Origin of the sequence: Paenibacillus sp. S-38, from assembly GCF_049942825.1 — a bacterium.
GTDB lineage: Bacteria > Bacillota > Bacilli > Paenibacillales > NBRC-103111 > Paenibacillus_G.
Genome location: NZ_CP187970.1, coordinates 8,126,764 through 8,177,843, shown reverse-complemented (window position 1 = coordinate 8,177,843; position 51,080 = coordinate 8,126,764). Strand labels below are relative to the sequence as shown.

Below are 51,080 nucleotides of genomic sequence, written 5' to 3'. Positions count from 1 at the left end.
AATGTATTCACTCCTTCAAAAAAATAACCGGTGTGGCGTAAGCCGTGATCCTGTAGAAAAAAACGGAATGGTGTCGGAACTATCCACATTATGCAGGGCGGCGGAAACAAAATTATACAGAGGGCCTGAAAATTGTTCACAAAGATATCCACAGGCTGTTGATAACATTGTTGACAAAAAGTTATATCCACAACGGAAAACATACTCATGATATCAAAAATGACCCCGCTGCGCAACGGAACTTTTGGTTTTATCCACACTACCTACACCTAGTGTGAAATACTTATCAACAGCACTAGATATTGTTAATATTCTGTTTGCAATTCGACAAAAGCTGTGGAGATCCGCAAAAAAATTATACACAGGCGGTTTTCGTCGGTTTGACCAGCGAGCAGCCGAGGGGTGTGTATAACTTTGCGGTCTGCTCAGGATTGACTTTTGGGCCCGGAAGTGGTTTAATGTTGAAAGGTATTTTCAAAGGGAACGAGTTTCCTGAAGTAAGGAGGTGCACGATCAATGAGACCGACATTTAAACCGAATGTCAGAAAGCGCAGCAAAGTTCATGGCTTCCGTAAAAGAATGAGCACGAAGAATGGTCGCAAAGTACTGGCCGCTCGTCGACTGAAGGGCCGTAAAGTACTCAGCGCATAAGACGAAAGACCACTGTACAGGTGGTCTTTTTTTATTGTTACTTATAAATAGATGTGCTCCGGACACGGGGAGCCAGGTTTAAAACCGCTCACTTCCGTATAGGATAAAGAAGTTGTGGCAATAACGGGTGGGCAAGCTGGGAGCGCGATAATACGTGGAGAAGAAGAATCGTCTGACCAAAAGAGAATACTTTGATAAAGTGTACCGGCATGGAAAATCGGCGGCGAATCATCAATTCGTTCTATATTATAAGTTTCAGCCGCAGCTGGCATCCTTCCGCTTTGGGGTGTCGGTGAGCAAAAAGCTCGGGAATGCGGTTGTCCGCAACCGGATCCGCCGGGTGCTCAAGGAAATCGTAAGATTAAATGCGGCCCGGATGCCGCGCGGCTACGATCTGATTCTCATCGCCCGCAAGCCGGCTGCGCAAATGACCTATCACGAGATGGAAAAGAGCGTGTTCCACGTCTTTAAACGGGCGTCCCTCCTTCAGAAGAAAGAGGAAGTGCCGCGCAGGGATTAGTTTCTTTGCTGACGGAGATATGATATAGTGTATTATTGGAAAAGATGAAACTGGGAGGATGTTCTTTTGACGCGCCGATCACTTCAATACATACCGTTCTTTGCGGTATTTCTGCTGCTTGCGGGCTGTTCTCCCGCCAATGCTCCTATCGATCCCAGCAAAAGTATGTGGGACAGATTCGCCGTCGGTCCCTTAGCGAACACGCTTGATTGGTTTGCGGACCTCATGTGGGGTTCGTACGGACTGTCGATCCTTGTCGTGACGATTATTATCCGTCTCATTATCCTCCCTCTGACGCTGAAGCAGTACCGCAGTTCCAAGCGGATGCAGGATCTGCAGCCGGAGATGAAGAAAATCAAGGACAAGTATAAGGACGATCCGAAGAAACAGCAGGAAGAGACCATGAAGCTGTTCCAGAAGGAAGGCGTTAATCCGCTGGCCGGCTGTCTGCCTGTGCTCGTTCAAATGCCGATTCTGATCGCTTTGTATAATGCCATTATGCGTAATACCGAAATCGGAACCCACTCGTTCCTCTGGATGCAGCTTGGAACGAAGGATCCTTATTATATTCTTCCGCTTCTCGCCGCATTAACCACCTACCTACAGCAAAAGGTCATGTCGTCGCAGATGAATCCGCAGATGCAGAGCCTGATGTTCATCTTCCCGATCCTGATCTTCGTGATGGCGATGAACTTCGCTTCGGCACTGCCGCTGTACTGGGTATACAGCAACATCTTTACGATCGTACAATCCTACTTCCTGTACCGCCAGCCGAAAGACGGTTCGGTCAAGAAGTAAGCAGCACGCTTCTTGCCGGCAGGAGGAAGGGAGGCCGCCGCTTCTCGCATCCGCGAATCTTGGATCTCCGCTGCTTCATGTAACAATTCAGGTAATCCGGGATGATCTCTGCTTCTGGCAGAGATCGCTGAAATTAAAGAACTAATTTCAGAAGAGGTGGCCAGATGAAGAAAATCGTGGTGACGGGGAAGACCATCGAGGAAGCGGTCGCGAGCGGTTTGAGGCAGCTGGGTGTTCCGGAGGACCGTGTATCCAGTACGGTGCTCGAGCATCCGTCCAAAGGATTGTTCGGACTCATCGGAGTCAAAGAAGCGAAGGTGGAGCTTGAAGTGCTTCCGGATCCGATCGAAGAAGCGGAAAGCTTTCTTCAAGAGGTAATGGAAGCGATGGAGCTTCCCGGTGTAAGAATAGAACGAAAGCTGACCAAGGAAGGAACGGAGCTGCACCTCTTCGGCGGTGAGCTCGGTATGCTCATCGGGCGGCGGGGACAGACGCTTGACGCCCTTCAGTATCTGGTGAATATCGTTGCCAACCGGTACGCCGACCATCATGTGCGTATCGTTCTCGACGCCGAGCAGTTCCGTGAACGCCGCAAGCAGACCCTTCGGGGGCTCGCGGACCGTCTGGCCGAGAGGGTGATCCGCACGAAGAAGGAAGTGGTCCTGGAGCCGATGTCACCTCAGGAACGCAAGGTGATTCATTCCCAGCTTCAGCAGCATGCGAAGGTGCGCACCTTCTCCCGGGGAGACGAACCGAACCGCCGGGTGGTTATCGTATTACGTTAGATCCCGTTGCAATGTCGTCATCGCAGTATGACTTCATTGCTTTTTCTTTAGATCGAAGGAATTTGGAGGACATCATCATGAATCAGGACACCATCGCAGCGATTGCCACCCCTTCGGGAGAAGGCGGGATCGCAGTGATCCGGGTTAGCGGAGACGATGCTGTAGCGGTAAGCGACCGGATTTTTGCCGGTAAGAAGAAGCTGGCCGAGGTTGAAACGCACACGGTGAATTACGGATATATCCGGGAACCTGAGACAGGCATCCGTACGGAGGAAGTGCTCGTAACCGTCATGCGGGCACCGCGCTCGTTCACGAAGGAGGATGTAGTCGAGATCTCCTGTCATGGGGGCTTCGTCTCAGTCCGCAAAGTGCTGGATCTTCTCCTCGAGCACGGAGCGCGGCTGGCCGAGCCCGGTGAATTTACGAAACGGGCCTATCTCAACGGACGGATAGACCTGTCCCAGGCAGAAGCGGTCATTGACCTCATCCGGGCCAAGTCCGACCGGGCGTTCCGCATTGCCTTGAAGCAGTCCGAGGGGACGCTCTCGAAGCGGATCAAGGAGCTGCGCCACCGTCTGGTCGAGCTCATGGCCCATATCGAAGTCAATATCGATTACCCGGAGCATGACGTGGAGGAGCTCACCAACTTGTTCATTAAGGACAAGTGTACGGCAGCTCTTGCGGATATTGAACATCTGCTCAATACGGCCCAGCAGGGCAAGATTCTCCGGGAAGGCTTGGTAACCGCGATTATCGGCAGACCGAATGTCGGCAAATCCTCTCTGATGAATACACTGGCACAGGAAGAGCGGGCGATCGTAACTGAGATTGCAGGCACAACCCGGGATGTGGTGGAAGAGTACGTCCACGTGAATGGGATTCCGCTAAAGCTTCTCGACACGGCCGGTATCCGTGAAACGTCGGATCTCGTCGAGCAGATCGGTGTCGAAAAATCCCGGCAGGCTCTCAGTGACGCCGATCTCATTCTGCTCGTGTTCAACGGAGCCGAGCCTCTGCAGCCTGATGAGCTTGCACTGATCGAACAGCTGCGCGGGCGTCAGGTGATCGCGATCATCAATAAGCAGGACTTGCCCCAGCAGATTGAGATGGATTTTCTCACCGAGGCATTCGGCAGCGAGCATGTGGTACCTATGTCCATCTTGGCCCAACAGGGTATTGCCGACTTGGAAAAAGCTATTGCTGGCCTTTTCTTCAGTGGTCAGGTAGAATCAAGTGACCTGACGTATGTTAGCAATGCCCGGCATATCGGCTTATTGAAGCAGGCACGCACCGCATTGACCGAAGCCTACCAAGCGGCCGAGAGCTTCGTGCCGATTGATATGATTCAGATCGACATCCGCAATGCGTGGGAGCATCTGGGCGAGATTATTGGAGACTCGGTCAGTGAATCGCTGATCGATCAGATTTTCTCGCAATTTTGTCTTGGTAAATAAGAGGTTTTCTTAATATAAAGGATAACGAGGTTTTATAGAGGAGGTACATCGATGAGTTATACAGCAGGCGAATACGACGTTATCGTCATTGGAGCCGGTCATGCCGGTGTCGAAGCTGCCCTGGCATCCGCACGAATGGGATGTGAGACGCTGCTGCTGACCATCAACCTGGATATGGTCGCTTTCATGCCGTGCAACCCTTCGGTTGGTGGACCGGCCAAAGGACACGTAGTCCGTGAGATTGATGCCCTGGGCGGCGAGATGGGTCGTAATATCGACAAGACTTACATTCAAATGCGGATGCTGAACACAGGGAAAGGACCTGCCGTTCATGCACTTCGTGCACAGGCGGACAAATTCCTGTACCAGCAAACGATGAAGGAAACGATTGAAAAAACCGATGGGCTGACGCTTCGTCAAGGCATGGCGGAAGAGCTCATTGTTGAAGACGGCGTGTGCCGCGGTGTGATTACAAAAACGGGAGCGACGTACTACGGGAAAGCGATCGTGCTGACGACGGGGACGTATCTGCGGGGCAAAATTATTATGGGCGAGCTCATGTATGAAAGCGGCCCGAATAACCAACAGCCTTCGATCAAACTGTCGGAAGACCTGCGAAAGCATGGCTTGGAACTGGTCCGCTTCAAGACGGGGACTCCGCCGCGTGTGCACGGGGATACGATTGATTTCTCCCAAACCTCCATTCAGCCGGGAGATGAGAAGCCGAAGTTCTTCTCTCACGAGACGACCAAGGAAGTTCCCGACCAGCTTCCATGCTGGCTGACCTATACATCGGAAGCGACCCATCAGATTATTAATGATAATCTCCACCGGGCTCCGATGTTCTCCGGCGCGATTGAAGGTACAGGTCCGCGTTACTGCCCGTCGATCGAAGACAAAATCGTACGCTTCAGCGATAAGCCGAAGCACCAGATTTTCCTTGAGCCGGAAGGACGAAATACAAAGGAGTACTACGTGCAGGGATTGTCGACTTCCATGCCGGAAGACGTGCAGCTGCAGATTCTTCGATCCATTCCAGGACTGGAGAAAGTGGAAATGATGCGTACAGGCTACGCAATCGAGTATGATGCGGTCGTGCCAACACAGTTGAAGCCATCCCTTGAAACCAAGGTGATTGATGGACTGTTCACAGCCGGACAAATCAACGGGACCTCCGGGTATGAGGAAGCGGCAGGACAGGGGATCATGGCTGGGATCAACGCGGCGCGCAAAGTTCAGCAGAAAGAGCCCGTGATCCTAGACCGGTCGGAAGCTTATATTGGTGTGCTTATCGACGATCTCGTAACCAAAGGAACCAGCGAACCGTACCGCCTCCTGACTTCCCGTGCCGAATATCGTCTGCTGCTCCGTCACGATAATGCAGACCTGCGTCTGACTCCGATCGGTTACGATATCGGACTGATCTCTCCTGAACGCTACGCCCAGTTCCAGGAGAAGGTGACGCGGGTAGAAGAAGAACTTGAGCGGCTGAGGACGACCAAGGTAAAGCCAACGGCAGACGTTCAGAGTCTGCTTGCGTCCGCCGGCAGTGCGGAGATTAATAACTCGGTTGATCTGCTCTCGCTGCTCCGCCGTCCGGAAGTATCTTATGAGCATCTCCACTCGCTCTCTCCGTCGCCTTACGAATTGACGGAAGATATGAAAGAGCAGGTTGAGATTCAAGTGAAGTACAGCGGATATATCGAGAAGCAGCTGCTGCAGGTAGAACGGCTGCGGAAGATGGAGAAGAAGCGTATTCCGGACGATATCATCTACGAAGACATTCATGGTATTGCGATGGAGGCGAAACAGAAGCTGAGCAAGATCAGACCGATCTCCATCGGTCAGGCTTCGCGGATCTCCGGTGTTACCCCGGCTGATATCTCCATTCTGCTGGTGCATTTGGAGCATTACAATAAAGTCATCGCTGCGAGAGGTTAACCCATGGATGCAGTACAACAACAATTTATAGAGATGCTTAAGCCGCATGGCATTGCTCTGGATGCACCGCAGCTCAATCAGTTCGAATTGTATTACCGCGAGCTGGTGGACTGGAACGAGCGAATGAATTTGACCGGGATTACGGAGAGAGAGCAGGTTTATCTTAAACATTTCTTTGATTCGCTCTCTCTGGCTTTTTATGTTCGGGTAGATGATCATGCAGCTCTAGCGGATATCGGTTCCGGAGCGGGATTTCCAAGCATTCCTCTCAAAATTGCATTTCCACACCTGCAGGTGACGATTGTAGATTCTTTAAATAAAAGGATCCAGTTCTTGAACCATCTGTCAATGGCTTTGGGTTTGTCCAATGTGACCTGCGTTCATGGCCGGGCTGAGGATGTGGCAAGGCAGGCAGCACACCGTGACCGTTATGATCTCGTTACGGCAAGAGCGGTGGCCCGATTGGCCGTACTCAACGAGTTTTGTCTTCCGTTCACCTCCGTGGGCGGGCTCTTCGTAGCCATGAAAGGACAGGACATTGGGGATGAGCTGAAGGAAGCCGAGCGCAGTCTTCAAGAACTTCAAGCCGAAGTTGTGGAGACTCACCGCTTTATCCTTCCTCTCGAGGAATCTGTACGTCATCTCGTCGTGACAAAGAAAACCGACTCCACACCTGGCAAGTATCCTAGAAAAGCCGGTTTGCCTTTGAAAGAGCCGCTGCTGTCTTAGCAGCGGTTTTTTGTTTCACGTGGAACAGATAAACCCATTGCTGTCACCAAATTGTAGAAACCTACAACAAAGTTGTACATACAGCAAGCAGGAATTCAGCTTGGTTTTGGAGAATTACTACAGAAGCAGGATACTTATCGGTGAAAAAGATCGGGTGGTTAGCGTAATGAAGGAGCACATCTCAAAGCTGTTTGGATTTGTTGAAAAGGCATCGTCTGCAGACGAAGTAAAACATGTTCCAGTCAATGATATCGTTCCCAGTCCCTATCAGCCTCGAACGATTTTTGACGATGAGCGGATTGACGAATTATGCCAAACAATTAAAACGCATGGCTTCATTCAACCGATTGTAGTCCGCATTCGGAATAACAAGTATGAGTTGATCGCAGGCGAGCGGCGTTGGAGAGCGGGGAAGAAACTCGGTTACGAGACCATCCCTGCTATTATTCGTGATTTTAATGATTCGCAGGCTGCATCCATTGCGCTGATTGAGAATCTGCAGCGTGAAGGCTTGACCGCTATTGAAGAGGCTATTGCTTATCAGCAGCTGATTGATATGCACAGCCTCACACAGGAAAGCCTTGCTCAGCGGTTAGGCAAGAGTCAATCCACGATTGCTAATAAGATCCGGCTTCTTCAGCTTAGTGAACCGGTCAAACAAGCCTTGATGGACCGCAAGATTACCGAACGTCATGCTCGTGCTCTGCTTTCGTTAGATCAAGAGGAGCTTCAATTGAAAGTTCTGGACGATATCATTTCAAAGGAACTAAATGTCAAGCAGACGGAAGCACGTATTGCCTTTTTCAAGGAAGCAGCTAAGGTTAAAAATAAATCAAAGCGAGTCTCCTATTCCAAGGATGTCCGGCTGGCGCTGAATACGATCCGTCAATCCGTTGATATGGTCACTTCCTCAGGACTGCCTATCAACACGACTGAACAGGATCACGAGGATCATTATGAGATTGTAATTCGAATACCAAAACGATAAAATAGAAGTACCCGTTGCATGGTATATAGATAAGGAAACCCTGTCTCTCCTAGGTGTTAGGCAGGTGCGTCCAGAGACACAATAGCTGGGATATCTGTGTCTCCTTGTGTTAAACGGTCATTGGAGAGCAAGATAAACACTCTCTGATGATTTTTCTTTTTATGTCGATTATCAGCCGTTGATACGCTTTCAGTTTAGGTGATTAGAATAAAACATCATTGAAGATCCTACCCAGTTTGGTTATTTGAGGTGAATTTAGTTGTCTAAAATTATTGCCATAACGAATCAAAAAGGCGGAGTAGGGAAAACGACTACTTCAGTCAATCTCGGCGCATCCTTGGCATCGTTAGGAAAAAAGGTGCTGCTGGTGGACATAGACCCACAGGGTAACACAACAAGCGGAATTGGGGTCAACAAAGCGGATGTGGCTTACTGCATCTACGATGTGCTTATCAATGACATTCATCCGAAGGATGCGATGTGTGATACGGCCATCGAGAATCTCAAGATTATTCCGGCAACCATTCAGCTGGCCGGAGCCGAGATCGAATTGGTGCCAACCATCTCCCGAGAAGTTCGCCTCAAGAAAGCACTTCAGCTTGTTAAGCCTATGTTCGATTATATTCTCATCGACTGTCCTCCTTCACTTGGCATCTTAACCGTGAATTCCTTAACTGCAGCGGATTCTGTCATTATTCCAATTCAATGTGAGTATTACGCCCTCGAAGGCTTGAGCCAGCTGCTCAACACCGTTCGTTTGGTTCAGAAGCATCTGAACACCCATCTTCAAATTGAAGGGGTGCTCCTAACCATGTTTGATGCACGAACCAATCTGGGAATGCAGGTTATCGAAGAAGTGAAAAAGTACTTCCAGCAGAAGGTGTATCAGACCATCATTCCACGCAATGTACGTTTAAGCGAAGCACCAAGCCATGGTCAGTCCATTATTACTTATGATCCGCGTTCCAAAGGGGCAGAAGTGTATATGGAGCTTGCAAAGGAAGTGATCGCACTGTGAGTAAAAGACCACTTGGAAAAGGATTGGATGCACTTTTGCCTGCCCTCAGTATTAATGAAGATGATAAAGTCGTTGAAATCCCCCTTGCACAGCTGCGTGCCAACCCCTACCAGCCGCGCCGGAATTTTAATGATGAGACGATTCAGGAGCTTGCAGATTCAATCAAAGAACATGGCGTCATTCAACCCATTATCGTACGCAGTGTTCTTAAGGGGTATGAGATCATTGCCGGTGAACGCCGGTTCCGAGCTTCTCAGAAATGCGGACTCGCGACCGTGCCTGCCGTAGTAAAAAAGTTTACGGATCAGCAGGTCATGGAAATCGCGCTCATCGAAAACGTACAGCGGGAAGATCTGAACGCTATGGAAATCGCGATTGCCTACCAGGCGTTGATCGATCAGTTCTCACTTACGCAGGAAGAGCTATCCGTTAAAGTAGGCAAGAGCCGCTCTCATATCGCCAACTTCTTGAGACTGCTTCAGCTTCCGGAAGAAGTGAAAAACTATGTTTCACGTGGAACACTTTCCATGGGACATGCTAAGGCAATTGCTGGCCTTAAGGATAAAAAAGTTATGAAGGCATTAGCAGATACCGCCATCAAAGAACAATGGAGTGTACGCGAGCTCGAAGAAGAAGTGAAAAAGCTTGAAGAGAAGTCTGACTCCAAAAAAGTAAAACAGAAGCAAAAGCGAAAAGACCCGTACATCAATGAATTGGAAGAGTCACTCCGTGAAACTTATCGAACGACGGTAAAGATAAGACATGGGAACAGCAATAAAGGTAAGATTGAGCTTCTCTACTTCTCCAAGGATGACTTGGATCGTCTGCTGGAACTGCTGCAGGGCAAAACGTCCTAGAAACGCCAACGGATAGCATCCCCGGGATAACGCCTGAAGCGCTCAGGCACACTAGGGATGCTATCTTTTTGGAATTCTATAATATATGATCGGGGTGAGTTCGATCGAGACGATATATCTGGATCATGCCGCATCCTCATGGCCGAAACCTCCACAAGTGCTGCAAGCCATGCAGGAGTGCTTGGAGCAGTACGCTGCTAATCCGGGCAGGGGAAGCCACAGTATGGCGGTGAAGGCTAGCCGTACCTTATTCGAAGGCCGAAAACGCTTGGCCAAATTGTTCGGTGTCCGTAATCCGAATGATATCTCGTATGCACTAAATACGACAATGGCCTTGAATCAAGCCATTCAGGGTTTTCTCTCGGAAGGTGACCATGTGATCTGTACCTCCGTAGAACATAACTCCGTTCGGCGGCCCCTGGAATATGTGAAGCGAAGATATGGAGTCCAGGTTACCTATGTGGAAACGGATGCTGCGGGGAACTTGAATATGGACCGCGTCAAAGAAGAAGTCCGCAGCCATACGAAGCTCATCGTCTGCAGCCACAGTTCGAACCTGCTGGGCAGCATTCTTCCTGTTGCAAGCCTGGGGCAGCTGTGCGAAGACAAGGGCATCAAGCTGCTCGTCGATGCGGCTCAATCTGCTGGGGTTCTGCCAATTGACGTCGGACGCATGGGAATACATATGCTGGCTTTTCCGGGTCACAAAGGTCTGCTTGGCCCGCAGGGAACCGGGGGATTGTATCTTCATCCGGATCTGGTCCTGGAGCCGCTGCTTCATGGTGGAACAGGAAGCCAATCGGAAGCCATCGAGCAGCCGAATGTGCGGCCCGACCGGTATGAAGCAGGCACGCAAAATACAGTAGGCATCGCCGGATTAATAGAAGGAATGAAATACATCGAAGAGAAAACCGTCGAAGCGATCTATGCGGCCGAATGGAGTCTGACCCAGCGGATGATGCAAGGGTTGAGCGAGATCCAGGGGATCCAGTTGCTTGGCCCGGCCGCCGGGGAAGAGAGAACCGGGCTTGTGTCATTCACCTTGGCAAATGCGGATTCCTCGGAAGTTGCCTTTATCCTGGATCAATCGTTCGGCATCGCTGTCAGGGCCGGATTTCACTGCACGCCGCTGGCCCATGAAACCGCCGGCACGACCCAGTGGGGGGCTGTACGAGCCAGCGTCGGATGTCACACAACCGAGGATGAAGCAGATCGGTTTGTTCAGGCTGTCCGCGAGATCGCGCAGCATATCGGTTCAAAGTAGCAGGAGGATGGAAAGTGGAAGAGCGAGTGTTAGAGATACCGACAGAAGTCGTTCTGCTGATGGCTTCCTTTATCGTATTTGTGTTTTTGGTTGTGATGATTGCCTTATGGGTAAAATTGAATAAGCTGCGTAAAAGCTACACCCGGATGATGGGCGGGATGGGCGATATGGATATGGAAACGATCGTAGCCCGCCTTCAGGATCAGTGGGAAGGGCAGGCTGAACGTTCCCATGCTATGGAGCAGGAGCTGAAGCTCATCCGTCAGCGGATGACAAGCATGAAATCCCATGTTGGTGTGTACCGATTCAATGCGTTTGCAGAAACAGGAAGTGACTTGAGTTTCTCCGTAGCTATCCTGGATGATAACCAAAGCGGAGTGGTACTGAGTGGAATTCACAGCCGGGATAACACTTATCTGTATGCCAAACCCATAGAGGGTGGCACTTCTAAATATGTACTGACACCTGAAGAGAGAGAAGCGATCACTCGATCCTCGCTAAAGGGGTAGACGACCAGCGCTGTTTGCCCGCCAAGGCACAGTAGAACGATTTGGCGATAATTTCGGCCATGTTCATAACGAGCGAAAGCCGGGTGTTCTGCAGCACAAAATACTCCATAAAGCCGCCGACATTCACAATTCCCGTGACATGCATATGACCTACAGGTGGAAGTTCCTTGTTGACCCCTGCACCCGGCTTGACGGGACCCTGGCCAACCTGAATGCATCCGACGCTTGTCAGCTGGCCAAGGCATGCATCGATGGCGATGATAAAAGGGTTGTTATAGTGCTGGTGTATCGTATTGAGCGTTTCATTCAGATTCATGGCATGAACCGGATGATCAAGCGTGCCGTATAAATGAAGCCCGTCGACATTCAATCTTCTCAGATGAGAGCCAACCAAAGGTCCGAGAGCATCTCCTGTCGAACGGTCTGTTCCGACACAAACCAGAACGATGGGCTGCTGGGAAGGCACATGCTGCAGGGAGGCGATCAGACGTTCAGAGAGCAGTTCAATACAGTTGCTCTCTGAGTGCATGATCTTAAGGGGGTCGGGTTCTTTCTCTTTGTGTGAATCTCTATGAAATGGCAGTTTCATATAAGGGCCTCCCGCTAGAGGAATTGGGTGAAGAACGGATGGGCTGTTCTTCGAAATTAGGTGTTACTAGTATACGGTTGATAGGGAAGATTTATACGTAGATCACCAAAAAACAAACCCGAGGTGGACGATTTGCTGCTCATGGCTTTCGACTCGACACAGCAGGCATTAAGAGCAGAAATGCTGCTGGAGTATGCCGACATAGAAAATGATATGTGTCCGACGCCCAAAGAGGTTACAGCCGGATGTGCCTTATCACTAGAATTTCCGGAAGAGGCATTGGTTCAAGTGCTGCAGATCATAGAGGAAGAGAAAGTAGAAATTCGCGGAATCTTTTGTAAGAAAGAAGGCGCCTATGTTACGATAGTTGTATAGAATAGAAATAAAAGGATAGTGAAATAAGGTGGAGAGGCAATGAACACACCATTATTGTGGAAGTCAATCAGTGTGGAAGTGCTGGATACGGAAGGCTGGAAAGAGGCCTGGTTCCGGTTCCAGAATAAGACGGTCGATTATGTCTCGGATCCCGGCATGTGGATGGCGATATTGTTTACGGCTCTGAAGATTCTAATTCTGCTGATTGTGGGAAGGCTGGTTATTAAGCTTGCCGATAAAATTATCGACGGTATGCTGGAGGCGCGGGATAAAGGGCCGATTCATTTCAGCCGTCGCAGAACCGAGACGATCGGGAAGCTGGTAAGAAATATCGTTACCTATGTGGTTAACTTTATTCTGATCCTTATGATTCTGAGCCAGTTCAATGTGAATTTAGGCCCCGTTTTGGCAGGTGCCGGTGTCTTGGGCCTCGCAATAGGTTTCGGGGCACAGAGCCTTGTTAAAGATGTGATTACAGGCTTCTTTATTATTTTCGAGGATCAATTTGCGGTAGGCGATGTCATTCAGGTCGGGAATTACAAAGGTTCCGTGGAAGAGATCGGGCTACGGGTGACAAGAATCAAAAGCTGGACCGGGGAAATTCATATCCTCCCGAACGGAACCATCAACCAAGTAACGAATTTCTCTGTGAACAACTCCCTGGCCGTTGTTGATGTGAATGTCACTTACGAAACGGATATTGACCAAGCCATTCAAATTCTCAAGGATACCGCGGAGGCTTATTACGAGAAGAGTATGGATATTGTAAAGGCTCCTCAGGTGCTTGGTGTCCAGACGATGGGCATCTCCGAGATTACTCTGCGTTTAACCGCCGAATGCAAACCGAATGCCCAGTTCGGTGTTGCGCGCGATCTTTATTCGTTGATCAAAAAAGCGTTTGAAGCGAGCGGCATCCAGATTCCTTATCCCCGAGTGGTAACGTATCATCGAAACGAAAAGGCGGAGTTGTAATGGAGAAGAAGCAGTACGGACTCGGCGATATTGTGCAGATGAAAAAGCCGCATCCCTGCGGCACCAATGAAATGGAAATCATCCGCATGGGTATGGACATCCGGATCAAGTGTGTGGGCTGCAAGCACAGTGTACTTGTGCCCCGGCCCAAATTCGAAAGCAAGCTGAAGAAGGTGCTGCGTTCTGCGGCGCCCGACGTAAGCAGCAGCGGCTCGATCTCGGAAGATTAATTGTACGGGAAAGGCATCAAAGCAGCTATGGATAAAGGGATGGCTTGCAGGGAATCGTAAGCTTCGAGCCGCCTCAGGATATCAAATTTGGTGAGGGGCTTGCAAAGCAGATAGGTTGTATGGTATTATACTACTTGTCCCTTTGGATATTTCAAATGCGGAAAGGTACCCAAGAGGCCCAAGGGGGCTGACTCGAAATCAGCTAGGCGGCGCAAGCCGTGCGTGGGTTCGAATCCCACTCTTTCCGCCACCATCTCGAATTGAAACGCTGTCCAGCGGTTTATAGCAAGGCCTTCTGTATCCTTGATGCAGAAGGCCTTTTTACGTTGCTATTATAATGAAGCCTGGGAACTAGGTCGAGGCTTGAGCGGATCCCAGCGTTCAGGTACGTGTTGCCCTCAGTTTATATGAATATGAACCACTATTCTATATCCTAATCAGGGATGAACGCAGTCTGAATTGTGGATAACTTATTGAATGGAACGACGGAAGAAACCCGGAAGGGATAAGGGTTTTATTCACATGTGGATATTCTGAAGAAACTGACAATTCACATAATTCACAGGCAGGGTTGTGGATAACTTAATTGCTGGAGCTGTCCCCAGCTTGAAAAGAATAAAACCCTCCTTTGTGTGATGAGGAGGGCTGGCGGATTACCGGCTGCGCGTCCGGCGGTATACGGCAAAGCGGTCAATGGTATAACCGATGAGCGCCCAGGAAGCAATGGTGAGCAAGTAGAGCAGCAGTGGGTTTACATCCGTATATTTGAATATAGGGTAGAACCAGGCCGGTACGCTGAGCGAATAGAAAAGCAGGTAGATCCCATCATTCTCATGCCAGATGTAGTGAACCAAACTCAGGGCTGCACCGATCAGGGTCATGAGCAGCGTGTATCTGTAGCGCACAATTGCGCCTCCTTTCATCAATCGCTGCCGTCATGAAAGTAAACCAGCCGTCCGGGGACCGGAGTCCACCGAACGGGGAAGGGGCGGGATTAGCCGCGGAATACCTTTTTCCACTTGCGGTTATGATTGCTGGTCTCCGGAAATTTTTCGCCCTTCTTCAGCGTGATCATCTTCGGGTTGTTAATTCCCATATGAAAGGCATCTTCGCCAATCTCCATATATTCGCCGTCATTCGGCGCGTGATCGCCGGGGCGAAACTGGCTCCATTCTCCCACGAAAGCTCACCTCCTGCACGCTTGATGTAATGTTAGATTTTCCATACGAAGCGAGAGTCATGAGGCTTAAAAATTTCCAAGGGATGAAGGGCCTCTTGTGTATTCAATCTAGCGTACTCAAAGCTTGCTTTGGGTTTCTATATTTGGTATACTACTTTGGTGCGAGTTTGAGTATTCATTCTTGCTCCTTGCTCCTGTCGGCATTGCCGAGTTCAGGGGCCGTTAGTCCAAAAGGAGGTGGCAACATGCGCAAATACGAAGTGATGTACATTATCCGTCCGGATCTCGAGCAGGAAGCTGTTCAAGCTACGGTGGAGAAGTTCCAAAACATCATCAACAACGGTGGCGAGGTTACGAAACAAGACCTGCAAGGCAAGCGCCGTCTTGCGTATGAGATCAACAAGATTCGTGAAGGTCATTATGTGTTGGTTCATTTCAACGCAACGAATGAAGTTATCACGGAACTTGACCGCGTAATGAAGATTTCTGATGAAGTCATTCGTTACATGATCGTTCGCGACGTAGCTTAAGGCTTGTAAGCCGTAATTGAGCATGCTGTAGACTTGCTGAGTCCCTCGGGCCTTAGGAAGTGCTTCAGCGGATCCGGGAGGGAATACGGATGTTGAATCGTGTGATTCTGATCGGAAGACTGACACGTGACCCTGAACTTCGCTATACGCCTGCAGGCGTGGCTGTTACCCAGTTCACTCTGGCGGTAGACAGGCCGTTCTCGAGCAACCAAGGACAGCGCGAAGCGGACTTTATTCCGGTCGTGACTTGGCGCCAGCTCGCGGAAACCTGCGCGAATTACCTTCGCAAAGGCCGGCTCGCTGCAGTGGAAGGCCGCATTCAAGTGCGTAACTATGATAACAATGAAGGCCGCCGCGTATACGTGACGGAAGTCATTGCCGACAATGTGCGTTTCTTGGAATCGCCGAACAGCGGGAACCGTGAAGACGGCTCCGGTATGGGAAGCAATAGCGGCGGTGGAAGCAGCAGTGGGGGCGGTAACCGTGGCAGCTATGGCGGAGGACGCGAGCAGCAGGATCCTTTCCAGGATGACGGCAGACCGATTGATATTTCCGATGATGATTTGCCGTTCTAAGTAGAAGGGCAGGAACAAATCCACGTAGAAAGGATGGAGAACAATGGCATTCGAGAAAAGAGAACGTTCCGAAGACCGCGGTGAGCGCGGCGAAAGAAAGTTCGGCGGTCGTGGCAAAAAAGGCGGTAAGCGCCGTAAAGTTTGCTACTTCACCGTAAACAAAATCAAGCACATCGACTACAAGGACATTGAAACGCTCAAGAAGTTCATCTCTGAGCGCGGTAAGATCCTTCCGCGTCGTGTGACGGGTACCTCCGCTAAATATCAGCGCGCATTGACGATCGCAATCAAGCGTTCCCGTCAAATCTGCCTGCTGCCTTATACAACGGAATAGGCTTTGGCCAAGAAGAACAGCACTCTGCTCTGCAGGGATGCTGTTCTTTTTATATACCATGGTGCCGATCGGGCACTTTCCGGCTTGCAGGCGTGCCTAAGGTACGTCTTATTTTTCATTGGGGTGCGTATCATGATATGATGAGAAGGCAAGCCGCCCGCGAAGTTTGCGGGAGTAGAGAAAGGTAGGGAGAACTGTGAATATTGCTTTTTTCCTTGTGCCGAAGGATCAGGTCATCTGCCTGTCGCCGCATTCGACGATACGCCAGGCGCTCGAGCGGATGGAGTATCACCGGTATTCCGCCGTCCCGCTGATCGACGACCACGGCAAATACGTGGGAACGATTACGGAAGGAGACTTGCTGTGGAAGCTGAAGCGTTCGCCGGAAATCGGCTTCGAAGGAGCCCACAAGGTACAGCTCAAGGATGTACCGCAGCATATGGCCATCAAGCCCGTCCGGATCGACCAGCAGATGCAGGATCTCATTACACTCGCCACCAATCAGAACTACGTACCCGTCATAGATGATAACGGCGTATTTATCGGCATTATCCGCAGAAGGGAAATCATCGATTACTGTTTCAAGCTCTGGCAGTCCGAACAAAAGGTAAGCGAAGTATGATATAATAGCTAAAAGTGTCTGGGCAGAGGGGAGTGCGGCGGGTCACGTATGGACAGAGATGTGGATTTGGCCAAGCGGGCCAAAATCATCGAATGGCTGAAAACCGAGCTTGTCGATCAGTTGTCCCATCTGCTGAAAGGCATGTGGGAAGGAAGTCAGTACAAAATCGTTGACGGGCTCGCCAGCCTCATTGCCTCCTGCTATATCCTCGGCCGGCGTCTCGGCATCTCTCCGCGCAAGTTGGACGAGGCCGTCCTCGATAAGATGAAACAGCATCGCGAAGAAGGGCATCAGCTCGAGGAATGGTACGGAGACATCTCCGCTTTGGAAGATCATTTGCGTAAGAGGTGAACGGTTTGGAAGGAAAGCGCATCCCCCGCATGCTCGGCTGGAGCATAGCCTATATCCTGATTTTACTCTCCACCCTGCTGCCTCTCGTGAGTTTACTGACGATCGCCTTGGTCATGGTGCCCGTCCTGGTGATGTACGTCAAGCTGGGTGCCAAGCCTTTCGTGGCGCATTATGCGATATCGCTGGCTGTCGTGTATCTGATTACCTCATTGTGGCTCGCCCCGTGGGTCGGCGTGCTGCTCGTCGCTCTGTCGGTATTTTTGCTGCCGCCGGTCATTCAGATGGGGAACCTGTACAAGAAAAGGGCGACAGCCCGAACCGTTCTGACCGCCGGTGTGGTGACTCTGCTTGCCGAGCTGCTGCTCAGCTTCGTGGTCATCCACCTGATGGGGCTGAACCCGGTGGGCCGGATGAAGCAGTTCATGATCGAGAGCGTCGATACGCTGCCTCCGCAGCTTCAGGGCTTGATGGGGATCGATGTGGACCAATTGGTCCAGATCATGGTTCAGCTGCTGCCCCTGTATATGATCGGCTTCTCGCTCTTCTATATTATCGTAACCCACTGGCTGGCGCGCAAAGCGCTGGTGCGGATGGGAGAATCGCTGCCGGCGTTCCGGGCGGTCAAGGACTGGATGCTGCCAAGGTCCTTCATCTGGCTGTATCTGATCGGGCTGCTGCTTGAAATGTTCGTCAGGGATTCGCAGTCGGTGGTGTTTTCCGTAATCCTGAACCTGTTGCCTCTGCTGATGATGGTGTTCTCGGTGCAGGCCATTTCTTTCCTTTTTTATGTCGCGCATATCAAAGGATGGAACAAAACACTGCCTATTGCGGGAATTATCATTCTGCTGATGTTTCCGGTTCCGGCGTATTTTCTGTTCAGCTTGTTGGGTGTGTTCGACGTGGCGTTTCCGCTCCGGGATCGGTTGACGGCCCGGAAGTGACATAACCCAAGGGAGTAGGAGCGAGTGAAATGCCCAAGTTCCTGTTAAAGCGTTGGCAGGGGATGCATATCGTATGGATATTCGCCCTGCTGACAGCGCTCATCTTCTTAATGTTCCTGTACCAGTGGGAAGTTGGCGTGATTGCACTGCTGCTGTCCGGTCTGCTTGTTTATTTCACCTACAAGGCGGAGCGGGCGTTCCGCACAGAGCTTCAGGATTATATATCTACACTGTCCCACCGTGTGAAGCGGGCGGGAAGTGAAGTCATCCATGAACTGCCGCTGGGCATTCTGCTTTATAATGAGGAGAAAGACATCGAATGGCATAACCCGTTCGTTGCCAAGATGCTGGGGGAAGACTCGCTGATCGGCGAGGGGCTCTATGAGAAGTTCCCCCAGCTCAAGAACCGCAAAGAGAAAGACCTCCGTATGGAAATCACAGCAGGCAAGGGCCAAATTTACGAGGTACAGATCAAGCCCGATGAACGTCTGATTTATTTTACCGACATTACGGCGGCAAAGTCGCTGCAGATGCGCTATGAAGAAGAGCGTCTTGCGATCGGCATCGTCATGATGGATAATCTGGACGAAGCGACCCAAGGGCTCGATGACCAGACACGCAGCATCATGATGGCGAAGGTCACCGGCGAGATCACCGAGTGGGCCCAGAAGCATCACGTGTATCTGCGGCGGACGTCGTCCGACCGCTATATGCTGCTCATGGACCAGAAGGGCCTGAAGGCGCTGGAGCAGTCGCGCTTTGAGCTGCTCGACGAAGTCCGCGACATCACCATCGAGAACAAGCTGCCTATGACGCTCAGTATCGGGATCGCCTCCGGCGCTGAGAATCTCGTGGAGCTCGGGCACTGGGCCCAGACGAGCTTGGATATGGCCCTAGGCCGGGGCGGCGACCAGGCGGCCGTGAAGGTAGGCGAGCGCCTGTCGTTCTACGGCGGCCGGACCAATGCCATTGAGAAACGGACCCGCGTGAGAGCCCGGGTGATCTCGCATGCCCTGCGCGACCTCATCAAGGACTGCGATAAGGTCATCATCATGGGCCACCGCAATCCCGATATGGATTCCATCGGTGCGGCGATCGGCGTGCTGAAGATGGCCCATGTCAGCACCAAGGAAGGCTATATTGTCCTTGAAGGCGTGAATCCGTCCATTCAGAAGCTGATGGAGACGATCTACGAGGACGAGAAGCTCAACCGTTGGTTCATTACCCCGGAGCAGGCGCTGCAGATTACGAATGCCCGGACGCTCGCGGTCGTGGTGGATACACACAAGGCCTCCATGACGCCGGAGCCGCGGCTGCTGCAGATGACGCAGCGCAAGGTGGTCGTGGACCATCACCGGCGCAGCGAGGACTTTATCCACGACGCGACGCTCGTTTATATGGAGCCCTATGCGTCTTCGACGTGCGAGCTCGTAACGGAGCTGCTGCAGTATTTTCACGAGCGGCTCACCATGGGGGTCCTCGAGTCGACGGTGCTGCTCGCCGGTATTGTGGTGGATACGAAGAGCTTCTCGCTCCGTACGGGGGCGCGGACCTTCGAGGCGGCTTCGTTCCTGCGCCGCAACGGGGCCGATTCGTCGCTCATCCAACGGCTGCTGAAGGAAGACCTCGAGCAGTACATCCAGAAGGCGGAGATCATTAAGAACGCCGTCGTGATCTATGATCATATCGCCTTGGCGGTGAACGAGCCGGGACGCAAGTATTCCCAGCTGCTCATCGCCCAAGTGGCTGATACGCTGCTCACGATGACCGGCATCCTGGCCTCCTTCGTCATCTCGGAGCGTCCGGACGGCCGGATCGGGATCAGTGCCCGGTCGCTCGGTCAAATGAACGTACAGGTCGTGATGGAGCGGATGGGCGGCGGGGGACACTTGACGAACGCGGCGACCCAGATCGAAGGCACACTGTCGCAGGCGACTCAGCAGCTCAAACAAATTTTAAGCGAAATTCATGCGGAAGAGGGGTTATTCGAATGAAAGTCATCCTCCTGAAAGACGTGAAAGGCCAAGGCAAGAAAGGCGAAGTGAAAGAAGTCTCCGAAGGCTACGCAGCGAACTTCTTGTTCAAGCAAAACCTGGCGGCGCCGGCTAGCGATTCGACGCTGAAGGTTCTCGATAACCAGAAGAAAGCCGAAGACCGCAAGAAGGCCGAAGAAAAAGCGGCTGCCCAGGAGCTCGGACGCAAGCTCGGCGAGATGACGGTAGGCGTCAAAGCCAAATCCGGCGCAGACGGACGCCTCTTCGGCGCCGTATCCAACAAGCAGGTGGCGGAAGCGCTCGAGAAGCTTGGCGTGAAGCTCGACAAGCGCAAGATTGTCATGGATGAGCCGATCCGTACGCTCGGCGTGACCGAGGTAGTGGTGAAGCTGCATCCGGAAGTGACCGGCAAGCTGAAGGTTCATGTGACGGAAGAGTAACCAACTGGAAGACGGTTCCGCTGTTGGAACCGTTCCAGGAAGTCGATATACCAAGTAGGAAGTCATAAGGATGGCGGCGCAAGAGCGGGCGGGGAACCACGTGCCTGCTCTTCGTCGTCCTGCGCCTCTGAGTACCGGCTTATGGCACCGGCGGGAGGCGTACGGTAATCCCGGGTTACCAGGCATCAGTGTACATCAGGGGAGGAAGACGGATGAACGTGAACGAGAAAATGTTTATGGATCGCATCCCTCCGCAGAACTTGGAAGCGGAGCAGGCCGTCCTCGGAGCGATCATGCTCGACGGGGATGCGCTTGCGACAGCGATGGGACGGGTGAAGAGCGAAGACTTCTACCGCGGCTCCCACCAGCTCATCTTTGAGGCGATGATCGAGACGGCGGAAGCGAACGAGCCGGTCGACCTCATCACGCTGACCGCGCGTCTGCAGAACAAGAAGCAGCTCGAGGATGTCGGGGGGATCACCTACCTGTCCGAGCTCGCTAACGCGGTTCCGACGGCGGCGAACGTCGATTATTACGCACAGATCGTCGAAGAAAAAGCGATGCTGCGGCGTCTGATCCGGACGGCCACGCAGATCGTCACCGATGGATATTCAGGTGAAGACACGATCGGCAGCCTCCTGAGCGATGCGGAAGCGCGCATCATGGAGATCTCACAGTCGCGCTCCGGCTCCGGCTTTCACGCCATCCGGGACGTGCTTATGGAAGTGTTCGATAAGGTCGAGATGCTCTACAACCAGAAGGGGAGCACGACCGGCGTACGCTCCGGCTTCGCCGACCTCGACAAGATGACCTCGGGCTTCCAGCGGTCCGACCTTATTATCGTAGCGGCGCGGCCTTCCGTAGGTAAGACGGCCTTCGCCCTCAATATCGCGCAGAACATCGGGGTGCGCGAGAAGGAGACCGTGGCGATCTTCTCGCTCGAGATGGGCGCGGCCCAGCTCGTTAACCGTATGATCTGTGCCGAAGCCAATGTCGATGCGGGGCGTCTGCGGACGGGCTTCCTCGAGAATGACGACTGGGAGAAGCTGACGATGGCAATCGGCTCCCTGTCCGAGGCCAACATCTACATCGACGACTCTCCGGCCGTAACGGTGGCCGATATCCGCGCGAAGTGCCGGCGGCTGAAGAAGGAGAAGGGTCTCGGCATGATCCTGATCGACTACCTGCAGCTCATTCACGGCCGCGGGAAGGGCGACAACCGGCAGCAGGAGGTCTCCGAGATCTCGCGTACGCTGAAGCAGATTGCCAGAGAGCTGAACGTGCCGGTCATCGCACTGTCGCAGCTCAGCCGGGGTGTGGAGCAGCGGCAGGACAAGCGCCCGATGATGTCCGACCTCCGGGAATCCGGTTCGATCGAGCAGGATGCCGACATCGTCGCGTTCCTGTATCGTGACGATTACTACGACAAAGAGTCCGAGAAAAAGGATATCATCGAGATCATCATCGCCAAGCAGCGTAACGGCCCGGTAGGTACGGTAGAGCTCGCGTTCCTCAAGAACTATAACAAGTTCGTCGGGCTCGACCGGACGCACCAGGAGCCCGCAGGTGCAGCCAGATAGCGACAGATGATTAACGCCATACAGCTTGTTGCACGAGGAACATGAACACAGAGAGCACACCTATGAGAACAGCCGGGCCGATGCCCGGCTGTTTTCTTTTGGGTTGGGCAGTATCGATTTGTTTTGGTGATGGACGGAAGCTTCGAAGGGGAAAGGCATCGATGGCAGAAGAACACCGACTGGGGACGTCAAATGCCTATTATGCGGACTGCAAACGGATTATGGAGATCAAGATCGTATCGTAACGCCGAATGTCGAATGTTTTCCGAACGATAGGATACCCGGCATATAAATTGTTCGTTTTCGTTGACTTTACCACGGTGTACTGCTAAACTGATCATGGTGCTTTGGCTGCGGCTCCGATTCCTCAGGTTCGGAGGCTTGTCAGTATGCCTAAAGGCAAAACTTAGGTGGTTTCCACCTCTCGGGGGGAAAGTTTAATCATGTCAACGGTAGTAGTTGTCGGTACCCAATGGGGAGACGAAGGAAAAGGAAAGATTACCGATTTTCTGGCGGAATCCGCAGAGGTTGTGGCTCGTTACCAAGGCGGAAACAATGCAGGGCATACCATTATTATCAACGATAAAAAGTATAAATTGACGATGATTCCATCGGGCATTTTTTATGAAGATAAAGTTTGTGTCATCGGCAACGGGATGGTCATCAATCCGGGCGCGCTGCTCGAAGAGATCCGGTACATCCATGACAATGGCTTCACGACCAACAACTTGCGCATCAGCGACCGCGCGCACGTGATCATGCCGTATCACCTCGTGCTCGACGGTCTCGAAGAAGAGCGCAAGGGCGATAACAAGATCGGCACGACCCGCAAGGGGATCGGCCCATGCTATATGGACAAAGCCGCTCGCAACGGCATCCGGATCGCCGACCTGCTGGACGCCGAAGAATTCGAGCGCAAGGTGCGCCACCTCGTCGCCGAGAAGAACGTGCTGATCCGCCAGGTGTACGGCTCTGAAGGGCTGGACGCGGATACGATCATCAAGGAATACCTCGGCTACGCGGAGCAGATCCGTCCTTATGTAACCGACACCTCCGTCGTACTGAACGATCTGATCGACGAAGGCAAGAAAGTGCTCTTCGAAGGTGCGCAGGGCGTGATGCTCGATATCGACCAGGGGACCTATCCTTATGTCACTTCGTCGAATCCATCGGCGGGCGGCGTATGCATCGGTTCGGGCGTCGGCCCGACGAAGATCAAGCAGATCATCGGTGTGGCGAAGTCCTACACCACCCGTGTCGGTGACGGTCCGTTCCCAACGGAGCAGACAAACGAGACCGGCGACTGGATCCGCGAGAAGGGCCACGAGTACGGTACGGTCACAGGCCGTCCGCGCCGTGTCGGCTGGTTCGACAGCGTCGTCGTGCGCCATGCCCGCCGTGTCAGCGGGATCACGGGCCTGTCCCTGAACTCCCTTGATGTGCTCGCCGGTCTGGAGACGGTGAAGATCTGCACGGCTTACAAGTACCGCGGCGAGATCATCGAGCACTACCCGGCATCCCTGAAGATGCTGGCAGAGTGTGAAGCGGTGTATGAGGAGCTTCCGGGCTGGTCCGAAGATCTGTCGAACGTCCGCAAGATGGAGGACCTGCCTGCGAACGCACGCAAGTATTTGGAGCGCGTCTCCGAGCTGACAGGGATTCCGATCGCGATCTTCTCGGTCGGCCGCAATCGCGAGCAGACGAATCTCGTAGCGCCAATCTACTAAGCAGCTTTGCTTATACGCGGCAACCCGATAAGGTGTGGCCGTATAACCCCGGATGTCCATGGGACGCCGGGGTTTTTGCGTTCTTCCGGCTTCTGCGGTTGAGTTCCCACAAATAGGTCAATACTGATAGGGAAGTGGGACTGAACCGGAAGGGAGCAGGAAACGAATGAAATGGTTGAAGAGCCTGGTTAGACTGGGTGTCACGGCCACAGTGACCTCCGTTTGCTGTGTGGCGCTGACGTTCCTGGCGGTCAATACGTATGTCGATATGCTGCTCGACCAGTACCATATCCAGCGTCCTGCGGGACAGAAGATCGACTGGAGCGGCTTTGCAGGCCGGTTCAGCGCCCAGCTCGGCCTGGGTTCGGCGGTATCGGAGCCAAGCCCTGCGGGCGGGAAAGACCTGGCCGTAGCAGCCCAGGCGCAGCCAAGCACGGTGCCGGATGCCGAATCCGGCACCACCAGCGGCGGAGGCAGCGGTTCGGGGAGCGGAGCGGCACCGGGAGCAGGGGATCAGAGGCCGGTCGACCCATACCGAAAGCCGGATGATGCGGTAGCCGTATGGAGCCGGCAGTCATCTTCGCAGCTGCAGGGAAGTCAGGACTCCGGGCAGGAGGCTGACAAGAAGATCGTCATGTCGGGCGAGGAGTTCAATAAGCTGAAGGACGGGCTCTCGGAGAGCGACAAGTCTAAGGTGTTCGGGATGCTGTATAACCGGGTACCGCCGGAAGAGATGCAGAAGATCTCGCTGCTGCTCGAGGACGGCATCACCGCAGCCGAGCTGAAGGAACTGGAGCAGGTTCTGCAGAGGAACCTGAAGGAAGAGGAGTACAAGCAGCTGCTCGGTATGATCGAGAAGCAGGCCCAAACGCAAACGCCCTGAGGCTCTTTTGAGCTGCAGGGCGTTTTTTGTACTCGTGCATGGTAGTCTATTCACCAGAGAAGGTACATGGACAATACTTCCTGCTCCTCCACCCTCTGAGGAACCGGAGTGCCTGCGAATGGTCTAGTATTGTCCTCCAAAGAGTGCGACCGTGTCTTCCGCCTGCCGGCGCCGTGAAGATTCTACGAGAATCTGCATGAGCCAGCTCCCCCGCGTATCGGCAGCCAGATCCCCACGGCTCATGGCAAACGTACCTGGGGTCAAAGCCCCCCCTGCAGGGCCCGATTCGAACTGAAGATCGACCACGCCCTGCTTTCGGAGTGCTTCCGCCGCCTGCTCTCTATCAGCCTGGCTCCGGAAGGAGGCTGTTATATGTTCCATGGTGCCGGTATTCCCCTTTCGCGAAAATCTATCAAATGGTGTGGTAATTCACGTTTTGTTGAAAATAGTAGACTTCCTATGGTACAGTATGTAAAGAAGTTTGGTGCTATGGTTATCGTCCCTATTTTTAGGTGTTTTTATGTGCAAATCGGAAGCAGCCTGAGACCCGGGCGACCGGGATTTTTTGTTGTGCGTGGCGGATATGGAGGGGCAGGGTGCCCGCTTCTATCCAAACGATAGGTTGTTCTTTGCAAAGAACAGCGATCGGCAGTACGTGCAGAAAGCGGATCAGGAAGACAGTGCAGGGGTTCAAGGATGAACCAAGAGCCTGCGGCTGATTGTCGAGTGCGGCAAAAAACGGCTTAAAAGGAGAAGAAAATGAACGTTTTCAAGGGCATGGAACGGTTCAAGGACCTGATGAACAAGCTTAGAGGATCCGAGAAGCGCTCCGACAGCATGGAACATGCAGAAGCAGTCGCGACAGAAGGTTCCGAGGAAATGAAAGAAGCGGGGACTCCGCTTTCACATAAAGAAGAAACCGCTGCAGTACATAAAGGAAAGGTCTTCCGGACGGTATCGGCTGCAGCACTCATGGTGGCGGTGGTATGGAGCGGGCATTCGTACGTGGAGGCCGGTATGGCGGATTACTACCGCGTCTACGCCAACGGTGACGAGATCGGCATGGTGGTGGACCCGTCGCAGGTCGAAGCGTTCAAGCAGACGAAGCGGGAAGAGCTCTCGAAGACGACCGGCGAAGCTAAGATGGTCGTCGTCGAACCGAAGATCGAATTGAAGGCTGAAAAGGCTTTCAAGCCAAAGGGCGAGGAAGCGGTGGTACTGAAGGAGCTGGAGGGTTACTTCAGCAGCTATCCGGTAGGAGTGCAGCTTGTCGTCAACGGCAAACCGTCCGGCATCGTCAAAGACGAAGCGACGGCGAAGCAGGTGCTCGAACAGATCAAATCGAAGGCCGTCGCCACCGTCGCGGGCAAAAAGGAGCCGGGCAAGGTGTCCGTGCTGTCCGCTCCGGCCTCGGTCCCCGTATCGACGGAGCTGCAGAAGGCGGATTTCGTGGAGCAGGTCGAATTCCAGGAGGTCAAGATTGATCCGAAGGACCTGATGAAGCCTGAGGAGCTGCAGACGAAGCTGGAGACAGGCAACATGGCGCCTACCAAATACACCGTGCAGGAAGGGGACTGCGTCGGCTGTATCGCCAAGAAGTTCGGCATCCCGAAGCAGGTCATCTACCAGAACAATCCCGGCATTACCGACGATATGATCAAAGTCGGCCAGGTGCTCGACCTGACGGTGCTTCAGCCTGCCCTTTCCGTGCGAACGGTGGAGAAAGTTGTCGAGAGCCAGGAGATCCAGCATGAGATCGAGTACAAGCAGGACGACAGCATGCGTCTGGGGACGGTGGAAGTCATCTCTCCGGGCCAGAACGGGATGAAGAAAGTGACCTTCGAGCTTACCAAGGTCAACGGCATGCTCGAGAACGAGACGGTCGTCAGCGAAGAGATCGTGAAGCAGCCGGTGAAAGAGGTGCAGAAGAAGGGCACGAAGGTTGTCAAAGGCGAAGGAACGGGTAAATTCGCCTGGCCGGTGGCCTCCGCCAATATTACCAGCACCTTCGGGACGCGCTGGGGCGCTCTGCACAAGGGGGTCGACCTGACCGGCAACCGCAACATCATGGCCGCGGACAACGGCAAGGTCGTCTTCGCCGGCACGAAGGACGGCTATGGCAACTGCATCATTCTCGATCATCTCAACGGCTACCGTACCTTGTACGGGCATCTCAGCGAGATTGATACGGAAGTCGGCAAGATCGTGGAGAAGGGCGAGAAGATCGGCTATATGGGATCAACGGGCAATTCGACGGGGGTACATCTGCACTTCGAAGTACAGGTGAACGAAAGCCCGCAGAATCCGCTGAAGTTCCTGAACCGGTAATTGCTGCGCGGCTTAGCGGGGTTCAGACAAGACACAAGGGCGTTACCAGCCCTGTAATAGAGACATGGAAGAAGCAGGGGACTGCCGCTTCCCTGTCTCTTTTTGTGTCCGAGTATGGTAAAATAATAGAATCCCTGCCCTATGGTAGAGCAGGAAGACGAGTTAGGAAAATAGGCGGTGACGACGGAACAGTGGCCAAAATTCTGGTAGTGGACGACGAACAACCGATTGCCGATATATTAAAGTTCAATCTTGAAAAAGAGGGGCACGAGGTCATCTGCGCTTATGACGGCGGAGCGGCCGTGGACCTCGCTTACGCAGAAGAACCGGATCTGATCCTGCTCGATCTCATGCTGCCCGTGAAGGACGGCATGGACGTCTGCCGGGAGGTGCGGCAGAAGCTCAACACGCCGATCATCATGCTGACGGCCAAGGATAACGAGATCGACAAGGTGCTGGGTCTGGAGCTCGGCGCTGACGATTATGTGACGAAGCCCTTCGGCACACGGGAGCTGCTCGCCCGGGTGAAGGCGCATCTGCGGCGGCAGAGCAAGTCGCAGGCCGCACCTGCGCAGGAAGCTGAAGAAGAGCAGCGGCAGGGCATCCGCATCCTGAGCCTGTTCATCGACACCGACATGTATGTGGTCTACAAGGACGGCTCCCCGCTTGATCTGACCCACCGGGAATTCGAGCTTGTCCAGTACATGGCGAAGAACAGCGGCAAGGTGATGACCCGGGAGCATCTGCTTCAGGCCGTATGGGGGTTCGAATACTTCGGCGACGTGCGGACCGTCGATGTGACGATCCGCAGGCTTCGGGAGAAGCTCGAGGATGACCCGAGCCGGCCGGAGTACATCATCACGAGGCGGGGACTGGGCTACATGATGCGCAACCCGAAAATGAATGCCGGCAGCTTCTAAACGGGGACGGAGTGAGCGGGAGATGAAGGGCGTCCGTTTTTTTCAATCGATCCAGATGAAGCTCATTATTATCTACGTGCTCCTGATCTTAATCGCCATGCAGATGATCGGCGTGTACTTCATCAAGACGCTCGAGGATTCGCTGAAGAGCGACTTCGTGAAGAACCGCGACGATCAGGCGCTGCTGCTCGCCCAGTGGGTCGAGAGCTACATGATCGGCACGCTGGACAATAATGCGGAGAACAATAAGGAGGCGCTGGACCGGCTCAACAAGTTCGTCAACAGCCTCTTTACGATATCGAAGGGCGAGATTCAGGTGATCAGCGAGACGGGAGAGGTGCTGACGACTTCGCTGGCCTCGAACCAGGGGGTCATCGGGAGCAAGAATACGCAGACGGAGGTCACCCGGGCGCTGCAGGGGATCAAGGACAACCAGCGGATGTTCACGGACCTCGACGGGACGCGGAAGATGATCATCGCCAAGCCGATCGGCTCCGGGGTGAAGGTGCTCGGCGCCGTGTATCTCATCTCTTCGATGGATGATGTGTACAACACGCTGAACCGGATCAACCGGTTCCTGTTCTCCGGCACTCTGATCGCCCTCGCACTGACGGCGCTGCTCGGTGTCCTGCTCTCCTCGACGATCACCAATCCGATCAAGGCGCTGACCCGTCAGGCGACGGCTGTGGCGGAGGGGCGCTTCGACGAGAAGGTGCAGATCATGGGGCAGGATGAGATCGGCCAGCTCGGCAACACGTTCAACTTCATGATGGAGCGGCTGCGTGAAGCTCTCTCGCTCAATGAAGAGGAGAAGGAGCGGCTCGCTTCCATCCTCTCGAACATGAACGACGGGCTGGTTGCAACCGACGACCTCGGCCGCATCATCGTGATCAACCGGCGGGCGAAGCAGATTCTGCAGGTGAACGAAGATACGACGCTCGGCATGCCGCTCAGCGAGCTGCTGGGTTCCCAGGAGCAGATGACCCGGTCGGAAGGCATCGGGAACAAATCGACGATGATGGAGTTCTACCATGAGGGCGAGGAAGAGCCGCTGCACGTCAAGGTGACGTATACGAATATTTACAGCAAGGGCAAGGGAGCGGCCGGGACGATCGCCGTGCTGCAGGATGTGACCGGACAGGAGAAGCTCGAGCAGTCCCGGCGCGAGTTCGTGGCGAACGTCTCGCATGAGCTGCGGACGCCGCTCACGACGATCAAGAGCTATCTCGAGGCGCTCGAAGACGGAGCTCTGGAGGAGCCGCAGCTGGCGGGCAAGTTCGTCAGCGTGGCACGGGGCGAGACGGAGCGGATGATCCGGCTGGTGACGGACCTGCTGCAGCTCTCGCGGCTCGATTCGAAGCAGGCGATCATCTCCAAGGATACGGCGGATGTGACCGAGATGCTGGAGGAGACGGCCGACCGCTTCTCGTTCCAGCTGGAGCAGCGGATGATCGGCATCACGGTGGATGTGGAGCCGGAGGTGGAGGAGATTACCCTTGACCGGGACCGGATCGACCAGGTGCTCGACAACCTGATCTCCAACGCGATCAAGTATACGCCGGAGGGCGGGCATATCCGCATTCACGCGAGAAGGCTCGATACCGCTGCACTGGAGATCTCGGTGCAGGACAACGGCATAGGCATTCCGAAGAAGGACCTCAGCCGCATATTTGACCGGTTCTACCGGGTCGACAAGGCCCGTTCGCGCAGTGCGGGCGGTACGGGGCTGGGACTTTCGATTGCCCGGGAAATAGTAAAAGCGCACGGGGGAACGATTCAATTGGACTCAGAGCTGGGACAAGGGACCCGGGTCACCTTCACGCTGCCGTATCTCCATGAAGAGGAGGAGGCCCTATGATCGAGAAGCTGAAGACCGGGCTGCTTACCTTCCTCGTGCTGCTGAGCATTTTTCTGAGCTATTTGCTGGCTTACAGCTATCCGAAGTATGATCCGGTCGTGCCGGAGGAATACATCAAGACCGATACGCTCGGCAGACAGATTCCGCTGCCGGATATGCTGTTCCCTGACCAGCTGGTGCTGCATCTGGGCAATGACCGGCATACGGTGCTGTTCGCGGATCTGGAGCGGCCGCAGTACCGGGAGATCGTGAATATCGTGAACCAGCGGTACATGCAGAATTTTCACAAAACGACGCTCGGTGCTCTGGGGCTGAGCTGGGATGAAGTGAGGAGCAAGCGTCCCGGACTTGAAGTGAGATTCCGCGACGGTCTGCCGCTCGATGTGCTGCAGGAGGTTATGCAGATCAAAGGCGAGCTGCCGGCGGAGGGGGATCTCATCACGAGGATCTGGATTTTCGCCCAGGAGAACAATGAGGTGCGTACCATTCTCTTCACGGATACGGCCAGCACGCTGTATGAGGCGGAGGCCAACTTCTCGGTCAAGGATATCGAGAAGTTCGTGAAGGTGGACGATGGCTATCCCCCCTACAAATATATGCCGCAGGACTACTATCTGCCGGAGGGAAACCTGACGGTCTCGAGTCCGACGATGAGCTATACCCAGCTGACGGAAGACCAGCTGAAGCGGACCTTCTTCGTCGACCCGGCGCTGACCCGGTCTCTGACCGAGTGGGACGGCTCGGATATTTATATGGACGGCACCCGGGGGCTGCAGATGCGCGGCGAGCAGCGGTGGCTGACGTATTCCGACCCGGTCGCACCGTCGGTGGACAACAAGGAGGACCTGAAGGACAACCTGCGTTCGGCCGTCCAATTCATCAACCAGCATGGGGGATGGAACGGAACCTACGGCCTGCAGAAGGTGCCCCAGCAGCTGCTTCCAAGCAGCGGGGCCTATGTGTTCCGCCAGTATTACGATGCGTATCCCGTGATAGGCAAGCGCGGCGAGAATATCGGGTTCGTCAAGATTGTCGTCCAAAAGGGCATCGTCTCCAGCTATGAACGCTCCACGATGATGCCTGACGTGCGGAGTGCGGTCCGCAGGGATGTGATTCTCCCGGGAGGCGCAGTCCTTGAGGCGAAGCTGCAGCAGTACGGGCGGATCGCTCAGGTCTACTCGGTCTTCCCGGCGTACCGTCCGGTGATCACGGACCGGACCCTGGAGCTTGTTCCGGGATGGGCGGCGGAGCTTCGTGACGGAACGTATGAGTTTATCGAGTAGGGGCTGCCGTCAGCCCGGGCATAAGCGGTAATCCCAAGAGGGGAGGTCTTCGGCGGATGGACTGGGGCCGGGCCAAGACCATATTGATACTGTCTTTTCTGATCTTGAATATTCTGCTGGCGTTCCAGCTGATCACCAGCCGGGCGGACCTGCTCGAGTTCGAGGCGAACAACAGCGGGGTGGCGGAAGAGCTGCAGAAGCTCGTAAAGCTGAAGAACATCCAGGTGCCGGCCGACATCCCGAAGGACGTGCCGAAGCTGCGGGAGATCGTGGTGAAGATCGACGAGAGTCTGTCGGTGGAGGTGCCGAAGCCGGTCGCGGAGCCGCTGCGCTTCGATCCGCTGATCAACCGGAGCGGGTTCAAGGACATCCTGGCGAAGACCGGCATTCCCAAGACGGGAGTGTACGAGTATGATCCTGTCGGCAGCACCGGCGGGACGTATGTATTCCAGCAGATGTACGGCAGGCTGCCGATGTTCGACGTTCAGCTGAAGCTCCTCGAGCAGAACGGCATGGTGACTTCGTATACGCAGTCTTATGTCGAGGTTCAGCCGCAGGCCGAGGGAGACGAGCTCAAGGAGCAGAAGGTGATCACGGCGTACATTGCGCTGCGGCGCCTGATAGAGAATTACTTGCCGAACGGCTCGGTGATCCGCGGCGTACAGCTCGGCTATCACGAGCAGGTATCGAATTCGCAGACACGCAACATGTGGCCGTCCTGGCGGGTATCGCTCGGCAATGGACTGACCTATTATGTCCATGCGCTGAACGGGGCGGTGGAGGAACCGCTGAATCCAAAAAGCAGGCAGTAAGGGGAAATGATTCATGGGTATACGGTTTACGGTGCTGGCCAGCGGGTCGACGGGTAATGCGATGGTCGTCTCGACCGATGAGGGCAAGGTGCTCATCGACGCGGGGCTCAGCGCGAAGAAAGTGGAGGGGCTGCTCAAGGAGAAAGGCATGTCGCCGGAGGATCTGGATGCGGTGCTCGTGACACACGAGCATTCCGACCATATCAAGGGTCTCGGGGCGATCGCCCGGAAGTACGATCTGCCGGTCTATGCCAACGAGAAAACGTGGGAGGAGCTCGACCGCAGCATCGGCGAGATCGCCGAAGGCAACCGCTGCGTGATGCAGACGGGCGAGATGCGCGAGTTCGGGGACCTGCAGGTGGAGTCGTACGGCATCTCCCACGATGCGGCGGAGCCGGTGGGGTACTGCTTTTATCAAGGGGAAGAGAAGCTGAGTCTGGCGACCGACCTCGGGTACATGAGCTCCAAGGTCAAAGAAAAAATCCAGGACAGCGATGTGCTTATCCTGGAATCGAATCACGATATTGAGATGCTGCGGATGGGACGCTACCCGTGGAACATCAAACGCCGTATTCTCGGGGACATGGGGCACTTGTCCAACGAAGCGGCGGGAGAAGGCCTGGTCGATGTCATGACGACGAAGACCAAGCGCGTTTATCTCGCGCATCTCAGCCTAGACCACAACATGCTCGACTTGGCCAAGCTGACGGTGAATAACATGGTAGAAGACCGTCTGCAGCCGGACGATCACCGGGCAAAGCTCATGGGAACGTATCATAACCGGGCGACCGAGTGGGATCAGGTGGGCGAGGACTAGGGCAAGGAAGCGGCGACTTAAGTTTGTGCGGGTACGCGCCAGCTTAGGGTGCGGTGGTGCTGTAGGCCGGACTGCTTGTCTGCATTGCGTCTTGGCTGCTGTCAGGCTTCCGCTGCCGCCGGAGGAATCTCCAGCGAGTCCAGGTCGTGCTGGGTGCGCGCCAGGTTCGGCTCGGCCGGGGTGTCGATGACTTCGAGCCCCTGGGCTTTGGCGGCCAGCTCCGCGACCGTGAGAAGGCCCTTATCGGCCAGCAGCTCGATCAAGGCGCTGAGCACCAGGGTCTGGCGGTAATGTTCTTCTTTCAGGTCGGCGATCTTGCCGATCCACTCGATCTCGTCGAGGTGGCTGTGTACGCGGTTATTGCTCGTGGTCATGAGTCCTCATCCTTTCGCTCGGGGGATTCTTCTTCATGTTCTTAGTCTAGTCTAGCAGGAGGAGAATCATTCCTCTTTTCTCTAATTGTTTGTACTGCTAGGGTTACGGTACAATGGGTATACAAGGTATGGAACCGGATGGACGCGGTGGGAGCGGCGAACAGACCGGCCTAAGGGGGCGGCGGAGTGAGTTTGTTCGATGATGATGATTTCTATACGGCGAAGGTATCGCTGCCGGTCCGGGATGCTTGGCGGGCACCCAAGCGCCGGCGCGGATGGAAGCTGCCGAAGGTTCTTCCCGTCTGGGCGCTGCCGGCGGCGGGGGCAGCCGTGGTCTTCACCGCCCTGATCCTCGCCTACAGCGTCAAGGAAGCCGACGAGAGCGCGTTTGCCGGTGCCGAAGCGGTTGCCGCGATGGCTCCGACGGCGGCTCAGGGGGTCAGCGAAGACCGCCTCCGCAGCGATACGGTGGTTGGGGCCACAGCGAAGGTCGCACCGACGGTGGTCAGTATCGTCGGGTCGAATCTGGACGGCGGCGGGGAAGGCGAAGCCAAAAGCGGGGCGATGGGACTCGGCTCCGGCGTCATCTTCGACCGCTCCGGTGACAAGGTGCGGATTGTGACGAACAACCACGTCGTGGAAGGCTTCTCGCAGCTCGATGTCGTGTCGATCTCCGGCGAGAAGCGGCCTGCGACACTGCTCGGGCGCGACCAGATCACCGATCTCGCGGTCCTGGAGATGGACGGAGCCGGAATCAAGCAGCTTGCCGAGTTCGGCGACTCGGATGCGCTTCAGCCCGGGGAGACGGCGATTGCTGTCGGCAACCCGCTGGGTCTTGGCTATGCGCCGACGGTGACGCAGGGCATCATCTCGTGGCCGAAGCGGACGATTCCCGTGACGCTCGGGCAGGAAGGGGACTTCGACTGGGAGATGGACGTCATCCAGACGGATGCGGCCATTAACCAGGGGAACAGCGGCGGCGCGCTCGTGAACCTCGAGGGCAAGGTCGTCGGGATCAACACCATGAAGGTGGCCGACATGGGTGTGGAGGGACTGGGCTTCGCGATTCCGATCAACCAGGCCAAGGGCGTCATCGACACCCTCATCAAGGAGCAGAAGGTGAAGCGGCCCTACATGGGCGTGGTTACGCAGGACTTGCAGGCCTATAAGGGCACGGAAGGGCTGGAGCTGCCTTCGGACGTGAAGAAGGGCGTGCTGGTGCTCGACGTTGTGGGACCGGCGAAGGATGCGGGGCTGAAGAGCAGCGACGTGATCGTCGAGCTGGACGGCAAGCCGGTCGACAGCACCCTGGCGCTGCGCAAGTATATCTACAGCCAGAAGCGGGTCGGAGAGAAGCTGCAGGTGACCTATTACCGGGGAGCCAAGAAGAACTACGCACAGCTCGAGCTGGAGGAGCTGAAGGACCGGTAAAGGATTGCCGTCGGTCGCTTCGGTATGTGAGGGTCAGGGATGTGCTGCTGTCACCGCGAGTGAGTAATGGCGTAGGTGAGTGAGGCGCGTAAGGTTCAAACTGGCGGTTGTGAGATGTCCCCTTTTGGGGTACACTAAGAACATAAGGTTTGCAGCCTGCCTATGCGCAGCACAAGAGAGAAAAAAGGGGTTTCGGTTATGCACGTGGTTTGCAAAGAGCACTTGGAACTGGCTATCGACATGTTCGTTGACGAGTACGAAGACGCGCCGGATATCGTGGATCTGGACGAAGTGGAGTTCAAGGCATGGGAGGCACCCTCCCACTGCGAGCGGTGCGCCGGTCCGGGACGCTTCCTGGTGGTCTGACGTTACAACCATATAGCACACAACAATGGAAGAGGGCTGGCCTGGGGCGGCCTTCTTTTTGCTTATATAGAGAATGAAAAGGGGTTACTGCGCGATGAACATCCAAATGATAACGGTCGGCAAGCTGAAGGAAAAGTACCTGGTCGAGGGGATTGCGGAGTATACGAAGCGGCTCGGCCCTTATGCCAAAGTCTCGATCGTCGAGGTGCCCGACGAGAAGACGCCGGAGACCCTCAGCGCCGCGGAAGAGGCGCAGGTGAAGCAGCGCGAGGGTGAGCGGATCCTCGCGAAGGTGAACGAGGGCGCGTTCGTCATCGCCCTCGCAATCGACGGCAAGCCGCTCTCGAGCGAGGATCTCGCGCGGCAGCTGCAGGACCTGGCCACGTACGGGCGCAGCTCCGTGGCGTTCATCATCGGCGGCTCGCTCGGCCTCGCCCCCGAGGTGCTGGCGCGCGCCGATCTCAAGCTCTCGTTCGGGCGCATGACGCTGCCCCACCAGCTCATGCGGCTCGTGCTGGTGGAGCAGGTGTATAGGGCGTTTCGGATTATGCGGGGGGAACCGTATCACAAATGATGCGAATTTTTGCAGAAGAAAGCTGCAAATCCACGTTACAACTATATGCGAGTTACATTCTTATACGGACGTTTCATGGCGACACGACCAGCATGTCGGTGTACGTGGCCAACCCCCGGGCCGAGCACAGTGTTTTTCCGCATTGTCGAAGGCTTCAGCCCTAGAGCTGAAATTGGTACAAGTGCTGTGCCTGGTTGCGATAGATCCTTTTAGGGGCATGCTTCATTAGTCGATTTCTGAAACTAGTGAATAGGAAGCTTTCAGATTGCGCCATTTTTCCGATCTTCCAGGATTGTCTTGATATTTGTTCGATTCTCTCTCGGCGTCTGGCATCGTAATCTGCGAATGCTCCCTGATAATTGCTCTGTATGCGAAGGCATTCGGCCAGAATACGCGCATCCTCCATCGCTTGGCAGGCGCCCTGTCCCATATTAGGGGTAATAGCATGAGCAGCATCGCCGATAAAAACAACCCGATCGGAGTAGAAGTGTTCCCTAGGTGCTATATCCACGATATCGCGATGGATCATGTCCTGGGATGACGTTTTCAACAACAGACTTGGTATGGGATCATGATAGTTCTGGAACAGGCGATGCAGGTCCTTCGTAGAATAATTCGCAATACGGGGATCACTTTGGCGGGCATTGATTAGCGCATACCAATACAATTTGTTATTTGGCAGCGGGACGATACCGAAACGGCCCTTCGTTCCCCACGTCTCGATAAACCGATGAGATAAGCCTGGAAGACCGTCAACGGAAACAACACCGCGCCAGCAGGTATAGCCGGCATAGCGATAGATATTTTTTCGAAAAATTTGTTTGCGAATGTTGGAGTGGATTCCATCCGCAGCGACGACCAAGTCGCCCACCGCTTGACTGCCGTCACTGAACGCAACCCGCACGTGGTCATCCTTTTGCTCAAGCTGCAAAAATGATCTCCCCCATTCTACCGTGTCGGGAGGGAGCGCAGATAAAAGAATATGATGGAGGTCCTTGCGATGGATGGAATGTAAGCTGCCATATCCGGAAGGAACTGCAAGTTGAGTGATGGGTCGGCCTCGATCCGATAATACATGGAAGCCGTCGCTTGGATACCCTTGACGAATGATCTCGTCGGAAATGCGGTATGGCTTTAGCGCCTGCAAAGCATTCGGGGCGATAATGATACCCGCCCCAGCAACCGTTGGCTCGGTACTTCTTTCGTACACTTTTACCTTCATCCCTATTTGCTGCAAGGTGATCGCGGCGCATAGACCAGCGATTCCGCCACCTATGATCAGGACTATCTGTGACATAACTTATCTCCGCCTCCTAGATACGATCAATACCTTCCCAGACGACATCCAATTGTTTTCTGAATGATTCGCTTATGGCTGCATGTTGGACTTCCAGCAGTGTCCATGACAGGATCGTATGGAAATAGACGCCGACAATCGTTGTGGCGATGACATCCGTTTCCCAGCGGCTGTGCAGTTTACCGTTTTGTTTTGCACGGTCGATCAGGGATGCCAGATGCAGATGCAATTGTTGAACGCTTTTTGATTCTTTTCCGGCTAGGGAAACGGATTTCATGATTTCCATTGTAGCCAGTTTCATGAGTTCGCTGTGTGATGAAAAGTGAAGAAGCAGATCGTCCAACACGTGCATAATTTGTTCTTTGGGATGGTCGATATTCCGATGCTTCTCTATGCTCTGCTGCAGCAAATCGATCTGGGATTCTCCAAGATAAAGCAGGATGTCTTCTTTCTTCGCGAAATAATTAAAAAAAGTTCCCTTCCCAATGCCGCACTTAGCTGTAATCTCCTGAACCGTGACCTGCTCGAACCCCTTTTCGTGAAAAAGCTGAAGAGCTTGTAAAAAAATTTGTTCCTTTAGTTCTCTCTTACGCGATTCTCTCAGCATCATCTTGCCTTCCACCTCCAATAATGACCGAGGTCATTCAATGACTATGGTCATAGTAATATTGTTTTTGCTGCTTGTCAAACGGGCAACTTGCCGGTTATCAATATGTCGCAGGAACCTTTGAGGAAAAGCAGGGGGTAAACAATGAAAGAAAAGGCATTTACAGTAAAGCGATAGGGAAGTAAAATGAGGCGGTGGGTAAATAACCCAATTGGGGGGCAGGGACTGACACTACATATTATTGAATTATCTAAAGTAAACCACTCTATGTCATGAGTGGCTCTTTGTCTATGTATTTTGTTATTTGGCGGAAATTCTCGCATGAGTGCCTGATCCATCTTACAAGTGAAGCTGCTGCGGCGGTTAAGAAAGGAGCGACCTATGTACCGAATTGCCATCTGTGACGACGAGGAGCAGCAGAGGAAGCGAGTAAGGCAGATGCTGCTCGCTTTATCGATGAAGACTGGGATTGATTTTGAAGTTGAGGAGTTTGAGTCCGGCGAGCAATTCATTGCGCATTATGTGGACCGGGAGGCTTCATTCCATATTCTTATCCTTGATATTGAAATGAAGGGATGGAACGGGATTCAGACGGCTCGGAAGCTGAGGGAAATGAAGCGGCATCACGAGCAGATTGTATTCCTGACGAGTTATGCCGAGTATATGCTGGAAAGCTTCGATGTCGTTACCTTTCAGTACTTGCTCAAGCCGATCGAAACCGAGGTATTCGAGGCGAGGATGTTGAAGCTCTGCCGATACCTGGAGGAACGCGAACAGGAAATCCTGATTATTAAATCGGCGTATGAAGACATTGTACTCTTGCAGGAGGATATCATCGCGATCGAGGCAGTTAAAAGTCTAACGGTGAAGGGTAGGCTGAGAATCACGACAGTACATGCCGTATATGACAGTAAGGGTTTGATTTCAAGTTACGCATCGGTACTGAAGGACAGCAAATTCCTGCAGATTCATCGCTCCATTCTAATTAATCTGCACCGCGTTCATAAATTTTCCGGCAGCAAAGTGGTTATGTCCAATGGAATGGAATTACCAATCGGGCGGTCCAAAATCAAGGAAGTGAAAGATACCTGCACGAAATATATGATTATGAGGGCGGAATAAAGCAATGGATGTTACGCTGTTGATGCTAAACGCGAGTGTCGCGGTGGTCATGGTTTTGCAAGCGGATTTCTATTTCAACTCCGTCTTTGGCAAGGAAAACAGTAAGCCCGCGAAATGGATGTATATCATCGGGTTCATTATTTTAGATGTATTGTATTTGACGGTATCCCTTTCAGAAATGATGTCTTCGCTGCTTGCACTGGCCTTTATATTCTGCCTATCGCTTGGCTATCAAACGGAACTCAAACTGCAAATCATGTTCTCCTTGCTGTACACGGTGCTGTTTACGCTCATCAATTCTATATGTATCTCCTTAATCGACCCCTCGATGTTTTTAGAGGAAAATAGCACGGCATTGAGAAGGAACGGGCAGCTGGTCCTTTTGCTTAGCTGTATCCTCATGATTGCCGTTGTTTATATCATCCGTTTTTTGGCCAAGCACAGAAAATATACGTTGAACCTCCGTTATTTCCTGCTGTTTATCAGCGTACCGGTTATCAGCACCTATCAGGTAAACGTGCTGTCTATCTATAGCGAGAAAAATTTACATTTTTTCCTTTCGATCCTCGGCCTCATCGTTTTAAACATCCTTGTCGTCTATGTTCTCGATACAGTGATCGCCAAATTCCAGCTATTGAATGAAAATAATCAGCTTCAGAAGCAGATGGATTACCAGAATGCCAATTACGAAAAAACAGTGCACAGCTTCAAAAAAGTCAAAAGTATGATCCACGACACGAATCAGCAGTTTCTGTATGTGGCGGAATGCATCGAACGGGGGAGAACGGCCGAAGCTAGCGAGCATATTCGCGTTACGCTGAACAAGATTGAAGCTGCCTACCACAGGGTGAACACCGGCAATCTGGTGATCGACGCTCTGGTGACAAACGCACTGAACATCGGCCAGGCTAACGGAATCCGAATCGATACGGAGCTTCATATGCTGGATCATGAGGCTGCTATTGAGCGCTATGACCTTTGCGTGGCACTCGGAAATATGCTGGATAATGCCATCGAGGCTTCAAAAAGAGTGGATATATCCGAGGATCGGCACATCCGTATTTATATCCGTTCAAGCGAGTCTGCGCTCTACATTCGCGTTTGCAATTATGTAGACAAGGAAGTAACCGATTTACGCAGTCGAAAGGCGATCCCGGAACATCATGGTTATGGGCTTACTAACATTAAGCGAATCTGTGAGAAATACGGTGGACACATGACGATTGAAACCGGATCGCATATGTTTGATAATATGGTCTTTCTCCCTTTTCAAGCCAAAGAATCCCCGGCGTAGTGCAGTTCGGGGATTCTTTTTTTCGTTTCAGGGCACATTACCGATTTCTTCGCCCTCCATCTGTATAATCTGGATTGAAAAGATCCGAAACGGAGGGAGGGAGATATGAGCAAGCTGCTTCGGTGATGTGGGCCTTGCTGCTACTAGTGCCGCCGATGGCGGATAGAGAAGCGTCCGCAAGCAGCGGCGAAGCGGGAGCTTGGACCAAAACGAAAGCGCAAGAGATGGCAGAGACGCTGATCGAGGGATACGGTATTTTAACAACTTTAATTTTTACAATATTTACATAAGAAGGCAGCATTATGTGACGAAAAATGGAGGAACGTACAATGGCAAAGGTTACAGTTGGACAGGAAAATGGAAATTCGATCGAGCTTCATTACGAGGACGTAGGGACGGGCAAACCGGTGGTGCTGATTCACGGCTGGCCGCTCAGCGGAAGGTCTTGGGAGAAGCAAGTGCCTGCTCTGGTAGGTGCCGGATACCGTGTCATTACATACGACCGCCGGGGCTTTGGCCAATCATCCCAACCATGGAGCGGTTACGACTACGATACGTTCGCGGCGGACTTACATCAGTTGATTCTGCACCTGGATCTTCGCGATGTGACGCTGGTAGGGTTCTCGATGGGCGGAGGGGAAGTATCGCGTTATATCGGCACCTATGGTACGGAGAGGGTATCGAAAGCGGTTCTGGCCGGAGCCATCCCTCCGTACTTGTACAAAGCTGCAGATAACCCGGACGGCGGATTCGACGATGCAACAATCCAAGGATTCTTAGACGGGGTGAAGGCGGATCGGCTTGCGTTCATGGATGGGTTCACAACTAATTTCTTCGCCTCCGGGGATAGAACCGACTTGGTCAGCGAAGCGTTCCGGCTGTACAATCGCGATATTGCGGCCTTCGCATCGCCCAAAGGAACCCTGGATTGCATCAAGGCATTTAGCTATACGGACTTCCGCGGGGATCTGGAGAAATTTAACGTACCTACGCTCATCCTCCATGGCGATGCCGATGCGATTGTGCCGGTAGAAATCAGTGGACAGAGGGCGCACGAGCGGATCACCGGCAGCCGGCTCGTCGTTATTAAAGGCGGACCGCACGGATTCAACGCTACTCATGCTGAGGAATTCAATAGTGCCTTGCTGCAATTCTTGAATGGCTAGCAGGTCTGAAGGAACCGCACTGCTCAGGAGCGCGGTTTCGAAGCCGTAAGGGGATTGACGGCAACGGAAGAATGTCCAAAAAGGGAAGGGAAAGCCGATGACGATCGACACGTTTCTCAACAAACACATCGCAGATTGGAATGTCTTGCACATGAAGCTGCGCCATTACCATTGGAATGTCACGGGGGAGCAGTTCTTCACGCTGCATACGAAATTTGAGGAATTGTATAACGAAGCGGCCGTCCACGTCGATGAACTGGCGGAACGATTGCTTGCTCTGGGAAGTAGACCTGTCTCTACCATGACCGGTTATCTCGAGTTGGCTTCCGTTCGAGAAGCCGCGGGAAACGAGTCAGCGGCGGAAATGGTGCAGGCTGTTGCAGAGGATTATACACGGATGATCGCGGAGTTGAAACAAGGGATGGAGACTGCAGTATCGGCGGGGGACGAGACTACCGGGGATCTGCTGTTGGGCATTCGTACGAGCCTGGATAAACAGGTGTGGATGATGAACGCCTTCTTGGGCAAGGACTCGTTAGCATAGCTTTTTATATCATAAGGGAAAACCACTCCAGTCATAGCGGAGTGGTTTTTGATGTGCCTGATATCTTTTGTATAAATCAGGATGGTGGATAGGGGTATAGCACTACTCCTCTTCTAGAGTATAATACTAGTATGGACGCTTGACATCGACGGCGACTTGAAGAAGGAGAGCTTATGACATTCCAACAATTGCAGTTAATTCCCCCTATTATTAAAGCGTTAGCCAAGGAAAATTATACGCAGCCTACGCCGATCCAGGAGCAGGCGATCCCGCCGGTGCTGGCAGGCCGTGACTTGTTCGGCTGTGCCCAGACGGGGACCGGCAAGACAGCAGCGTTCCTGCTGCCGATTATTCAGCTGCTCAGCACACAGCAGGGCCGCCCGAACGGCAAGCGGCTCATTCGTTCGCTGATCCTGACGCCTACGCGTGAGTTGGCCATTCAAATTTCCGACAACGCCAAAGCTTACGGAGGTTTCACGAATCTGCGCTGCGGCGTGATCGTGGGCGGGGTCTCGCAGAAGCCTCAGGAGCAGCTGCTGGAGCAAGGCATGGACATTCTGATTGCGACACCGGGCCGGCTGATCGACCTGATGAACCAAGGGTTCGTCGACCTGCGTCACGTGCAGATCCTGGTGTTGGACGAAGCCGATCGGATGCTCGACATGGGATTCATTCATGATATGAAGCGAATCATTGCCAAGCTGCCTGTTAAGCGGCAGACGTTATTCTTCTCTGCGACGATGCCGCCCGAGATTACGTCCTTGGTGGACTCTTTGCTGAAGAACCCGGTGAAGATTGAGATTACACCGGTTTCCTCAACGGCGGAGAGGATTAAACAGATGGTCTATTATGTGGACAAGCCGAATAAACTGCAGCTTCTGATCGATCTGCTGCAGGACAAGTCGATCGCAAACGCGCTCGTGTTCACCCGCACGAAGCACGGAGCGGACCGGGTTGTGCGCGGCTTGACGAAAGCGAAGATTACTGCGCAGGCCATTCATGGCGACAAGTCGCAGAATGCCCGCCAAGCGGCGCTGAATAACTTCAAGACCGGTGCAACCCGCTTGCTGGTGGCGACGGACATTGCGGCACGGGGCATTGATATTGAGGAGCTGTCGCACGTGATTAACTACAACTTGCCGAATATACCGGAGACGTATGTACACCGGATCGGCCGTACCGGACGTGCGGGCTTAAGCGGGATTGCGATTTCGTTCTGCGAGTACGAGGAGATTCCCTATCTGAAGGATATCGAGAAGCTGACGAAGCAGAGAATCCCGGTGATTACCGATCATCCTTACCCGATGACGATGACCGAGCCGGCACCGGCGGCGATCGGGGCGGGCAGAGCCAACAGTGCGCCATCCAAGGACGGCGCTCGCGGACGCAGCGGCGAAGGTGGCGGCCGCCGCCGCAGGCGCCGGCCAAATGCCGGAAAGTGAGCCGGACAAAGACGAGCCATAAAATTAGACGGTAGAGCACTCTCTACAGTCCGGGGCACCCGAAAAGGGTGCTCTTTCTTTTACCATGAAAGCTCCTGACATAAGGTTGTCAGGAGCTTTTTCGTATAGTGCAGATATACCAGTCAAGATCAAGAAAGAAGGGACTTAAACGATGACAATGGAAGCATTGAACGGAGAAAGCCGCTGCTGGATTGGAGTTGTATCGGCTTCCCATGTACAGCGGGGGGTACAGGGCGGATTCGCCCAGCTGTGCCATGGCAAGGCAGCCCCGCTGCGGCGGATGCGTGCCGGCGATTGGCTCATCTACTACTCTCCACGGACGGACATGGCGAAGGGAGAATCACTGCAGGCCTTTACGGCGATTGGTCAGGTTCTGGATGATCACGTCTACGAATACCGGATGTCGGAATCGTTTGTGCCCTTCCGCCGGAATATCCAATATGCCCCCTGCAGAGAAGTGAAGATCTCCGGTCTGCTCGATGAACTCAGCTTCACCCAAGGGAAGCGAAACTGGGGGTATACGTTCCGCTACGGCCATTTCGAGATCGGGCGCGAAGACTTTATTAAGATTGCCGGCGCTATGCTGGGAGATGCGGCGGACGGGATAATCCTGTAAAATCATTCCTGGGGGCTTACTTTCGTGCATACTGAGAGAGAACCAGGAGAGAACACATGAAAATCGACCGCTTGTTAGCGATAACGGTTCTGCTGCTAAACCGCGAACGCATGAGTGCCAAAGAGCTGGCGGACCGGTTTGAAGTATCTACGAAGACCATCTATCGGGACATAGACACCTTAAGCCAATCGGGTATTCCCATTGCTGCACACCAGGGGGTATCGGGCGGGTTTGAGATCATGGAGCATTACACGATCAACCGCCAATTCCTGTCGCTGAAAGAAATAGCGGCTCTGATCGCCGCAGTCCGGGGGGTTACCTCCGCGGTAGACGACGGAATGCTCGATCATCTGCTCGAGAAAGTGAAGACCCTGCTTCGCAAATCGGATCGGGTGGATGGGAACTCCAGGGGGACGGGGATGATTTTTGATTTCAACCCCTGGGGCCAGAGTGCCGCCGCGCGAGATAAAATTAACAAGCTGCGGCAGGCTATTGAGAAATCCCACCGGGTGAGCATTCAATATTCCAATAGGGACGGGTCAGAGAGTGAGAGAGTGATCGAGCCGTACCATCTGATATTGAAAGGGTACTTGTGGTACCTCCAAGCGTACTGCACATGGAAAAAGGACTTCCGGGTATTCCGGCTCTCCCGGATCCAGGGACTGCAGCTCATGGCGGAATCTTTCGCACCTCGTGAGGCTCCGGCGATAGACCGCTATGCGTGGGATGCGGAGTGGTACAAAGAGAAGGAGCAGGAGATGATCCTTACTTTTCATCCGAAGGTCCGCTACAGGGTGGAAGATACGTATCCTCCGGCCCTCATCTCTATTCTTGAGGATGGTTCGGTACAGGTGAAGGGGAAGTTCATCGTCGATGAGTGGCTCTATGGCAATCTGCTAAGCTACGGCGATGGGGTCAAGGTAGAGCAGCCGGTTCATGCAGCACTGGAGATCAGGCGCAGGGCCCAAAACATTCTGGAGCGGTACGCGAACCTGGACATATAGTTGTCCAGGTTTTCCCTGTATCATTAGAATCAAATACAGGGAAAGAGGATGAACGATGACTACTTATACGACGGATCAACCGGAAATCCAATTGATTGGCGTGAGCACCCGTACAACCAATGCAGAGGAGACCGGACAGAACGGACGTCTGCCGGGGCTTTGGCAAACTTTCTTTCAAAGCGGGATGGCATCTAATCCCGGGGTCGTCAACCCTCATCGGATCTATGCCTTGTACATGGATTATGAGAGTGATGTGAACGGTGCCTATACGGTACTGATCGGGCATGAAGCGGGCGGTCAAGCCGTCCAAGGCGATACCGACTATAAGGCAGCGGTGATCCCGGCAGCCAGGTATAGGGTATTTACGTCGGGGAGAGGTCCTGCGTATGAAGTCGTGCCGCAAGCTTGGAGGGAGGTCTGGGCCTACTTCAAGGAATCGCCGGAGGAAAGAGCCTATACGGGGGATTTTGAGCTGTATGACTATGACTCACCCCATATCGACCCAGCCAACATGGAAGTGCGCATTTATATCGCCATTCGATAGAGCCAGTCAAGACGCCGGGAGCCCGGTGTCTTTCTTTATTTTATTTGTCTTTGAATCGTTTTATTTAATAAATTTGACTTCTAAGTTGATTTCAGCATACGGCTGTAATCCCGGAGCATTTTCACCCCATCGCCCACAACCCACAAAACATGTCGAATCAAAAGAGATGATTATAGCGGTAACGGCAGGCAGGCCACATAATAAGCAGGGAAAGTACTAGAATGGAGGAAAAGACCAGATGAGAAAAACCTCTCGCATCCTGCTTTGTCTGCTCCTGCTGTTTACCTACGTACCGTGGGCGGGCACTCAGCAGACGGAAGCGGCCAGTTTTCCAACCGGCTGGAGCAGCATCGGCTTTAATGGTTCCAGCGGAACGAGCAGTTACGATGCTTCGGCAGGAATCTTCGCTATAACCGATTCGACGGGAACGGGGGTCCCCAATCAGGTGGAGGAGCAGTTCCAATACGCGTATACACCGGTAACCGGTGATTTTACGATGATGGCCAAGCTCTCCTCGTACGCTTACATATCCGGCGGGATGGCCGGGATCATGGCACGGACCGGGCTGGAGAAGGGGAGTTCCTTCTTCTTCGGGAATTACTATGGCACGGGGAACCAATATCAGCCGTATGTATCTTCCCGGTTAACCTCCGATCCAACGAAGGCGCCAAGCAACTCGGGGCTGAAAAACGGTGCGGACAACGTTCTTTATGACTTTGAAAGCGCACCCAAATACATGAGGGTCCGGAAGCAGGGCGGAGGGTTCTACTTCGACCTCGGAACGGTATCCGGGACCACCATTACATGGACACAGATTAATGGCAAAACGATTACCGATGTGAAGTCGACTACCTATGTGGGTCTGGCCTCTGCGAAAGCAAGTGCTGCAGCCCAATTCGACAGCGTAACCCTGCTGAATGCTTATACGAATTCGCCGACGACGGAGGTGTCGACACTGACGGCGACGCTGCCTGTCAGCGCAGCGGTTCCCGGCGCACCAAGCGGGCTGAAGGCGGAGAGCGGCAATGCCCAGGTGCAGCTGGCCTGGGAGACCGTGACGGACGCCACGTATTACCGTGTCCAGCGCAGCCAGACGTCCGGCAGCGGCTACAGCACGATCGCGGAGAATCTGCAGTTCGATGCGGGTTCGGCGGGTGCCGTCTATACGGACAGCAATGTGACGAACAACACGCCCTATTACTACGTGGTGACGGCAGCGAACGCTTCCGGGGAGAGCAGTCCATCGGCAGAGGTGCAGGCGACCCCGTTCGGTGAAGGACTGCCTGCAGCACCAACGAATGTGACAGCGGCACCCGGCGACGGGCAGGTCACATTGGGCTGGACCGCTGTTCCGGGTGCCACGTCCTATGAAGTGAAGCGCGGCACCACCCCAGGCGGACCTTACACGTCTGTGGCCTCCCATGTGGCAGGCACGAGCTACACGAACACAGGGCTGTCTAACGGAACCACTTATTACTACGTGGTAAGTGCCGTCAATGCAGCGGGCGCGGGTCCGGATTCGGCTGAAGCCGCGGGCAGGCCGGGCAGCTTCCTCATCAACGATTCGTTCGAGAACAGCCCGCTCGGTGCCCTTCCGGCAGGGTACAGGACGCCTTTCGGCAGCGGGGTGATCAGCGCTTTCTCGAACACCAACAATACAAGCGTCATCAATAACAGCAATCTGACGAACAGCTACGGGAACACGTCGGCAGCCGTAATCGACAATACGACGAATGTGCTGTGGATCAACGACGGAGCGGGACGGGGCGGCTTCAACAAGACCTTCGCTCCGGTAACGGCGGACAGCAAGAAGGGGATCACCGCCCAGCTGCGGTTCATGCAAACGGCACGGGTAGGGGACTCCTATGTACTGGAGCTGCTCGACAGCAATAAGAAGACAGCCGTTACTTTTAACATCAACTCTTCGCCTGTAACCATCTCCAATAACACCTGGTATACGGTGAAGTATGCCGCTGACGTCAGTGCCAATACGGCGGACCTGTTCGTGAACGGCGAGTACTACGGGAATGTGGCCTTTACGACACCGGTTACCGACATTGCATCGGTAAACTTCCGGATGGCCGGGTCTTCGACGGGCCAAGCCTATGTGGATGACGTTGTCGCCTACACACAGGAGACAACAACACCTCAAAGCCTTACGGCCGAAGGGGCGAATCTGCGCGTAGAGCTGAACTGGAACGCAGCCAGCGGAGCGGACGGCTACAATGTCTACCGCAGCGCATCGAAGGAAGGGCCGTATGCCCTCGTGGCAAGCAGTGTGCCTTCGAACAGCTATTCCGATACGACGGCTGGGCTTGCGAACAATACGTATTTTTACTACAAAGTGACCGCTGTGAACGCAAATGGGGAAAGCGATGCCTCCAATACGGCGGAAGCTTATCCGAACGATATCCCTCCGCCATCGGCTCCGGTGACCGGACTGAAGGCGGTTGTGAGAGACGGCCAGCTGACGATCACTTGGGACCCTGTAGAGGGAGCGACTTACTATGCTCTCGAGAGAGGTACGACACCGGCCGGGCCTTACGTCTCCCTGCTGGTGAACGGCAAGCCAAAAATTGCCGACACTTCGTATCTCGATGTAGGCTTGAATGCCGATACGAAGTACTACTACAGGCTAACCGCAGGCAATGTCGGCGGATTGGGCGAACCGGCGCTGCTTGAAGGGGTATCCCCTGCGGCTCCTCTGCAGTCTCCGACGCTGCTCAGTGCCGAGCCGGGAAGTAACGGGGTCGACCTCACCTGGTCCTCCATCCCGAATGCCGCATCGTACAAAGTACAAAGAAGTGAAGTGAGCGGCGGGTCCTATACGACGGTTGCAACGGTAAAGGAGACGAGCTATACCGACGCAGCAGCGACAGCCGGCAAGATTTATTACTACGTCGTTACTGCGGCGGATGGAAAACAGGAGAGCCGGATCTCCAACCAGCTGCGCGTAAAGCATGCCGCCGTTGTGCCGGGTGCACCGGCCCAGCCTGCGGGGCTTAAGGCTGAAGCGAACGATGGAGAAGTGAAGCTGACCTGGAATCCTGTGTCCGGCGCTCAGTCTTACAACGTAAAGAGAGCGGACAGCCCGAATGGAAGCTATACGACCATAGCCGTGGCAGCCGAGGCTTCTTACCAGGACAAGGCGGTTGCTAACGGAACGACTTATTACTATACGGTCTCTGCCGTGAAAGCGGGCGTAGAAAGCCTCGACAGCGAGGAGATTGCGGCGCTTCCTGCCAAGGTGCTTACGGTAGACAAGAATGCCGCGGCTGACGGAGTCAGCCTATTCAACACGATTCAAAGCGCCGTGGATGTCATCCCTGCGGATAACAGCTTGAGAACGGTCATTGCGATCGCGCCGGGGACTTATACTGAGAAGCTGAAGGTGACCAAGCCTTATGTCAGCCTGGTCGGTGCAGGCATGGATGTGACGACCATTGTGTACGGCGACTATGCCGGCACTTCGGCAACTACGGGCAAACCGGGGCATGTCGGCAATACGTTCCTGAGCCAGACGGTCGAAGTCAATGCGGATGGTTTCAACGCTGCGAATCTGACCATCGAGAACAGCTCCGGACCCCGTTCCGAAGTGGCCCAGGCGGTAGCTTTGTCACTGAAGAGCGACAAGGCCGTGTTCGAATCGGTGAGACTCAAGGGCTATCAGGATACGCTGTACAACGGTCTCAATGCGAAGAACCAGGGCCGCCAATACTTCCACAACAGCATTATTGAAGGCGACGTCGACTTTATCTTCGGCGAAGCGCCGGCTGTGGTGATGGACAATGTGAGGCTGGTGCTGGTCAGCCACACCGGGGGCGGCGGTCATATTACGGCGGGAGCCCAGAAGAACGTAACGGATAAAGGCTACCTGTTCCTCAACTCGCAGGTAGTGGACGACGCTTCGGCTATAGGTGCATATGACCTCGGGCGTCCGTGGAAAGATTATGCGCGTATAAGCTTCGTCAATACCCTCATTGACTCGAAGAAGTTCCTTCCGGGAGGCTGGGTTGCAGCCTGCGCGGGTACGTGCAAAACGGCTTATTTCTCGGAGTATAACAGCTATGGCCCGGGTGCCAATGCAAGTGCAACAACGATTGCCACCGAGCTTACGGGACAAGAGGCGAGCGTGACGATTCCGGCCATGTTCGACGGATGGGACCCTTCAACTCCGGTATTCATGCCGAAGGTGCAGTATGGGCCGGCGGTCTCGGCTTCGTTCGCAAGCTTCGACAAGAATAAGGCGAATGGGACGGATGTGTACGTAACGGTACGCAACGCCAGCGGATACACCCTGACGGGTGTGAAGAACGGGGATACGGAGCTAGATTCATCCGCCTACAAGGCGACGGGAAGCGGGTATGTGATCCGGAAGTCTTACCTTGCGGGACTGCGGGAGGGAACGGCAACGCTCACCTTCCAATATGACGGCATCTCCGTGCCTCTCCTGATTCACATTGTCAATACGGGCAGCTCGGATCTCGGCCGGGAAGTGTTGGCGGCCAATGACGGGTGGGCCTCCTATACGACAGGCACAACCGGAGGGTCTGCGGCCAACGCGGACAATATCTTCGTGGTAAGCAGCCGCAGTGAGCTTGTCAAAGCGGCTGCAGGGAATACGCCGAAGATCATCTATGTTCAGGGCACGATCAATATGAATGTCGATGATAACAACCAACCTGTCGGGCGGGAGTTCTACGAGGATCCGGCGTATGATTTGGAAGCCTACCTGAAGACGTATGACCCGGCCGTATGGGGCAAGAATACGCCGACCGGTGCATTGGAGGACGCGCGTGCCAAGTCCCAAGCGAATCAAGGAAACCGGATCAAAGTCACGGTCGGTTCCAACACAACGATTGTTGGGCTTCCGGGGGCGAATGCAAAGATTCTCGGCGGCAGCCTGAATCTGGACAAAGTCGACAATATCATCATCCGCAACATTGAATTCGAGAATACGTTCGATCACTTCCCGCAGTGGGATCCGACGGACGGGGAATCGGGCAACTGGAACTCCGCTTACGACAGCATCTCGGTGAAGGGGTCCACCCATGTATGGATCGACCATAACGTCTTCAGCGACACCGGCGGGCTGGATGATCCGAGCCACACTTATTTTGGACGCAAGTATCAGCAGCACGACGGCACGGTAGACATCACGAATGCTTCGGACCTGGTCACGGTATCGTACAACCACTTCCACGATCATGACAAAACGACCCTGATCGGCGGCAGCGATGAAGCGACAGGCGATGCCGGCAAGCTGAGAGTCACGCTCCATCATAACTATTATCAGAATACGGGGCAGCGTGTACCCCGCGTACGCTACGGACAGGTGCACGCGTATAACAACTATTACGAGAACTCCTATACGCATCCGAACAATCCTTACGTGTATTCGCTGGGGGTCGGATATCAGTCGCAGATTTACGCTGAAAACAACTACTTCGTGAATGACGCAGGCACCCAGCCGGGCGCTATCATCCAGGTGAGCAAGGGGACCCAGTTTACGGACACGGGCTCCATGCTTAACGGTATGCCAGTTGAGATTGCCAGGAGCTATGGCGGTCTGCAGGCTGTAAGCTGGAAGCCGACGCTGTATACTTCTGTGGATGACACAAAGAAAGTACCTGCGGTCGTCAAGGCCCAAGCGGGCGTGTTCAAAGCCGAAGCGCCCGACGACAGCGATGAGGGCACGGATGACGGTAACACCGGCGGAGGCACGGATGATGGTAACACCGGTGGAGATACCGGCGGAGGCACGGATGATGGTAACACCGGTGGAGATACCGGTGGAGGCACAGATGACGGCGACACCGATGG

51 protein-coding genes, 1 tRNA gene and 2 pseudogenes are annotated in these 51,080 nt (G+C 53.9%); 47 read left to right on the top strand and 7 right to left on the bottom strand.

Annotated features, from left to right (window positions below):
* Positions 1 to 516 precede the first annotated feature (516 nt).
* From rpmH to ACP26L_RS35835, 12 genes are all read left to right on the top strand, one after another.
* Entirely contained in the window at positions 517 to 651 is a 135-nt protein-coding gene (gene rpmH / locus ACP26L_RS35890) for a 50S ribosomal protein L34 (protein WP_014372796.1), read from the top strand.
* A 154-nt stretch (positions 652 to 805) separates the two neighbouring features.
* Entirely contained in the window at positions 806 to 1,171 is a 366-nt protein-coding gene (gene rnpA / locus ACP26L_RS35885) for a ribonuclease P protein component (protein WP_426450406.1), read from the top strand.
* A 66-nt stretch (positions 1,172 to 1,237) separates the two neighbouring features.
* Entirely contained in the window at positions 1,238 to 1,969 is a 732-nt protein-coding gene (gene yidC / locus ACP26L_RS35880) for a membrane protein insertase YidC (RefSeq protein WP_426450405.1), read from the top strand.
* Between the two features lie 164 nt (positions 1,970 to 2,133).
* A complete protein-coding gene (gene jag, locus ACP26L_RS35875; protein WP_426450404.1) occupies positions 2,134 to 2,754 on the top strand; it encodes an RNA-binding cell elongation regulator Jag/EloR in 621 nt (206 codons plus the stop codon).
* Between the two features lie 77 nt (positions 2,755 to 2,831).
* Positions 2,832 to 4,208 (top strand): tRNA uridine-5-carboxymethylaminomethyl(34) synthesis GTPase MnmE, encoded by a 1,377-nt coding sequence (gene mnmE / locus ACP26L_RS35870; RefSeq protein WP_426450402.1) that lies wholly within the window; start codon positions 2,832 to 2,834, stop codon positions 4,206 to 4,208.
* Positions 4,209 to 4,259: 51 nt separating this feature from the next.
* Positions 4,260 to 6,149, top strand: coding sequence for a tRNA uridine-5-carboxymethylaminomethyl(34) synthesis enzyme MnmG (gene mnmG / locus ACP26L_RS35865; RefSeq protein ID WP_426450400.1), 1,890 nt, complete (start codon positions 4,260 to 4,262; stop codon positions 6,147 to 6,149).
* A 3-nt stretch (positions 6,150 to 6,152) separates the two neighbouring features.
* The gene (gene rsmG, locus ACP26L_RS35860) at positions 6,153 to 6,878 is read left to right on the top strand and encodes a 16S rRNA (guanine(527)-N(7))-methyltransferase RsmG (RefSeq protein ID WP_426450399.1); all 726 of its coding nucleotides are present in this window, start codon (positions 6,153 to 6,155) and stop codon (positions 6,876 to 6,878) included.
* A gap of 166 nt (positions 6,879 to 7,044) precedes the next feature.
* A complete protein-coding gene (gene noc, locus ACP26L_RS35855; RefSeq protein ID WP_426450398.1) occupies positions 7,045 to 7,866 on the top strand; it encodes a nucleoid occlusion protein in 822 nt (273 codons plus the stop codon).
* A gap of 259 nt (positions 7,867 to 8,125) precedes the next feature.
* Positions 8,126 to 8,884, top strand: a complete 759-nt coding sequence (locus tag ACP26L_RS35850) for a ParA family protein (RefSeq protein ID WP_426450397.1) — start codon at positions 8,126 to 8,128, stop codon at positions 8,882 to 8,884.
* Entirely contained in the window at positions 8,881 to 9,741 is an 861-nt protein-coding gene (locus ACP26L_RS35845; protein WP_426450396.1) for a ParB/RepB/Spo0J family partition protein, read from the top strand. The genes ACP26L_RS35850 and ACP26L_RS35845 overlap by 4 nt, the downstream gene beginning before the upstream one ends.
* A 103-nt stretch (positions 9,742 to 9,844) precedes the next feature.
* Positions 9,845 to 11,005, top strand: a complete 1,161-nt coding sequence (locus tag ACP26L_RS35840; protein ID WP_426455239.1) for an aminotransferase class V-fold PLP-dependent enzyme — start codon at positions 9,845 to 9,847, stop codon at positions 11,003 to 11,005.
* A 14-nt stretch (positions 11,006 to 11,019) separates the two neighbouring features.
* A complete protein-coding gene (locus tag ACP26L_RS35835; RefSeq protein ID WP_426450394.1) occupies positions 11,020 to 11,514 on the top strand; it encodes a DUF4446 family protein in 495 nt (164 codons plus the stop codon).
* Here the strand turns inward: ACP26L_RS35835 and yyaC are convergent.
* Positions 11,489 to 12,103, bottom strand: a complete 615-nt coding sequence (yyaC, locus tag ACP26L_RS35830) for a spore protease YyaC (RefSeq protein ID WP_426450393.1) — start codon at positions 12,101 to 12,103, stop codon at positions 11,489 to 11,491. The genes ACP26L_RS35835 and yyaC overlap by 26 nt on opposite strands.
* Before the next feature lie 132 nt (positions 12,104 to 12,235).
* Between yyaC and ACP26L_RS35825 the strand changes: the two genes are divergently transcribed.
* The 4 genes from ACP26L_RS35825 to ACP26L_RS35810 all read left to right on the top strand — a co-directional run bounded on the left by ACP26L_RS35825 (position 12,236) and on the right by ACP26L_RS35810 (position 13,930).
* On the top strand, positions 12,236 to 12,478 hold the full coding sequence (locus tag ACP26L_RS35825; RefSeq protein WP_426455238.1) for a DUF3343 domain-containing protein: 243 nt from the start codon (positions 12,236 to 12,238) through the stop codon (positions 12,476 to 12,478).
* 39 nt (positions 12,479 to 12,517) lie between these two features.
* Positions 12,518 to 13,450, top strand: a complete 933-nt coding sequence (locus ACP26L_RS35820) for a mechanosensitive ion channel family protein (protein WP_426450392.1) — start codon at positions 12,518 to 12,520, stop codon at positions 13,448 to 13,450.
* The gene (locus ACP26L_RS35815) at positions 13,450 to 13,680 is read left to right on the top strand and encodes a DUF951 domain-containing protein (RefSeq protein ID WP_426450391.1); all 231 of its coding nucleotides are present in this window, start codon (positions 13,450 to 13,452) and stop codon (positions 13,678 to 13,680) included. Before ACP26L_RS35820 ends, ACP26L_RS35815 begins: the two co-directional genes overlap by 1 nt.
* A gap of 159 nt (positions 13,681 to 13,839) precedes the next feature.
* A tRNA-Ser gene (locus ACP26L_RS35810) sits at positions 13,840 to 13,930 on the top strand.
* 403 nt (positions 13,931 to 14,333) lie between these two features.
* Here ACP26L_RS35810 and ACP26L_RS35805 read toward each other — a convergent pair.
* Positions 14,334 to 14,585, bottom strand: coding sequence for a hypothetical protein (locus ACP26L_RS35805; protein WP_426450390.1), 252 nt, complete (start codon positions 14,583 to 14,585; stop codon positions 14,334 to 14,336).
* An 89-nt stretch (positions 14,586 to 14,674) separates the two neighbouring features.
* Positions 14,675 to 14,860, bottom strand: a complete 186-nt coding sequence (locus ACP26L_RS35800) for a YjzC family protein (RefSeq protein ID WP_426450388.1) — start codon at positions 14,858 to 14,860, stop codon at positions 14,675 to 14,677.
* 245 nt (positions 14,861 to 15,105) lie between these two features.
* On the opposite strand from ACP26L_RS35800, the gene rpsF reads away from it, so the two are divergent.
* The 11 genes from rpsF (at position 15,106) to ACP26L_RS35745 (ending at position 24,837) form a co-directional block, all read left to right on the top strand.
* On the top strand, positions 15,106 to 15,390 hold the full coding sequence (gene rpsF / locus ACP26L_RS35795) for a 30S ribosomal protein S6 (protein ID WP_013921589.1): 285 nt from the start codon (positions 15,106 to 15,108) through the stop codon (positions 15,388 to 15,390).
* 89 nt (positions 15,391 to 15,479) lie between these two features.
* Positions 15,480 to 15,965: a single-stranded DNA-binding protein gene (gene ssb, locus ACP26L_RS35790; RefSeq protein ID WP_426450387.1), complete on the top strand. Its 486-nt coding sequence runs from the start codon at positions 15,480 to 15,482 to the stop codon at positions 15,963 to 15,965.
* Between the two features lie 43 nt (positions 15,966 to 16,008).
* Positions 16,009 to 16,299, top strand: coding sequence for a 30S ribosomal protein S18 (gene rpsR, locus ACP26L_RS35785; RefSeq protein WP_426450386.1), 291 nt, complete (start codon positions 16,009 to 16,011; stop codon positions 16,297 to 16,299).
* Between the two features lie 196 nt (positions 16,300 to 16,495).
* Positions 16,496 to 16,921 carry a CBS domain-containing protein gene (locus ACP26L_RS35780; RefSeq protein ID WP_426450385.1) on the top strand — a complete coding sequence of 142 codons (426 nt, stop codon included), beginning with the start codon at positions 16,496 to 16,498 and terminating at the stop codon, positions 16,919 to 16,921.
* 48 nt (positions 16,922 to 16,969) lie between these two features.
* Complete coding sequence (locus tag ACP26L_RS35775) at positions 16,970 to 17,272, top strand: MazG-like family protein (protein WP_426450384.1); 303 nt, start codon at positions 16,970 to 16,972, stop codon at positions 17,270 to 17,272.
* A gap of 5 nt (positions 17,273 to 17,277) precedes the next feature.
* Positions 17,278 to 18,213 (top strand): DUF2232 domain-containing protein, encoded by a 936-nt coding sequence (locus ACP26L_RS35770; protein ID WP_426450382.1) that lies wholly within the window; start codon positions 17,278 to 17,280, stop codon positions 18,211 to 18,213.
* Between the two features lie 29 nt (positions 18,214 to 18,242).
* A complete protein-coding gene (locus tag ACP26L_RS35765; RefSeq protein WP_426450381.1) occupies positions 18,243 to 20,207 on the top strand; it encodes a DHH family phosphoesterase in 1,965 nt (654 codons plus the stop codon).
* A complete protein-coding gene (gene rplI, locus ACP26L_RS35760; RefSeq protein WP_426450380.1) occupies positions 20,204 to 20,647 on the top strand; it encodes a 50S ribosomal protein L9 in 444 nt (147 codons plus the stop codon). Before ACP26L_RS35765 ends, rplI begins: the two co-directional genes overlap by 4 nt.
* Positions 20,648 to 20,859: 212 nt before the next feature.
* On the top strand, positions 20,860 to 22,227 hold the full coding sequence (dnaB, locus tag ACP26L_RS35755; protein ID WP_426450378.1) for a replicative DNA helicase: 1,368 nt from the start codon (positions 20,860 to 20,862) through the stop codon (positions 22,225 to 22,227).
* A 443-nt stretch (positions 22,228 to 22,670) separates the two neighbouring features.
* The gene (locus ACP26L_RS35750; RefSeq protein WP_426450376.1) at positions 22,671 to 23,954 is read left to right on the top strand and encodes an adenylosuccinate synthase; all 1,284 of its coding nucleotides are present in this window, start codon (positions 22,671 to 22,673) and stop codon (positions 23,952 to 23,954) included.
* Between the two features lie 166 nt (positions 23,955 to 24,120).
* Positions 24,121 to 24,837: a hypothetical protein gene (locus tag ACP26L_RS35745; protein ID WP_426450374.1), complete on the top strand. Its 717-nt coding sequence runs from the start codon at positions 24,121 to 24,123 to the stop codon at positions 24,835 to 24,837.
* Between the two features lie 123 nt (positions 24,838 to 24,960).
* Here ACP26L_RS35745 and ACP26L_RS35740 read toward each other — a convergent pair whose 3' ends face one another.
* Positions 24,961 to 25,218 (bottom strand): hypothetical protein, encoded by a 258-nt coding sequence (locus ACP26L_RS35740; protein WP_426450372.1) that lies wholly within the window; start codon positions 25,216 to 25,218, stop codon positions 24,961 to 24,963.
* A 378-nt stretch (positions 25,219 to 25,596) separates the two neighbouring features.
* On the opposite strand from ACP26L_RS35740, the gene ACP26L_RS35735 reads away from it, so the two are divergent.
* The 6 genes from ACP26L_RS35735 (at position 25,597) to ACP26L_RS35710 (ending at position 32,855) form a co-directional block, all read left to right on the top strand.
* A complete protein-coding gene (locus ACP26L_RS35735) occupies positions 25,597 to 27,165 on the top strand; it encodes a peptidoglycan DD-metalloendopeptidase family protein (RefSeq protein WP_426450371.1) in 1,569 nt (522 codons plus the stop codon).
* A 191-nt stretch (positions 27,166 to 27,356) separates the two neighbouring features.
* Entirely contained in the window at positions 27,357 to 28,085 is a 729-nt protein-coding gene (yycF, locus tag ACP26L_RS35730; protein WP_426450370.1) for a response regulator YycF, read from the top strand.
* Between the two features lie 22 nt (positions 28,086 to 28,107).
* Entirely contained in the window at positions 28,108 to 29,943 is a 1,836-nt protein-coding gene (walK, locus tag ACP26L_RS35725) for a cell wall metabolism sensor histidine kinase WalK (protein WP_426450368.1), read from the top strand.
* Entirely contained in the window at positions 29,940 to 31,226 is a 1,287-nt protein-coding gene (locus ACP26L_RS35720) for a YycH family regulatory protein (protein WP_426450366.1), read from the top strand. The genes walK and ACP26L_RS35720 overlap by 4 nt, the downstream gene beginning before the upstream one ends.
* 56 nt (positions 31,227 to 31,282) lie before the next feature.
* Positions 31,283 to 32,038, top strand: a complete 756-nt coding sequence (gene yycI, locus ACP26L_RS35715) for a two-component system regulatory protein YycI (protein WP_426450365.1) — start codon at positions 31,283 to 31,285, stop codon at positions 32,036 to 32,038.
* A gap of 13 nt (positions 32,039 to 32,051) precedes the next feature.
* Positions 32,052 to 32,855: an MBL fold metallo-hydrolase gene (locus ACP26L_RS35710; protein WP_426450363.1), complete on the top strand. Its 804-nt coding sequence runs from the start codon at positions 32,052 to 32,054 to the stop codon at positions 32,853 to 32,855.
* Positions 32,856 to 32,956: 101 nt separating this feature from the next.
* Here the strand turns inward: ACP26L_RS35710 and ACP26L_RS35705 are convergent, their stop codons facing one another.
* Entirely contained in the window at positions 32,957 to 33,229 is a 273-nt protein-coding gene (locus ACP26L_RS35705) for a hypothetical protein (protein ID WP_426450362.1), read from the bottom strand.
* 192 nt (positions 33,230 to 33,421) lie between these two features.
* Between ACP26L_RS35705 and ACP26L_RS35700 the strand changes: the two genes are divergently transcribed.
* The 3 genes from ACP26L_RS35700 (at position 33,422) to rlmH (ending at position 35,600) form a co-directional block, all read left to right on the top strand.
* Positions 33,422 to 34,660: a S1C family serine protease gene (locus ACP26L_RS35700; protein ID WP_426455236.1), complete on the top strand. Its 1,239-nt coding sequence runs from the start codon at positions 33,422 to 33,424 to the stop codon at positions 34,658 to 34,660.
* Positions 34,661 to 34,858: 198 nt separating this feature from the next.
* Positions 34,859 to 35,026: a CxxH/CxxC protein gene (locus ACP26L_RS35695; RefSeq protein WP_269870161.1), complete on the top strand. Its 168-nt coding sequence runs from the start codon at positions 34,859 to 34,861 to the stop codon at positions 35,024 to 35,026.
* Between the two features lie 94 nt (positions 35,027 to 35,120).
* Positions 35,121 to 35,600, top strand: coding sequence for a 23S rRNA (pseudouridine(1915)-N(3))-methyltransferase RlmH (rlmH, locus tag ACP26L_RS35690; RefSeq protein WP_426450361.1), 480 nt, complete (start codon positions 35,121 to 35,123; stop codon positions 35,598 to 35,600).
* 160 nt (positions 35,601 to 35,760) lie between these two features.
* On the opposite strand, the gene ACP26L_RS35685 is transcribed toward rlmH, so the two are convergent.
* Together ACP26L_RS35685 and ACP26L_RS35680 are read right to left on the bottom strand one after the other, a co-directional pair.
* Entirely contained in the window at positions 35,761 to 36,897 is a 1,137-nt protein-coding gene (locus tag ACP26L_RS35685) for an FAD-dependent monooxygenase (protein ID WP_426450359.1), read from the bottom strand.
* A gap of 16 nt (positions 36,898 to 36,913) precedes the next feature.
* On the bottom strand, positions 36,914 to 37,504 hold the full coding sequence (locus tag ACP26L_RS35680) for a TetR/AcrR family transcriptional regulator (RefSeq protein WP_426455234.1): 591 nt from the start codon (positions 37,502 to 37,504) through the stop codon (positions 36,914 to 36,916).
* Positions 37,505 to 37,885: 381 nt separating this feature from the next.
* On the opposite strand from ACP26L_RS35680, the gene ACP26L_RS35675 reads away from it, so the two are divergent.
* From ACP26L_RS35675 to ACP26L_RS35625, 11 genes and pseudogenes are all read left to right on the top strand, one after another.
* Entirely contained in the window at positions 37,886 to 38,626 is a 741-nt protein-coding gene (locus tag ACP26L_RS35675) for a LytR/AlgR family response regulator transcription factor (protein WP_426455232.1), read from the top strand.
* Between the two features lie 4 nt (positions 38,627 to 38,630).
* Positions 38,631 to 39,920 carry a GHKL domain-containing protein gene (locus ACP26L_RS35670; protein ID WP_426450357.1) on the top strand — a complete coding sequence of 430 codons (1,290 nt, stop codon included), beginning with the start codon at positions 38,631 to 38,633 and terminating at the stop codon, positions 39,918 to 39,920.
* 125 nt (positions 39,921 to 40,045) lie between these two features.
* On the top strand, positions 40,046 to 40,210 hold the full coding sequence (locus tag ACP26L_RS35665) for a hypothetical protein (RefSeq protein WP_426450356.1): 165 nt from the start codon (positions 40,046 to 40,048) through the stop codon (positions 40,208 to 40,210).
* A 39-nt stretch (positions 40,211 to 40,249) separates the two neighbouring features.
* Positions 40,250 to 41,086: an alpha/beta fold hydrolase gene (locus tag ACP26L_RS35660; RefSeq protein WP_426450354.1), complete on the top strand. Its 837-nt coding sequence runs from the start codon at positions 40,250 to 40,252 to the stop codon at positions 41,084 to 41,086.
* 97 nt (positions 41,087 to 41,183) lie between these two features.
* The gene (locus ACP26L_RS35655) at positions 41,184 to 41,630 is read left to right on the top strand and encodes a Dps family protein (protein ID WP_426450352.1); all 447 of its coding nucleotides are present in this window, start codon (positions 41,184 to 41,186) and stop codon (positions 41,628 to 41,630) included.
* Positions 41,631 to 41,803: 173 nt separating this feature from the next.
* On the top strand, positions 41,804 to 43,072 hold the full coding sequence (locus ACP26L_RS35650) for a DEAD/DEAH box helicase (RefSeq protein WP_426450350.1): 1,269 nt from the start codon (positions 41,804 to 41,806) through the stop codon (positions 43,070 to 43,072).
* 172 nt (positions 43,073 to 43,244) lie between these two features.
* Positions 43,245 to 43,709, top strand: a complete 465-nt coding sequence (locus ACP26L_RS35645; RefSeq protein ID WP_426450348.1) for an EVE domain-containing protein — start codon at positions 43,245 to 43,247, stop codon at positions 43,707 to 43,709.
* Between the two features lie 56 nt (positions 43,710 to 43,765).
* Positions 43,766 to 44,713 (top strand): helix-turn-helix transcriptional regulator, encoded by a 948-nt coding sequence (locus ACP26L_RS35640; protein WP_426450346.1) that lies wholly within the window; start codon positions 43,766 to 43,768, stop codon positions 44,711 to 44,713.
* 55 nt (positions 44,714 to 44,768) lie between these two features.
* On the top strand, positions 44,769 to 45,257 hold the full coding sequence (locus tag ACP26L_RS35635) for a GyrI-like domain-containing protein (RefSeq protein WP_426450345.1): 489 nt from the start codon (positions 44,769 to 44,771) through the stop codon (positions 45,255 to 45,257).
* Positions 45,258 to 45,495: 238 nt separating this feature from the next.
* Positions 45,496 to 49,677, top strand: a pseudogene (locus ACP26L_RS35630) (pectinesterase family protein); the annotation flags it as partial.
* A 15-nt stretch (positions 49,678 to 49,692) separates the two neighbouring features.
* Positions 49,693 to 50,922 (top strand): annotated as a pseudogene (locus ACP26L_RS35625) (pectate lyase family protein); the annotation flags it as partial.
* Between the last annotated feature and the right edge of the window lie 158 nt (positions 50,923 to 51,080).

What these genes read in the sequence shown, in the direction of transcription:
- ACP26L_RS35665 (WP_426450356.1), top strand. Translation starts at nt 40,046, where the DNA reads ATGTGGGCCTTGCTGCTACTAGTGCCGCCGATGGCGGATAGAGAAGCG.
- ACP26L_RS35680 (WP_426455234.1), bottom strand. Translation starts at nt 37,504, where the DNA reads ATGCTGAGAGAATCGCGTAAGAGAGAACTAAAGGAACAAATTTTTTTA.
- ACP26L_RS35670 (WP_426450357.1), top strand. Translation starts at nt 38,631, where the DNA reads ATGGATGTTACGCTGTTGATGCTAAACGCGAGTGTCGCGGTGGTCATG.
- ACP26L_RS35815 (WP_426450391.1), top strand. Translation starts at nt 13,450, where the DNA reads ATGGAGAAGAAGCAGTACGGACTCGGCGATATTGTGCAGATGAAAAAG.
- rsmG (WP_426450399.1), top strand. Translation starts at nt 6,153, where the DNA reads ATGGATGCAGTACAACAACAATTTATAGAGATGCTTAAGCCGCATGGC.
- ACP26L_RS35720 (WP_426450366.1), top strand. Translation starts at nt 29,940, where the DNA reads ATGATCGAGAAGCTGAAGACCGGGCTGCTTACCTTCCTCGTGCTGCTG.
- ACP26L_RS35765 (WP_426450381.1), top strand. Translation starts at nt 18,243, where the DNA reads ATGCCCAAGTTCCTGTTAAAGCGTTGGCAGGGGATGCATATCGTATGG.
- ACP26L_RS35740 (WP_426450372.1), bottom strand. Translation starts at nt 25,218, where the DNA reads ATGGAACATATAACAGCCTCCTTCCGGAGCCAGGCTGATAGAGAGCAG.
- ACP26L_RS35640 (WP_426450346.1), top strand. Translation starts at nt 43,766, where the DNA reads ATGAAAATCGACCGCTTGTTAGCGATAACGGTTCTGCTGCTAAACCGC.
- ACP26L_RS35750 (WP_426450376.1), top strand. Translation starts at nt 22,671, where the DNA reads ATGTCAACGGTAGTAGTTGTCGGTACCCAATGGGGAGACGAAGGAAAA.
- mnmG (WP_426450400.1), top strand. Translation starts at nt 4,260, where the DNA reads ATGAGTTATACAGCAGGCGAATACGACGTTATCGTCATTGGAGCCGGT.
- ACP26L_RS35660 (WP_426450354.1), top strand. Translation starts at nt 40,250, where the DNA reads ATGGCAAAGGTTACAGTTGGACAGGAAAATGGAAATTCGATCGAGCTT.
- rplI (WP_426450380.1), top strand. Translation starts at nt 20,204, where the DNA reads ATGAAAGTCATCCTCCTGAAAGACGTGAAAGGCCAAGGCAAGAAAGGC.
- ACP26L_RS35655 (WP_426450352.1), top strand. Translation starts at nt 41,184, where the DNA reads ATGACGATCGACACGTTTCTCAACAAACACATCGCAGATTGGAATGTC.
- ACP26L_RS35710 (WP_426450363.1), top strand. Translation starts at nt 32,052, where the DNA reads ATGGGTATACGGTTTACGGTGCTGGCCAGCGGGTCGACGGGTAATGCG.
- rpmH (WP_014372796.1), top strand. Translation starts at nt 517, where the DNA reads ATGAGACCGACATTTAAACCGAATGTCAGAAAGCGCAGCAAAGTTCAT.
- ACP26L_RS35820 (WP_426450392.1), top strand. Translation starts at nt 12,518, where the DNA reads ATGAACACACCATTATTGTGGAAGTCAATCAGTGTGGAAGTGCTGGAT.
- ACP26L_RS35735 (WP_426450371.1), top strand. Translation starts at nt 25,597, where the DNA reads ATGAACGTTTTCAAGGGCATGGAACGGTTCAAGGACCTGATGAACAAG.
- mnmE (WP_426450402.1), top strand. Translation starts at nt 2,832, where the DNA reads ATGAATCAGGACACCATCGCAGCGATTGCCACCCCTTCGGGAGAAGGC.
- yyaC (WP_426450393.1), bottom strand. Translation starts at nt 12,103, where the DNA reads ATGAAACTGCCATTTCATAGAGATTCACACAAAGAGAAAGAACCCGAC.
- ACP26L_RS35650 (WP_426450350.1), top strand. Translation starts at nt 41,804, where the DNA reads ATGACATTCCAACAATTGCAGTTAATTCCCCCTATTATTAAAGCGTTA.
- ACP26L_RS35695 (WP_269870161.1), top strand. Translation starts at nt 34,859, where the DNA reads ATGCACGTGGTTTGCAAAGAGCACTTGGAACTGGCTATCGACATGTTC.
- ACP26L_RS35635 (WP_426450345.1), top strand. Translation starts at nt 44,769, where the DNA reads ATGACTACTTATACGACGGATCAACCGGAAATCCAATTGATTGGCGTG.
- ssb (WP_426450387.1), top strand. Translation starts at nt 15,480, where the DNA reads ATGTTGAATCGTGTGATTCTGATCGGAAGACTGACACGTGACCCTGAA.
- yycI (WP_426450365.1), top strand. Translation starts at nt 31,283, where the DNA reads ATGGACTGGGGCCGGGCCAAGACCATATTGATACTGTCTTTTCTGATC.
- rpsF (WP_013921589.1), top strand. Translation starts at nt 15,106, where the DNA reads ATGCGCAAATACGAAGTGATGTACATTATCCGTCCGGATCTCGAGCAG.
- walK (WP_426450368.1), top strand. Translation starts at nt 28,108, where the DNA reads ATGAAGGGCGTCCGTTTTTTTCAATCGATCCAGATGAAGCTCATTATT.
- jag (WP_426450404.1), top strand. Translation starts at nt 2,134, where the DNA reads ATGAAGAAAATCGTGGTGACGGGGAAGACCATCGAGGAAGCGGTCGCG.
- rlmH (WP_426450361.1), top strand. Translation starts at nt 35,121, where the DNA reads ATGAACATCCAAATGATAACGGTCGGCAAGCTGAAGGAAAAGTACCTG.
- ACP26L_RS35645 (WP_426450348.1), top strand. Translation starts at nt 43,245, where the DNA reads ATGACAATGGAAGCATTGAACGGAGAAAGCCGCTGCTGGATTGGAGTT.
- noc (WP_426450398.1), top strand. Translation starts at nt 7,045, where the DNA reads ATGAAGGAGCACATCTCAAAGCTGTTTGGATTTGTTGAAAAGGCATCG.
- ACP26L_RS35775 (WP_426450384.1), top strand. Translation starts at nt 16,970, where the DNA reads ATGGACAGAGATGTGGATTTGGCCAAGCGGGCCAAAATCATCGAATGG.
- ACP26L_RS35705 (WP_426450362.1), bottom strand. Translation starts at nt 33,229, where the DNA reads ATGACCACGAGCAATAACCGCGTACACAGCCACCTCGACGAGATCGAG.
- dnaB (WP_426450378.1), top strand. Translation starts at nt 20,860, where the DNA reads ATGAACGTGAACGAGAAAATGTTTATGGATCGCATCCCTCCGCAGAAC.
- ACP26L_RS35685 (WP_426450359.1), bottom strand. Translation starts at nt 36,897, where the DNA reads ATGTCACAGATAGTCCTGATCATAGGTGGCGGAATCGCTGGTCTATGC.
- ACP26L_RS35675 (WP_426455232.1), top strand. Translation starts at nt 37,886, where the DNA reads ATGTACCGAATTGCCATCTGTGACGACGAGGAGCAGCAGAGGAAGCGA.
- rpsR (WP_426450386.1), top strand. Translation starts at nt 16,009, where the DNA reads ATGGCATTCGAGAAAAGAGAACGTTCCGAAGACCGCGGTGAGCGCGGC.
- ACP26L_RS35745 (WP_426450374.1), top strand. Translation starts at nt 24,121, where the DNA reads ATGAAATGGTTGAAGAGCCTGGTTAGACTGGGTGTCACGGCCACAGTG.